53 protein-coding genes (1 of these 53 cut by a window edge) are annotated in these 57,064 nt (G+C 58.1%); 17 read left to right on the top strand and 36 right to left on the bottom strand.

What is annotated here, in order from left to right; translation table 11 throughout:
* Positions 1-178, top strand: partial view of a uroporphyrinogen-III C-methyltransferase gene (cobA, locus tag RX972_RS17180; protein ID WP_316877352.1) — the 3' end only. It extends 572 nt beyond the left edge of the window; only the last 178 of its 750 coding nucleotides appear in the window; its start codon lies off the left edge, out of view; it ends in the stop codon at positions 176-178.
* A gap of 78 nt (positions 179-256) precedes the next feature.
* Here the strand turns inward: cobA and RX972_RS17175 are convergent, their stop codons facing one another.
* The 8 genes from RX972_RS17175 to ppsA form a co-directional block, all read right to left on the bottom strand.
* On the bottom strand, positions 257-1,291 hold the full coding sequence (locus RX972_RS17175; RefSeq protein WP_027902734.1) for an OmpA family protein: 1,035 nt from the start codon (positions 1,289-1,291) through the stop codon (positions 257-259).
* Between the two features lie 106 nt (positions 1,292-1,397).
* Positions 1,398-1,988, bottom strand: coding sequence for an RNA polymerase sigma factor SigX (gene sigX, locus RX972_RS17170; RefSeq protein WP_027902735.1), 591 nt, complete (start codon positions 1,986-1,988; stop codon positions 1,398-1,400).
* 86 nt (positions 1,989-2,074) lie between these two features.
* Positions 2,075-2,899 (bottom strand): mechanosensitive ion channel family protein, encoded by an 825-nt coding sequence (locus RX972_RS17165; RefSeq protein WP_316877349.1) that lies wholly within the window; start codon positions 2,897-2,899, stop codon positions 2,075-2,077.
* A gap of 2 nt (positions 2,900-2,901) precedes the next feature.
* Positions 2,902-3,150 (bottom strand): hypothetical protein, encoded by a 249-nt coding sequence (locus tag RX972_RS17160; protein WP_027902737.1) that lies wholly within the window; start codon positions 3,148-3,150, stop codon positions 2,902-2,904.
* Positions 3,151-3,237: 87 nt separating this feature from the next.
* The gene (locus RX972_RS17155) at positions 3,238-4,233 is read right to left on the bottom strand and encodes a zinc transporter ZntB (RefSeq protein WP_122704648.1); all 996 of its coding nucleotides are present in this window, start codon (positions 4,231-4,233) and stop codon (positions 3,238-3,240) included.
* Between the two features lie 11 nt (positions 4,234-4,244).
* Positions 4,245-4,733, bottom strand: coding sequence for a ribonuclease E activity regulator RraA (gene rraA / locus RX972_RS17150; RefSeq protein ID WP_122397575.1), 489 nt, complete (start codon positions 4,731-4,733; stop codon positions 4,245-4,247).
* A 158-nt stretch (positions 4,734-4,891) separates the two neighbouring features.
* Entirely contained in the window at positions 4,892-5,884 is a 993-nt protein-coding gene (locus tag RX972_RS17145) for an alpha/beta fold hydrolase (RefSeq protein ID WP_316877344.1), read from the bottom strand.
* A 97-nt stretch (positions 5,885-5,981) separates the two neighbouring features.
* The gene (gene ppsA, locus RX972_RS17140; protein ID WP_099268661.1) at positions 5,982-8,357 is read right to left on the bottom strand and encodes a phosphoenolpyruvate synthase; all 2,376 of its coding nucleotides are present in this window, start codon (positions 8,355-8,357) and stop codon (positions 5,982-5,984) included.
* Between ppsA and RX972_RS17135 the strand changes: the two genes are divergently transcribed.
* Together RX972_RS17135 and RX972_RS17130 are read left to right on the top strand one after the other, a co-directional pair.
* Entirely contained in the window at positions 8,304-8,513 is a 210-nt protein-coding gene (locus RX972_RS17135) for a hypothetical protein (RefSeq protein WP_049827198.1), read from the top strand. The two genes, ppsA and RX972_RS17135, sit on opposite strands and share 54 nt — an antisense overlap.
* 39 nt (positions 8,514-8,552) lie before the next feature.
* A complete protein-coding gene (locus RX972_RS17130) occupies positions 8,553-9,371 on the top strand; it encodes a pyruvate, water dikinase regulatory protein (RefSeq protein ID WP_027902742.1) in 819 nt (272 codons plus the stop codon).
* Between the two features lie 113 nt (positions 9,372-9,484).
* Here RX972_RS17130 and prpF read toward each other — a convergent pair whose 3' ends face one another.
* The 5 genes from prpF to RX972_RS17105 all read right to left on the bottom strand — a co-directional run bounded on the left by prpF (position 9,485) and on the right by RX972_RS17105 (position 16,531).
* A complete protein-coding gene (prpF, locus tag RX972_RS17125; protein ID WP_316877341.1) occupies positions 9,485-10,666 on the bottom strand; it encodes a 2-methylaconitate cis-trans isomerase PrpF in 1,182 nt (393 codons plus the stop codon).
* Positions 10,667-10,843: 177 nt separating this feature from the next.
* Positions 10,844-13,435: a Fe/S-dependent 2-methylisocitrate dehydratase AcnD gene (gene acnD / locus RX972_RS17120; protein WP_316877339.1), complete on the bottom strand. Its 2,592-nt coding sequence runs from the start codon at positions 13,433-13,435 to the stop codon at positions 10,844-10,846.
* A gap of 208 nt (positions 13,436-13,643) precedes the next feature.
* Positions 13,644-14,771, bottom strand: coding sequence for a 2-methylcitrate synthase (gene prpC, locus RX972_RS17115; protein WP_316877337.1), 1,128 nt, complete (start codon positions 14,769-14,771; stop codon positions 13,644-13,646).
* A gap of 141 nt (positions 14,772-14,912) precedes the next feature.
* A complete protein-coding gene (gene prpB, locus RX972_RS17110) occupies positions 14,913-15,806 on the bottom strand; it encodes a methylisocitrate lyase (protein ID WP_316877335.1) in 894 nt (297 codons plus the stop codon).
* Positions 15,806-16,531, bottom strand: coding sequence for a GntR family transcriptional regulator (locus RX972_RS17105; RefSeq protein WP_316877333.1), 726 nt, complete (start codon positions 16,529-16,531; stop codon positions 15,806-15,808). The genes prpB and RX972_RS17105 overlap by 1 nt, the downstream gene beginning before the upstream one ends.
* Positions 16,532-16,854: 323 nt before the next feature.
* Here RX972_RS17105 and RX972_RS17100 point away from each other — a divergent pair, with 323 nt between their 5' ends.
* The 5 genes from RX972_RS17100 to RX972_RS17080 all read left to right on the top strand — a co-directional run bounded on the left by RX972_RS17100 (position 16,855) and on the right by RX972_RS17080 (position 22,359).
* Positions 16,855-17,391, top strand: coding sequence for an ATP-dependent zinc protease (locus RX972_RS17100; protein WP_027902243.1), 537 nt, complete (start codon positions 16,855-16,857; stop codon positions 17,389-17,391).
* Positions 17,392-17,395: 4 nt separating this feature from the next.
* On the top strand, positions 17,396-18,949 hold the full coding sequence (locus tag RX972_RS17095; protein ID WP_122397780.1) for an inactive transglutaminase family protein: 1,554 nt from the start codon (positions 17,396-17,398) through the stop codon (positions 18,947-18,949).
* Positions 18,949-19,926: an alpha-L-glutamate ligase-like protein gene (locus RX972_RS17090; protein ID WP_164706056.1), complete on the top strand. Its 978-nt coding sequence runs from the start codon at positions 18,949-18,951 to the stop codon at positions 19,924-19,926. The genes RX972_RS17095 and RX972_RS17090 overlap by 1 nt, the downstream gene beginning before the upstream one ends.
* Positions 19,927-20,040: 114 nt before the next feature.
* On the top strand, positions 20,041-21,393 hold the full coding sequence (gene pabB / locus RX972_RS17085) for an aminodeoxychorismate synthase component I (RefSeq protein ID WP_316877330.1): 1,353 nt from the start codon (positions 20,041-20,043) through the stop codon (positions 21,391-21,393).
* A 231-nt stretch (positions 21,394-21,624) separates the two neighbouring features.
* The gene (locus RX972_RS17080; RefSeq protein WP_027902239.1) at positions 21,625-22,359 is read left to right on the top strand and encodes a phosphoadenylyl-sulfate reductase; all 735 of its coding nucleotides are present in this window, start codon (positions 21,625-21,627) and stop codon (positions 22,357-22,359) included.
* 293 nt (positions 22,360-22,652) lie between these two features.
* On the opposite strand, the gene cysB is transcribed toward RX972_RS17080, so the two are convergent.
* From cysB to RX972_RS17060, 4 genes are all read right to left on the bottom strand, one after another.
* Positions 22,653-23,627 (bottom strand): HTH-type transcriptional regulator CysB, encoded by a 975-nt coding sequence (gene cysB / locus RX972_RS17075; protein ID WP_087265080.1) that lies wholly within the window; start codon positions 23,625-23,627, stop codon positions 22,653-22,655.
* 121 nt (positions 23,628-23,748) lie between these two features.
* Entirely contained in the window at positions 23,749-24,261 is a 513-nt protein-coding gene (locus tag RX972_RS17070) for a universal stress protein (RefSeq protein WP_027902237.1), read from the bottom strand.
* Positions 24,262-24,388: 127 nt separating this feature from the next.
* Entirely contained in the window at positions 24,389-25,354 is a 966-nt protein-coding gene (locus RX972_RS17065; RefSeq protein ID WP_316877324.1) for a putative 2-dehydropantoate 2-reductase, read from the bottom strand.
* A 23-nt stretch (positions 25,355-25,377) separates the two neighbouring features.
* On the bottom strand, positions 25,378-25,716 hold the full coding sequence (locus RX972_RS17060) for a thioredoxin family protein (protein WP_049827144.1): 339 nt from the start codon (positions 25,714-25,716) through the stop codon (positions 25,378-25,380).
* Positions 25,717-25,959: 243 nt separating this feature from the next.
* Here RX972_RS17060 and RX972_RS17055 point away from each other — a divergent pair, with 243 nt between their 5' ends.
* Positions 25,960-27,036 carry a 3-deoxy-7-phosphoheptulonate synthase gene (locus RX972_RS17055; protein ID WP_027902234.1) on the top strand — a complete coding sequence of 359 codons (1,077 nt, stop codon included), beginning with the start codon at positions 25,960-25,962 and terminating at the stop codon, positions 27,034-27,036.
* 96 nt (positions 27,037-27,132) lie between these two features.
* On the opposite strand, the gene RX972_RS17050 is transcribed toward RX972_RS17055, so the two are convergent.
* Complete coding sequence (locus tag RX972_RS17050; RefSeq protein ID WP_027902233.1) at positions 27,133-27,414, bottom strand: GNAT family N-acetyltransferase; 282 nt, start codon at positions 27,412-27,414, stop codon at positions 27,133-27,135.
* Between the two features lie 566 nt (positions 27,415-27,980).
* On the opposite strand from RX972_RS17050, the gene RX972_RS17045 reads away from it, so the two are divergent.
* Complete coding sequence (locus RX972_RS17045; protein ID WP_027902232.1) at positions 27,981-28,232, top strand: Lpp/OprI family alanine-zipper lipoprotein; 252 nt, start codon at positions 27,981-27,983, stop codon at positions 28,230-28,232.
* Between the two features lie 870 nt (positions 28,233-29,102).
* Here RX972_RS17045 and RX972_RS17040 read toward each other — a convergent pair.
* The 3 genes from RX972_RS17040 to RX972_RS17030 form a co-directional block, all read right to left on the bottom strand.
* Positions 29,103-30,071, bottom strand: coding sequence for a L,D-transpeptidase family protein (locus tag RX972_RS17040; protein WP_316877320.1), 969 nt, complete (start codon positions 30,069-30,071; stop codon positions 29,103-29,105).
* Positions 30,072-30,154: 83 nt separating this feature from the next.
* Positions 30,155-30,448, bottom strand: a complete 294-nt coding sequence (locus RX972_RS17035; RefSeq protein ID WP_027901747.1) for a hypothetical protein — start codon at positions 30,446-30,448, stop codon at positions 30,155-30,157.
* 56 nt (positions 30,449-30,504) lie between these two features.
* The gene (locus RX972_RS17030) at positions 30,505-31,110 is read right to left on the bottom strand and encodes an arylesterase (protein WP_099268650.1); all 606 of its coding nucleotides are present in this window, start codon (positions 31,108-31,110) and stop codon (positions 30,505-30,507) included.
* A gap of 10 nt (positions 31,111-31,120) precedes the next feature.
* Here RX972_RS17030 and RX972_RS17025 point away from each other — a divergent pair, with 10 nt between their 5' ends.
* From RX972_RS17025 to greB, 3 genes are read left to right on the top strand one after another with little or no spacing between them, the layout of a single operon-like run.
* Positions 31,121-31,804 (top strand): ABC transporter ATP-binding protein, encoded by a 684-nt coding sequence (locus RX972_RS17025; RefSeq protein WP_027901749.1) that lies wholly within the window; start codon positions 31,121-31,123, stop codon positions 31,802-31,804.
* The gene (locus RX972_RS17020; RefSeq protein ID WP_316877318.1) at positions 31,804-34,311 is read left to right on the top strand and encodes an ABC transporter permease; all 2,508 of its coding nucleotides are present in this window, start codon (positions 31,804-31,806) and stop codon (positions 34,309-34,311) included. The genes RX972_RS17025 and RX972_RS17020 overlap by 1 nt, the downstream gene beginning before the upstream one ends.
* Positions 34,312-34,347: 36 nt before the next feature.
* The gene (gene greB, locus RX972_RS17015) at positions 34,348-34,845 is read left to right on the top strand and encodes a transcription elongation factor GreB (protein ID WP_255882048.1); all 498 of its coding nucleotides are present in this window, start codon (positions 34,348-34,350) and stop codon (positions 34,843-34,845) included.
* A gap of 193 nt (positions 34,846-35,038) precedes the next feature.
* Here the strand turns inward: greB and RX972_RS17010 are convergent, their stop codons facing one another.
* From RX972_RS17010 to RX972_RS17000, 3 genes are all read right to left on the bottom strand, one after another.
* Complete coding sequence (locus RX972_RS17010) at positions 35,039-35,341, bottom strand: class I SAM-dependent methyltransferase (protein WP_316877317.1); 303 nt, start codon at positions 35,339-35,341, stop codon at positions 35,039-35,041.
* Positions 35,342-35,621: 280 nt separating this feature from the next.
* Positions 35,622-36,056, bottom strand: a complete 435-nt coding sequence (locus RX972_RS17005) for a DoxX family protein (RefSeq protein ID WP_027901753.1) — start codon at positions 36,054-36,056, stop codon at positions 35,622-35,624.
* A 97-nt stretch (positions 36,057-36,153) separates the two neighbouring features.
* The gene (locus tag RX972_RS17000; RefSeq protein WP_316877315.1) at positions 36,154-37,578 is read right to left on the bottom strand and encodes a transglycosylase SLT domain-containing protein; all 1,425 of its coding nucleotides are present in this window, start codon (positions 37,576-37,578) and stop codon (positions 36,154-36,156) included.
* Between the two features lie 191 nt (positions 37,579-37,769).
* On the opposite strand from RX972_RS17000, the gene RX972_RS16995 reads away from it, so the two are divergent.
* The 3 genes from RX972_RS16995 to RX972_RS16985 all read left to right on the top strand — a co-directional run bounded on the left by RX972_RS16995 (position 37,770) and on the right by RX972_RS16985 (position 40,750).
* On the top strand, positions 37,770-38,591 hold the full coding sequence (locus tag RX972_RS16995; RefSeq protein WP_316877313.1) for a TatD family hydrolase: 822 nt from the start codon (positions 37,770-37,772) through the stop codon (positions 38,589-38,591).
* A 92-nt stretch (positions 38,592-38,683) separates the two neighbouring features.
* Positions 38,684-40,165 carry a methyl-accepting chemotaxis protein gene (locus tag RX972_RS16990; RefSeq protein WP_316877311.1) on the top strand — a complete coding sequence of 494 codons (1,482 nt, stop codon included), beginning with the start codon at positions 38,684-38,686 and terminating at the stop codon, positions 40,163-40,165.
* Between the two features lie 360 nt (positions 40,166-40,525).
* Positions 40,526-40,750, top strand: coding sequence for a hypothetical protein (locus RX972_RS16985; protein ID WP_122704689.1), 225 nt, complete (start codon positions 40,526-40,528; stop codon positions 40,748-40,750).
* A gap of 8 nt (positions 40,751-40,758) precedes the next feature.
* Here RX972_RS16985 and RX972_RS16980 read toward each other — a convergent pair whose 3' ends face one another.
* From RX972_RS16980 to RX972_RS16955, 6 genes are all read right to left on the bottom strand, one after another.
* A complete protein-coding gene (locus RX972_RS16980; protein ID WP_263271724.1) occupies positions 40,759-41,553 on the bottom strand; it encodes an acyl-CoA thioesterase in 795 nt (264 codons plus the stop codon).
* A 473-nt stretch (positions 41,554-42,026) separates the two neighbouring features.
* A complete protein-coding gene (locus RX972_RS16975) occupies positions 42,027-42,791 on the bottom strand; it encodes a CHAD domain-containing protein (RefSeq protein WP_316877308.1) in 765 nt (254 codons plus the stop codon).
* 10 nt (positions 42,792-42,801) lie between these two features.
* Positions 42,802-44,814, bottom strand: coding sequence for a DUF3488 and transglutaminase-like domain-containing protein (locus RX972_RS16970; protein ID WP_316877306.1), 2,013 nt, complete (start codon positions 44,812-44,814; stop codon positions 42,802-42,804).
* Complete coding sequence (locus RX972_RS16965; RefSeq protein ID WP_316877305.1) at positions 44,811-45,767, bottom strand: DUF58 domain-containing protein; 957 nt, start codon at positions 45,765-45,767, stop codon at positions 44,811-44,813. Before RX972_RS16965 ends, RX972_RS16970 begins: the two co-directional genes overlap by 4 nt.
* Positions 45,764-46,681, bottom strand: a complete 918-nt coding sequence (locus RX972_RS16960; protein ID WP_099268637.1) for an AAA family ATPase — start codon at positions 46,679-46,681, stop codon at positions 45,764-45,766. Before RX972_RS16960 ends, RX972_RS16965 begins: the two co-directional genes overlap by 4 nt.
* A gap of 242 nt (positions 46,682-46,923) precedes the next feature.
* On the bottom strand, positions 46,924-47,202 hold the full coding sequence (locus RX972_RS16955; protein ID WP_027901763.1) for a hypothetical protein: 279 nt from the start codon (positions 47,200-47,202) through the stop codon (positions 46,924-46,926).
* Between the two features lie 185 nt (positions 47,203-47,387).
* Here RX972_RS16955 and RX972_RS16950 point away from each other — a divergent pair, with 185 nt between their 5' ends.
* Positions 47,388-48,446 (top strand): patatin-like phospholipase family protein, encoded by a 1,059-nt coding sequence (locus tag RX972_RS16950; protein WP_316877303.1) that lies wholly within the window; start codon positions 47,388-47,390, stop codon positions 48,444-48,446.
* 311 nt (positions 48,447-48,757) lie between these two features.
* Here the strand turns inward: RX972_RS16950 and RX972_RS16945 are convergent, their stop codons facing one another.
* From RX972_RS16945 to kdpF, 6 genes are all read right to left on the bottom strand, one after another.
* Positions 48,758-49,447, bottom strand: a complete 690-nt coding sequence (locus RX972_RS16945; protein ID WP_316877302.1) for a response regulator — start codon at positions 49,445-49,447, stop codon at positions 48,758-48,760.
* 31 nt (positions 49,448-49,478) lie between these two features.
* Positions 49,479-52,139: a sensor histidine kinase KdpD gene (locus RX972_RS16940; protein WP_316877301.1), complete on the bottom strand. Its 2,661-nt coding sequence runs from the start codon at positions 52,137-52,139 to the stop codon at positions 49,479-49,481.
* A gap of 9 nt (positions 52,140-52,148) precedes the next feature.
* Positions 52,149-52,721, bottom strand: a complete 573-nt coding sequence (kdpC, locus tag RX972_RS16935) for a potassium-transporting ATPase subunit KdpC (RefSeq protein WP_099268634.1) — start codon at positions 52,719-52,721, stop codon at positions 52,149-52,151.
* 121 nt (positions 52,722-52,842) lie between these two features.
* Positions 52,843-54,924 (bottom strand): potassium-transporting ATPase subunit KdpB, encoded by a 2,082-nt coding sequence (gene kdpB, locus RX972_RS16930; RefSeq protein WP_410478239.1) that lies wholly within the window; start codon positions 54,922-54,924, stop codon positions 52,843-52,845.
* A gap of 10 nt (positions 54,925-54,934) precedes the next feature.
* Complete coding sequence (kdpA, locus tag RX972_RS16925; protein WP_316877299.1) at positions 54,935-56,629, bottom strand: potassium-transporting ATPase subunit KdpA; 1,695 nt, start codon at positions 56,627-56,629, stop codon at positions 54,935-54,937.
* 13 nt (positions 56,630-56,642) lie between these two features.
* The gene (gene kdpF / locus RX972_RS16920; RefSeq protein ID WP_080237935.1) at positions 56,643-56,732 is read right to left on the bottom strand and encodes a K(+)-transporting ATPase subunit F; all 90 of its coding nucleotides are present in this window, start codon (positions 56,730-56,732) and stop codon (positions 56,643-56,645) included.
* Positions 56,733-57,064 lie beyond the last annotated feature (332 nt).

Raw genomic sequence — 57,064 nt, 5'->3', positions numbered from 1 at the left:
GGCAATGATCGAAAACGCTTCACTGCCTCAACAACGGGAATGCCGTAGCTCACTGGCAGAGATGCAACGGGATGCTGCGCTATTCGAATTGAAGAGTCCGGCCATTCTGGTGATTGGTACGGTCGCGGCGGGAACGGAGATGGATTTACTGCATCTGGCAGCAAGCAAAACGGCCTGATCTTTTCCCTCAAATCGCAGGCAAAGAAAAGCCCGGCCTAAGCCGGGCTTCTCTATTGAAGCGAGTAAAGCAGGCTAATTACTTAGCTTGTGCTTCAACTTCAGCTTCTACGCGACGGTTAACAGCGCGGCCAGCGTCAGTTGCGTTGTCAGCAACTGGACGGGATTCGCCATAACCAACCGAGTTTACGCGGCTAGCGCCAACACCGTACTGGTTAACCAGAACCTGTTTAACGGCGTTTGCACGACGCTCGGACAGTTTTTGGTTGTAAGCGTCAGGACCGACGGAGTCAGTGTGACCTTCAACAGTGGTGGTGGTTTGTGGGTACTGTTGCATGAAGTCAGCGAGGTTCTTGATGTCGCCGTAGCTGTTAGGCTTGACTACGGATTTGTCGAAATCGAACTTCACGTCCAGCTCAACACGAACCACTTCGGCAACTGCTGGGCAGCCATCAGCGTCAACAGTAACGTTGGCTGGGGTGTCCGGGCACTTGTCGACGTTGTCGCACACGCCGTCGTTGTCGCTGTCGGAGCAAACTTCAGCTACTGGAGCTGGTGCTGCTTCAACTTTCTTGGAGCCGCCACCGAAGTTTACGCCGATACCGACGCTAGGAGCCCACTCGGTGTCACCTTGGTCGATGTTGTACTGAGCTTCAACGCCAGCACGGGCATAGAAGTTGTCAGTGAAGTAAAGCTTGGCGCCGCCGCCAATGTTGGCGAAGGTAGAACCGTTACGGCCGCTGCGAGCGTCTTGACCGAGGCTTTGATCAGAGAAACCAGCCGAAACGTACGGACGCAGCATGTCGCCCGGGTTGTTGAAGTGGTACAGAGCGTCAAGGGCAGTGTTGGAACCTTTGATGTTCTTGCCGCTATCGCTGCGAACGTTGTGAACTTCGTCGTAACCCAGACGTACTTCTACGTCGTCGGTCAGGAAGTAACCAATCGAGCCGCCGAACAGGTTGCCGTCGTTTTTGAAGTTACGGGCGCTGTCGTAGTACTCTTTCTTGGCGAAGCCTTCGATTTCGACTGCGCCTTGGCCTTGTGCCAGAGCGCCGAAAGATGCCGCGGCAACAATAGTACCAATGGCCAAGCCCAAGGTGTTTTTCAGTTTCATCCGTTAAATCCCCATCTGGTGATTGTAAAGCAGTCCCGCAATAAGGGGACAACTCGTCGGCAAGTCTATCAGAACTTGCCTGGTTGTTAGAGATATTTGCATCGCCTTAAGTTTCGGTAATGCCTGCAAATTTCTCACGTAATTTATCTAAAGCCCGCTTGTAGCGCATTTTCGTTGCACTCAAGCCCATGTGCATGATGTCTGCGATCTCCTGGAATTCAAGTTCTGCAACAAAACGCAGGACCAGAATCTCCCGATCAATCGGGTTCACATGCACAAGCCAGCGATCAAGTCCGCCCCGTTCTTCAGGTTTTGGCGTCTTTTCTTCCGACGCTTCCTCAAGTGGATCCAGACTTAAAGCGTCCATCAAGCGACGCTTACGCCGTTCCTTCCTGTACTGCGTGATGCATTCGTTGTAAGTGATGCTGTACAGCCATGTTTTGAATTTCGATTTACCCTCAAAATTCTTCAAGCCATACAACACCTTAAGCATCACTTCCTGACAGACATCATCTGCATCGCGATCGTTCCCTAAATAACGTGCACAGACGTTAAAAAGTGTTCGTTGGTAGCGACGCATCAACTCTTCGTAGGCCCGCGTCACATGAAACAATTCGACGTGGGCGCGCGCGACCAGCTCCTCATCAGAGAGCTCGCTCGGGTCGTAGCGCATCGATAGCGGTTGAGGGTTATTCAAAACAAATCGTGCCGACAGTCAGGTCAATGGCCGCCACTGCCTTTGAAACGGCAATTTGTGGCGGCATAGAGTAGCAGGTTAGCCGCTTAACGGCTGCTCACTCGCTGCTCCAGAAGAACGCGGTTGGACAATGAAACCAACTCCCCGTCGTCTGTCAGCAGCGTGGTTTTCACCGTACCGATCTCTTCGATCTGCCCTTCGACATCGCCAATCCGCACCTCTTGCCCTACCTGATACAACTCCCGCACATAAATCCCTGCCAGTATTTGGCCAGCAAGCTCACGACTTCCCAACCCCATGGCCAGCGCAATTGCCAGACCAACGGTAATCAAAACGATCACAATCACGTGATTGAGCAGGTCAGTTTTGACTTCTAGCTGACTGATCGCGACCGAAATACTGATAATGATGACCAGACCCTGGGCGACTCTACCCAGTCCCGCAGCGTAATCAAGCCCTACTCCCTCGGCACCGCCTCGCACCAGGCCGTTGACCAGTTGCGCCAGTAGCACCCCAACCATCAGCACCAGTGCAGCACCAAATACCTTCGGCAAATACCCTGTCAACATGTCCAGCGTCGCGGAAACCCGCTCCAGCCCAAGCGATCCAGCCGCCGTTACCAGAAAGGTCAATAACACGAACCAGTAAACGATCTTGCCGATCAGGGTGGAAATTGGCACCTGAACGCCGGCACGGCTGATCAGCTTGGTCAGGCCAGTGCCTGCCATCAAGCGATCAAGACCGATTTTAGCGAGCAGCTTCGACAGCAAGGTTTCGAGCAGCTTGGCGACAACAAAACCGAGCAAAACGACGACAACTGCGCCCAACAGGTTCGGGATGAAAATTGCAACCTTGGTCCACAATGCGGTCATTGCGGCAACCAGACTCTGGGTCCAGACATCCAATTCCATGTTCAATCAGCCTTATCGACAGGACGAGCGGTAGAATTCTTTTTACGTGAAACCGGTGCAACATGGGCCGAGCCGTTGTTCAAAGCGATCATCATCGCTTCCGTCCAGCGGCCCAGCAGACTGAACAACACACCTGCGCCGACCTGGCGATTGGCGGTCTTCAGTACGCGACCAAGGCATGCATCATCATCCCGGCTGGAGGATGAAGATTTGAGCATGTCGCGCAATGATTCTTCAAACGGATCGTGCATAGGCACCTCTCGTAACGTCCAGTGAAGACGCATGCCGATTCGGACGAGTCACAAATCAGTCCCTGGACGCACCTTAAAAACTTAACACTAAACCCAGCGCAAGCGCCGGAACAACCACCACTGCCCTAAAGCCAGCGCGACGATCAATGCGCAGGCCACCAGAAATCCGTATGGGCTGTCAGAGCCGGGTATCCCGCCAACGTTGATACCCAGCAAGCCTGTCAGGAAGCTCATGGGTAGAAAAATTGCTGTGATGATGCCAAAGCGGTACATCGTGTGGTTCATCCGTTCCCGCAAACGCCGGTCTTCGGACTCCAGCACCAGCCCCACTCGCTCGCGGGTCAATTCAAGCTCTTCGAGATAACGCGTCAGGCTGTTGTTCAGCTCGTTCCAGTAATCAGCATCATCGTCAACGAACCACGGCAGTTTGCTGCGACTTAACTGCCCGTAAATTTCCCTCTGTGGAGAGAGGAAACGCCGCAGTCCCGCAGCCCGGCGACGAATATGCAGCATTTTGCCATGATCAGGGGTATACCGTTCGTCGGCATCTATCTTTTCTTCCTCTTCATCCACCGATTCGGTGAGGTCTCCCACTAGCGCCTGAACCTTGTCGGTCAGGTATTGAGCGAGATACAGGATCAGTTCGGACGCGGTTTTAGGGCCCTTGCCTTCGTTCAGTTGTTCAATCAGCTCGTCCGTGGCCCGCAGTGGTCGCAAGCGCAAGGAAATGACTTGCTGAGCTGCGGCAAAGATACGTACCGAGACCATGTCTTCCGGCTCAGCGCCGGGATTGAGATTGACCCCGCGTAGAAACAGCAGCAGCTTTTCGTCCGGCAGCGGCAGCAAGCGCGGCCGGGTATTTTCCTCGAGCAAAAGGTCGCAGGCGAACTCGCTCAGACCGCTGGCCGTACGCAGCCATGTGTGAGTTTGCGGATGACCGCGGTCCCAATGCAGCCAGACACTTTCGTGCGGCTGCAATTGCAGGCAATCCAGCTCGGTCCGAGCGATGAAACGTGCCCCGCCTTTACCATCCAAAACGAGGGCATGAACCAGCCCCCACTGCGCGTTTGTTTCGTCAAACATTAATACTTCGCTTATTCGGGCATTGTCAGAGGCGACGGTGAAACGATCACACCATTGTTGTCGGCATATACGTATTCCCCTGGACGGAACGTGACCCCGGCAAAGGTCACCACCACATTCAGGTCACCGATACCGCGCTTGTTGGTTCTCAGGGGATGACTGGCCAGAGCCTGTACACCCAGATCAGTTTGCGCCAGAACATCCACGTCTCGGATGCAGCCATAGATCACCATACCTTGCCAGCCGTTGCGCGCGGCCTTCTCGGCAATCATGTCACCGAGTAGCGCGCAACGCAGCGAACCGCCGCCGTCGACCACCAGTACCTTGCCCTTCCCGTCCAGCTCGGCCTGCTCCTTGACCAGCGAGTTGTCCTCGAAGCATTTGACGGTCACGATTTCGCCGCCGAATGAATCACGGCCACCAAAATTGCTGAACATCGGCTCAAGAACCTGAACCAGGTCCGGGTAAGCGTCGCACAGGTCGGGAGTGAGGTAATGCATGGTGGTACTCCTGTCAGTGAAAGATCAGCGTCTTATGATGTGTCTGCCTATGAACCGTAGCTCATAAGATCAAAACGTATCCAGCGTAGCGACCTTTAGCTGAACTGCATTTCGCATCCTGTGGAATCGCAATCTGCGCCCAGTGTAATACGTCGAAGTCACTCGCCAACGACCATCGGCGTTTGTGACAGCTCCTGTACAGGCACGCAGCCTTCGTTCAGCCATTGCGTAACCAGCGGCCAGACCTCGCGCTGGGCGGCTTTACTGACCAACATCTGTACGTGATCGAAATCCTGCGAGAAACCCTGCTCACGCCCAAGGCAGAGGAATTTGCGCTGTTGCGAGCCAATCTGATCAAAGAGTTTGCGGCACGCCCAGACCGGGTCTTGATGGTCGCCAAAGGCGGCAACCGCAAGCACCGGCACTTCAACGCCCGGCAAACCTGCCCACCAGTCCGTCTCGCGGTCACCGAAGCGGCCGAACATTCCATGCCAACGCATACTTTCCAGCACCAGACCGATGGGCTCATCCTCTGGACCCCGCTTGAAACGCGGGCCCGAAATGTGCTCGAACGGCTTCAACAGCATGCGCCCCGCCCACTGCACTGGCGGAATCTTCAGCGGCCAGTAATCACGACTGACCTGGCTGCCGAACAAGGCAACGGAGGCTGCACCAGGTGGGCCAAGATACTGCCCGCCCAGCGCAGCCGCCAGAGTGGTGCCGCCCAGGGAATGGCCGATCCAGTGCGGAATCTGCCCGCTCAGCTCCCGCACGAATGCCGCAATGGCGGGTACGTCATAGCGGGCGTAATCAGCGACACGATTGGAACGGTACGCCTGGTTACGCGCCGACAGACCGTGACCACGCATTTCCGGGATCCATACATCGAAACCGGCTCGCGCCAGATAGGCACCCAGGCCAATGCCTTTAGGGGAATACCAGAAGCGCCGGTTGGAAAAGCTGCCGTGCATCAGAATGACAGGCACACCGCGAACATCAGGCTGCGCGACCAGACCCAGCCGGGTCACCGCAATTTCGACGCTGTAATCGGGACTGTTGGCGGGCTTGAGGCGGTAAACGTCTTCGATCAGATCGCCACAACGCTCGGCGCTGATCAAAGCCACAGGAAAAAGAGTGCTGCTGCTTTGCATATTGCTCAAACAATCAAAGGTCGGTGTGAAAACCGTCCGTGGTAAACGTAAAAAAGCCCCGGCTCACCGAGATGAACCGGGGCTCCACTCAATCACATCAGACCGGGGCCTGAGCCTCAGCCAGGAAGAACCAGGTTTCCAGAACGGAATCCGGGTTCAACGAAACGCTTTCAATGCCCTGATCCATCAACCAGCGGGCCAGGTCTGGATGGTCCGATGGGCCCTGACCGCAGATGCCGATGTACTTGCCAGCCTTGTTACAGGCCTGAATGGCATTGGACAGCAGCTTCTTCACTGCAGGGTTACGCTCGTCAAACAGATGCGCGATAACCCCGGAGTCACGGTCCAGCCCCAGCGTCAGCTGAGTCAAATCGTTGGAACCGATGGAGAAACCGTCAAAGTACTCGAGGAACTCTTCAGCGAGGATAGCGTTCGACGGCAGCTCACACATCATGATCACGCGCAGGCCGTTTTCGCCGCGCTTCAGACCGTTCTCGGCCAGCAGATCAATGACCTGACTGGCTTCGCCCAGCGTACGCACGAACGGCACCATGATCTCGACGTTGGTCAGGCCCATTTCCTCACGCACACGCTTGAGGGCACGGCATTCCAGCTCGAAACAGTCGCGGAAGTTTTCGCTGATGTAGCGGGAAGCGCCACGGAAACCCAGCATCGGGTTTTCTTCTTCCGGCTCGTACATCTTGCCGCCGATCAGGTTGGCATACTCGTTGGACTTGAAGTCCGAGAGGCGCACGATGACCTTTTTCGGAGTAAACGCTGCGGCCAGGGTACTGATGCCTTCGACCAGCTTCTCGACATAGAAGCCAACCGGGTCGTCGTAACCGGCGATACGCTTGTCGACGCTGTCTTTGATGTCCTGAGGCAGGCTGTCGTAGTTGAGCAGCGCCTTGGGGTGCACGCCGATCATGCGGTTGATGATGAATTCCAGACGCGCCAGACCGACACCGGCGTTAGGCAATTGAGCGAAGTCAAATGCACGATCCGGGTTGCCGACGTTCATCATGATCTTGAACGGCAGCTCAGGCATGGCATCGACCGAGTTGGTCTTGATGTCGAAGCCCAGCTCGCCTTCGAAGATGTAACCGGTATCGCCTTCCGCGCAGGAAACCGTGACGCCCTGACCGTCCTGCAACAGTTGCGTGGCATTGCCACAACCCACGACCGCCGGAATGCCCAACTCACGGGCAATGATCGCCGCGTGGCAGGTACGACCGCCCCGGTTGGTGACGATGGCGCTGGCGCGCTTCATGACCGGTTCCCAGTCCGGATCGGTCATGTCGGAAACCAGTACATCGCCGGGCTGGACCTTGTCCATTTCGGACACGTCTCTGATGATGCGGACCTTGCCTGCGCCGATGCGCTGACCAATGGCTCGACCTTCCACCAGCACCGTGCCGGTTTCCTTCAGCAGGTAGCGCTCCATGACATTCGCCTGGGCGCGGCTCTTCACGGTTTCAGGACGCGCCTGGACGATGTACAGCTTGCCGTCATCACCGTCTTTGGCCCACTCGATATCCATCGGTGCCTTGTAGTGCTTCTCGATGATCATCGCCTGCTTGGCCAGCTCTGCGACTTCCTCGTCAGTCAGGCAGAAACGCGCGCGATCAGCAGGCTCGACGTCCACGGTTTTCACCGAACGCCCCGCCTTGGCTTCTTCGCCATAGATCATCTTGATGGCCTTGCTGCCCAGATTGCGCCGCAGGATGGCCGGGCGACCCGCTGCGAGGGTGCCCTTGTGTACGTAGAATTCGTCAGGGTTGACCGCGCCCTGCACCACCGTTTCACCCAGGCCGTAAGCGCCGGTGATGAACACCACGTCGCGGAAACCGGATTCGGTGTCCAGGGTGAACATCACGCCTGCCGTACCGGTTTCGGAGCGCACCATGCGCTGCACGCCCGCCGACAAGGCTACGAGCTTGTGATCAAAGCCCTGGTGAACACGGTAGGAAATGGCCCGGTCGTTGAACAACGAGGCAAACACTTCCTTGGCCGCACGGATGACGTTTTCAACGCCGCGGATATTAAGGAAGGTTTCCTGCTGCCCGGCAAAGGACGCATCGGGAAGGTCTTCAGCAGTGGCGGAAGAACGCACGGCAACGGCGAGATTCGGGTTGCCTGCCGACAGTTCGGCAAAGGCAGTGCGGATTTCGGCGTTGAGCTTTTCGGGGAACTCGGCTTCCATGATCCACTGACGAATCTGCGCACCGGTTTTGGCCAGCGCGTTGACATCGTCGACATCCAGAGCGTCCAGGGCTGCGTGGATCTGATCGTTCAGACCACTCAGCTCAAGGAAATCACGGTAGGCCTGGGCCGTAGTGGCGAAGCCACCGGGCACCGAAACGCCAGCACCTGCAAGGTTGCTGATCATTTCGCCGAGGGATGCGTTCTTGCCTCCCACATGCTCCACATCATGGACGCCGAGCTTATCGAGGGAAACTACGTACTCTACCAAGGTGATCTCTCCACTAACTGTGTTGTTGTTGGGAAAAGCTCAGTCTGGGTCGCCCCGCTACCGCGTGGCCCCGAACGCGTTCTGGCCTGGCCTCAAGCCGAAACCTGGAAAAAAGTTGTGAATGCCAACCACTCGGGCCCGCAAGCGCGCCTATGATATCCAACAATCGTCACCAGCTTAAGGCCAAAGGCGCAAATGAAACGATCTGCTTTTTTTATCTCCGACGGCACCGGGATTACCGCTGAAACCCTTGGCCAAAGCCTGTTAGCGCAATTTGAGAACATTACGTTCAACAAGTTCACCAGGCCCTATATCGACAGCGTCGAGAAAGCGCGGGCGATGGTACAACAAATCAACAATGCCGCCGACAAGGACGATGTCCGCCCGATTATCTTCGACACCATCGTCAATCAGGACATCCGCGAGATCCTGGCGACGTCCAACGGCTTCATGATCGACATCTTTTCGACCTTTCTGGCACCGCTGGAGCAAGAGCTTAGTTCACACTCCTCCTACTCGGTGGGCAAATCGCACTCCATCGGCCACAACTCCAATTACATGGAGCGGATTGAGGCGGTGAACTTCGCGCTGGACAACGACGACGGTGCCCGTACGCACTACTACGACAAGGCAGACATCATTCTGGTGGGCGTGTCGCGCTGCGGCAAAACCCCGACTTGCCTGTACATGGCCATGCAATTCGGCATCCGCGCCGCCAACTACCCGCTCACCGAAGACGACATGGAGCGCCTGCAACTGCCAAATGCGCTGAAGGAGCACCGTAGCAAATTATTCGGCCTGACTATTGATCCAGATCGTCTGACCGCCATTCGCCACGAACGCAAACCCAACAGCCGCTATTCCAGCTATGCCCAGTGCGAGTTCGAAGTTCGTGAAGTGGAAAGCCTGTTCCGCCGGGAAAACATCCCGCACATCAATTCCACCCATTTCTCAGTGGAAGAAATCTCGGCCAAGGTGCTGGTGGAGAAAGGGGTTGAGCGCAGGTTTAAGTAGGCCCGCGCCGCCCGCCTGCAGGAGCTTGCACGCGAGGCGGTGTGTCAGCAAAAAATCAATTGACTGATCTGACGCCATCGCGGGCAAGCGCGCTCCTACAGCACCTCATTCGCCTAACCCGGCACCCTCACCCAACCCTCCATCAACACCCTCGCGCTACGGCTCATGATGGCTTTGGTGACTTTCCATTCGCCGTTGCTCTGCAGCGCCTGAGCCCCGACCCGCAAGGTGCCGGACGGATGTCCGAAACGCACCGCCTCACGTTCAATGCCACCCGCTGCCAGATTGACCAGCGTGCCCGGGATCGCCGCTGCGGTACCGATGGCCACCGCAGCCGTCCCCATCATGGCGTGATGCAACTTGCCCATGGACATGGCACGCACCAGCAGGTCGATATTGCTGGCAGCTACCGGCTTGCCGCTGGAGGCGATGTAGTCAGCAGCTTCTGCCACAAACGCGACTTTCGGCGTGTGCTGGCGGGTTGCAGCTTCTTCCAGATACTTGATCAAGCCCATGCGCAGCGCCCCGTGGGCGCGGATCGCTTCAAACATGGCCAACGCTTTAGGGTCGCCATTGATATCGCCTTGCAATTCACAACCGCTGTAGCCGATGTCTCGAGCGTTAACAAAAATGGTCGGGATACCGGCATTGATCAGCGTGGCCTTGAACGTGCCAACACCTGGCACCTCCAACTCATCCACCAGATTGCCGGTAGGAAACATCGAACCACCACCGCCCTCTTCGTCGGCCGCCGGATCGAGGAATTCCAGCTGCACTTCGGCGGCAGGAAACGTCACGCCGTCCAGTTCAAAATCGCCGGTTTCCTGCACCGCTCCGTCAGTAATGGGCACATGGGCAATAATCGTCTTGCCAATATTTGCCTGCCATATCCGCACCACGACAACGCCGTTTTGGGGAACCCGCGAGGCGTCCAGCAGACCGCTGCTGATGGCGAACGGGCCGACGGCTGCCGAGAGATTCCCGCAATTGCCGCTCCAGTCCACGAAGGGCTTGTCGATGGAGACCTGACCGAACAGATAATCCACGTCGTGATCCGCCCGACTGCTGCGCGACACGATCACCGTCTTGCTGGTACTGGAAGTCGCAGCACCCATCCCGTCGATCTGCTTTTCGTAGGGATCGGGGCTGCCGATGACCCGCAGCAGCAAAGCATCGCGAGCCGCACCTGGCGCCTGCGCTGCTTCGGGCAGGTCAGCCAGCGTGAAGAACACGCCTTTACTGGTACCGCCGCGCATGTAGGTGGCGGGGATTTTTATTTGTGGTGCGCTTGCCATAAAAATTTGTCTCCATGCAATCGCGAGGCGAGCACCCAACCTGTGGGAGCGAGGCTTGCCCGCGATAAGGTATATGCGGTCTAAAGTGAATCGAGCTGGTCTGATCGTCGGAATGCCGCCCAGACCAAGCTCAGCTCCCACAATTGATCTGATTCCAAATCAAGATATGGGCGATCTTCAGGCTGTAGCCGCCTCGAGAAAATCCTGCGCAAAACGCTGCAACACGCCGCCCGCTTCGTAGATCGACACCTCTTCAGCGGTATCAAGACGGCAGGTCACCGGCACCTCGACTCGCTCACCATTCTTGCGGTGGATCACCAGCGTCAAGGTGCTGCGGGGAATACGCTCGCCGATCACGTCGTAGGTTTCGCTGCCATCAATGCCCAGCGTATGGCGATCAACACCCGGCTTGAACTCCAGCGGCAGAACGCCCATGCCCACCAGATTGGTACGGTGTATGCGTTCGAAACCTTCGGCAGCGATGGCTTCGACACCGGCCAGCCGCACACCTTTGGCTGCCCAGTCGCGGGAGGAGCCCTGGCCGTAATCTGCGCCCGCAATAATGATCAGCGGCTGCTTGCGCTCCATGTAGGTTTCAATCGCCTCCCACATTCGCGTGACCTGACCTTCCGGCTCGATACGTGCCAGCGAGCCCTGCTTGACCTTGCCGTCGATCAGCACCATTTCGTTGATCAGCTTGGGGTTGGCGAAGGTCGCACGCTGCGCGGTCAAATGGTCGCCCCTATGCGTCGCGTACGAGTTGAAGTCCTCTTCCGGCAGGCCCATTTTCGCCAGATATTCCCCGGCAGCGCTGTCGAGCATGATCGCGTTGGAAGGTGACAAGTGATCAGTGGTGATGTTGTCGCCGAGCACGGCCAGCGGACGCATGCCTTTCAATGGGCGAGCCCCCGCCAGTGCACCCTCCCAATACGGCGGACGTCGAATGTAAGTGCTTGGCGCACGCCAGTCATAAAGCGGTTTGACCCGCTCACCGTCGTCGGCCTTGATCTCGAACATAGGGATGTAAACCTGACGAAACTGATCCGGCTTGACGCTGGCTTTGACCACCGCGTCGATTTCCTCGTCACTCGGCCAGATGTCTTTCAACGTGACCGGATTACCTGCCTTGTCGATGCCGAGAACATCCTTCTCGATATCGAAACGAATAGTGCCAGCAATCGCATAGGCCACCACCAGGGGCGGTGACGCCAGGAAGGCCTGCTTGGCATAAGGATGAATGCGCCCGTCAAAGTTGCGGTTACCGGACAATACCGCCGTGGCGTACAGATCCCGGTCGATGACTTCCTGCTGAATGACCGGATCCAGCGCGCCGCTCATGCCGTTGCAGGTGGTGCAGGCAAAACCGACGATGCCAAAGCCCAAAGCTTCCAGTTCCGGCAGCAGATTGGCTTCTTCAAGGTACAACTGCACCGCCTTCGAGCCTGGCGCCAGAGACGATTTGACCCAGGGTTTGCGCGTCAGGCCAGCGGCATTGGCGTTACGCGCCAACAAGCCCGCAGCGATCACGTTGCGTGGGTTGCTGGTGTTGGTGCAACTGGTGATTGCCGCGATGATCACCGCGCCGTCGGGCATCAGGCCCGGCTCGTTTTCTACGACGCCAGAAATTCCCAGCGCGGCCAATTCGGAAGTTGGCACCCGGCGATGAGGATTGGAGGGTCCAGCGATATTGCGTACGACGCTGGACAGGTCGAATTTCAGCACCCGCTCGTACTCGGCGGTTTTCAGACTGTCGGCCCACAGACCAGTCTGTTTAGCGTAGATTTCGACCAGCCTGACTTGCTCGGGATCGCGCCCGGTCAGGGTCAGGTATTCCAGGGTTTGCTGATCGATGTAGAACATCGCCGCAGTCGCGCCGAATTCAGGCGTCATATTGGAGATAGTCGCCCGATCGCCCAAGGTCAGTGCATTAGCGCCGTCGCCGAAAAACTCCAGGTAAGAAGACACGACTTTTTCGGCCCGCAGAAACTCGGTCACGGCCAGCACGATGTCGGTTGCGGTAATGCCGGGCTGACGTTTGCCCACCAGTTCAACGCCAATGATGTCTGGCAGGCGCATCCACGACGCCCGGCCGAGCATGACGCTCTCGGCTTCAAGCCCGCCGACGCCAATGGCGATCACACCCAGCGCGTCCACATGAGGCGTATGACTGTCGGTACCGACTAATGTGTCCGGAAATGCCACGCCCTCCAGTGCATGCACCACAGGCGACATTCGCTCCAGATTGATCTGGTGCATGATGCCGTTGCCGGGCGGGATAACATCGACATTCTTGAAGGCTTTTTTGGTCCAGTTGATGAAGTGAAAACGGTCTTCGTTGCGGCGATCTTCAATCGCCCGGTTACGTTCGAAGGCGTCAGGCTCGAAACCGCCATGCTCAACCGCGAGGGAATGATCGACGATCAACTGCGTCGGCACCACCGGATTGACCAGTGCTGGATCGCCACCTTGTAGAGCAATGGCGTCACGCAGGCCGGCCAGGTCAACCAGCGCCGTCTGGCCAAGAATGTCGTGACACACCACTCGGGCCGGAAACCACGGGAAGTCCAGATCGCGCTTGCGCTCGATCAGCTGTGAAAGAGATGCACTCAGGGTTGCAGGATCGCAGCGCCGCACCAGATTTTCCGCCAGCACTCGCGAGGTATATGGCAAGCCGTCGTAGGCGCCGGGTTTGATGGCATCGACTGCTTCACGAGCATCGAAGTAGTCCAGTGAGGTGCCGGGCAAGGGTTTGCGGTGTTCTGAATTCATGGCGCAGGGCCTCAATCACGGAAATGGTGGGAGCTCTTGTAAGGGGCAACAAACTCATCTCACTCTGTAGGAGCTGCCGAAGGCTGCGAAGCGTTCATCTGACACAACGCCATCGCAGCCTTCGGCAGCCCCTACAGGTCCAATGTTTGCCGCGAAACAGCGCGGTGCCATGGACACCAGGGCAGCCCTTACCTGAACATTTTTATAATCAGCGTTTTTCGATGCTCACAAAACTACGCTGCTCCACGCCGATATACTCGGCGCTGGGTCGAATGATGCGGTTATTGGCACGCTGTTCGAACACGTGCGCCGCCCAGCCAGTCAGGCGTGAGCAGACGAAAATCGGCGTAAACAGTTTGGTCGGGATACCCATGAAGTGGTACGCCGAGGCATGGTAGAAGTCGGCATTGGGAAACAGCTTCTTCTGCTCCCACATGGTTTTGTCGATGGCTTCAGACACTGGGTACAACACCGTGTCGCCCGCTTCATCGGCGAGTTTTTTCGCCCAACCCTTGATCACTTCATTGCGTGGATCCGACTCTTTATAGATCGCGTGACCAAAGCCCATGATCTTGTCTTTGCGCTCCAGCATGCCCAAGGTGCCTTTGATAGCGTCTTCGGCGGAATCAAAACGCTGAATCATCTCCATGGCCGCTTCATTGGCGCCGCCGTGCAACGGACCGCGCAACGTGCCAATCGCCGCCGTGATGCATGAGAACAGATCGGACAGAGTCGAGGCACAGACCCGCGCCGTGAAGGTCGAGGCATTGAATTCGTGCTCTGCGTAGAGGATCAGGGAAACGTCCATGACCTTGCGATGCAGGTCACTGGGTTTCTTGTCCAGCAACAGATGCAGGAAATGCGCGCCAATAGAGTCCTCGTCGGTCACGCAATCAATCCGCTTGCCGTCGTGGCTGAAGCGATACCAGTAACACATGATTGCCGGGAAGGCCGCGAGCAGGCGATCGGTTGAATCGCGCTGTTGCTCGAAGCTGGTTTCCGGCTCCAGCGTGCCCAGCATCGAAGCGCCGGTGCGCATGACATCCATGGGGTGGGTATCAGCAGGGATCCGCTCGAGGACTTCCTTCAAGGCTGGCGGCAGGTCACGGAGGTTTTTCAGCTTCGCCAGGTAGCTATCCAGTTGCGCCAGAGTCGGTAGCTCGCCATACAACAACAGGTAGGCAACTTCTTCAAAACGCGCCTCGGCAGCCAGCTCTTTTACGTCGTAGCCCCGGTAGGTCAAACCGGCACCAGTCTGGCCCACGGTAGACAAGGCAGTCTGCCCGGCAACCTGACCACGCAGGCCCGCGCCGCTTAATACTTTTGCTTCAGCCATTGCTCTCTCCAATTTTGGATTTTTTAGCGATGTGGCAATCCCGTCACACCTCCGCCCCCCCGGCCCCCGCCAACTTGTTGGCGAGGCGGGGGCACCCCCGACGCTGCGCCAACAAGTTGGCTCCTACCGGGTGGTCGCGCCTTACCCTTTCTTCTGCGCAAACAGCGCATCCAGCTTCTGCTCGAAGGTGTGGTAATCAATTGCGTCGTAAAGCTCCATGCGGGTCTGCATGGTGTCGACCACATTTTTCTGGCTGCCATCCCGGCGAATCGCGCCGTAGACATTTTCCGCCGCCTTGTTCATGGCGCGGAATGCCGATAAAGGATAGAGCACCAGGGACACATCAGCGCTGCGCAGCTCGTCCACGGTGAACAGCGGCGTGGCGCCAAACTCGGTGATGTTGGCCAGAATCGGTGCTTTGACCCGCGAGGCAAACAGCTTGTACATGTCCAGCTCGGTGATGGCTTCGGGGAAGACCATGTCGGCACCCGCTTCGATGCACGCTGCTGCACGCTCAAGGGTTGATTCCAGCCCTTCCACCGCCAGCGCGTCTGTGCGAGCCATGATCACGAAGCTGTCATCGGTGCGGGCGTCCACGGCTGCTTTGATGCGATCGACCATTTCCTGCTGGGTCACGATTTCTTTATTCGGACGATGGCCGCAGCGCTTGGCGCCCACTTGGTCTTCAATATGGATCGCCGCCGCACCGAACTTGATCATGGAGCGCACGGTGCGTGCGACATTGAAGGCCGAAGAGCCAAAACCCGTATCAACGTCTACCAGCAAAGGCAAATCGCAGACATCGGTGATACGGCGTACGTCAGTCAGGACGTCATCCAGGCCGGTGATACCCAGATCAGGAATGCCCAGAGAGCCCGCCGCCACCCCGCCACCCGACAGGTAGATCGCCTTGAACCCGGCGCGCTTGGCCAGCAACGCATGGTTGGCATTGATCGCGCCGACCACTTGCAGCGGATGCTCGCTGGCAACCGCATCACGAAAACGTTGACCAGGAGTGGTTTTATTGGAATTCATTATTCACCTCGGGTTGGGGCAGGCTGTTGCAGGGAACACTGCTCTAAATAGTGCCGCTCGATATTGCGCTTGGAGGCGCCGATGTGGCGACGCATCAACAGTTCGGCCAGTTCGCCGTCACGGTCGGCGATGGCGTCGAGAATGCGATGGTGTTCGGCAAAGGCCTGACGAGGCCGGTTGGGCGTTGCGGAGAACTGGATACGGTACATGCGCACCAACTGATACAGATCGCCGCAGAGCATTTGCGTCAGGGTTTTATTGCCGCTGCCCTGGATGATCCGGTAGTGGAAATCGAAATCCCCTTCCTGCTGGTAATAACCGACTCCGGCCTGAAACGCGGCATCACGCTCATGGGTTTCCAGCACCCGGCGCAAGTCATCGATTTCTTCGGCGGTCATGCGCTCGGCCGCCAGACGGCAGGCCATGCCCTCGAGGGATTCGCGAATTTCGTAAAGTTCGATCAGTTCGGCATGGCTGAGGGAAACGACACGAGCGCCCACATGCGGCACCCGTACCAGCAGGCGTTGACCTTCCAGACGATGAATCGCCTCACGCAAAGGGCCACGACTGATGCCGTAAGTACGCGCCAGCTCAGGTTCGGAAATCTTGCTGCCGGGGGCGATCTCACCTTTGATGATGGCGGACTGAATGCGACGGAAGACGTTTTCGGAGAGGGTTTCCGGGTCCTCGTTCACTGGAGCAGCGCTTTCGACCGAATCCAACATTGTCGACACCATATGGATTATTTCAGCTAAAAGTAGCTATAGATCATCCAGCAGTCAAAGAAAACCTTGAGGGTGTCGACAATATCTTTACAGCGCACTAGTTTGTGAGAGCTGGGCTTGCCCGCGATAAGGGCACCAAAAGATCCAGGTATTGCGGTTGCCTTATCGCGGGCAAGCCAGGCTCCCACAGGATCATCGCAGTGAGCGAGACGCACCTTCATGCTAGAATGCCGCCCCGACTGATCGTCAGTGATAGCACTGCGCCAGCCAACAAACGACTCAAGGGCGATGTCCGGATGACCGCCCTCAATGTGCCAGGATTTATGACACTCAAAGCCCTCCCCGCCCTGCTCTGCCTTCTTCTGCTATCAATCAACGGCATGGCAGCCGACAAGACCGTTTATGGTCTGAACGAATACGCTCAGCTCAACGATATCGACCTGCAAGTTGCCGCCAAACTCGACACCGGCGCCAAGACTGCTTCACTGAGCGCTCGGGACATTAAACATTTCAAACGCAATGGCGAGACCTGGGTGCGCTTCTATCTGGCGATCGATGATGCCCATGCGCACCCCATCGAGCGGCCGCTGGCAAGGGTCAGCAAGATCAAGCGACGAGCCGATGATTACGACGCGGATGAGGAAAAAAAATACACGGCGCGCCCGGTGATCAGCCTTGATGTGTGCATGGGTGCATCTTTACGCACCATTGAAGTGAACTTGACGGACAGAAGTGCTTTCCAATATCCGCTTTTGATCGGCTCCGAGGCTCTAAAACGCTTTGATGCGCTGGTCGACCCAAGCCTTAAGTACGCAGCGGGCAAGCCTGGCTGTGAAATTACTGCTCAAACCACCGAGTAAACCCATGCGTTCTTTGACTTTGCATCTGAAAATCCTGATCGGCGTCCTGGTGACCCTCGGAATCGCGATCACGGCCTATCAGATTCTGGCGCTCGGCATCCCGATGACTGAGGATGAAACCGACGACTTGTGGAATATCGACGCCAAAGTCGAATTCGTTGCCAACAACAATAAGGATTCGGTGAAGGTCCAGATGTTCGTACCGCCACTGGCGCGGGATTTCATCAGCCTCAACGAAAGCTTTATTTCCAATAACTATGGTGTCAGCGTCAACCGGGTCGACGGCAATCGCAAAGTCACCTGGTCGGCACGTCGTGCAACCGGCAATCAGACCCTGTATTACCGCCTGGTGCTGACCAAGCGCTATAGCGGCGAGAGGCTCAAGACCAAAGGTCCGATCTTCCGTGACAGCATTCCTGTCGAAGGTCCGGAGAAAATCGCTGCCGAAGCACTGCTCGCTCCCATCCGCCAACACTCGGCCGACGTTGAAACCTTCATCACTGAAGCCATCAAGCGGGTTAATAACCTGAAGGATGACAACGTCAAGCTGCTGCTGGCGGGTGATACCTCCAGCACCAACAAAGCACGCATTACCGAATTGCTGCTGTCCATTGCCCACGTACCGATGGAAAAGGTCCACACCATTCGTCTCGTGGCTGACCAGCCGCAAAGCCCGGAACTCTGGCTGCGCAGCTTCAACGGCAAGGACTGGCTGTATTTCAACCCGGACACCGGCGAAAAAGGCCTGCCTGATGACCGTTTGCTGTGGTGGACCGGCGACGACAATCTGATCAGCGTCGAGGGTGGCAAAAAGGCCCTGGTCACGTTCAGCCTCAACAACAGCGAGATGAACGCGATTCGCCTGGCACAGCTGACCGATGCCAGCACTGACGCCGACTTCCTCGAATACTCGTTGTATGGCCTGCCGTTGGAAACCCAGCATACCTTCATGATCATGGTCATGATCCCGATCGGCGTGTTGGTCATTCTGGTCCTGCGCAACCTCATTGGCCTGCAGACCCTCGGTACATTTACCCCGGTACTGATCGCTCTGGCGTTCAGGGAAACCCAGCTTGGCTTCGGCATCATCCTGTTCACGGTAATCACCGCGCTCGGCCTGTCGTTACGCTCTTATCTGGAACATTTGAAGCTGCAAATGCTGCCCCGCCTGTCAGTGGTTCTGACATTCGTGGTGGTGCTGATTGCGGCCATCAGCGTGCTCAGCCACAAACTGGGTCTGGAGCGCGGCCTTTCAGTGGCACTGTTCCCGATGGTGATTCTGACCATGACCATTGAACGCCTGTCGATCACCTGGGAAGAGCGCGGTGGCGGCCATGCCATGAAAGTTGCTATCGGCACTCTGTTCGCGGCCTCCCTGGCGCACATCATCATGAGCGTGCCAGCGCTGATCTACTTCGTCTTCACCTTCCCGGCAGTGCTGCTGATTCTGGTGGGTTTCATGCTGGCCATGGGTCGCTATCGCGGTTATCGCCTGACTGAACTGGTTCGCTTCAAAGCCTTCCTCAAGGAAGAATCCAAGCAAGAAGAAGCCAAATGATCGGCTGGTGGAAAACCTGGAAGGCGCTGGAAGCCCGGGGCATCATGGGCATCAACCGACGCAACGCCGACTACGTGCTCAAGTACAACAAGCGTAGTCTGTATCCGATTGTCGATGACAAAATCATCACCAAGGAACGGGCCATTGCCGCGGGCATCAACGTGCCCGAAATGTACGGGGTTATCTCCACAGAGAAGGAAATCGAAAAACTCGACGAGATCATTGGCGGCCGCAGCGACTTTGTGATCAAGCCTGCTCAGGGCGCTGGCGGCGATGGCATTCTGGTGATCGCCGATCGTTTCGAGGGTCGCTACCGCACTGTCTCCGGGCGCATCGTCAGCCACTCGGAGATCGAGCATCAGGTGTCGAGCATCCTTACCGGGCTCTACTCGCTGGGCGGCCATCGGGATCGGGCGCTGATCGAATACCGCGTCACTCCGGATCAGATTTTCAAAAGCATCAGCTACGAGGGCGTGCCGGATATACGCATCATCGTGCTGATGGGCTACCCGGTCATGGCCATGCTGCGCCTGCCCACCCGGCAGTCCGGGGGCAAGGCCAACCTGCACCAGGGCGCGATTGGCGTCGGTGTCGATCTGGCTACAGGAATAACCCTGCGTGGCACCTGGCTGAACAACATCATTACCAAACACCCGGACACCACCAATGCCGTGGATGGCGTTCAATTGCCCAACTGGGACGGCTTCATGAAGCTGGCCGCCGAGTGCTACGAGCTGTGCGGCCTGGGCTACATCGGCGTCGACATGGTGCTGGATCAGGAGCAAGGACCACTGATTCTCGAACTCAACGCCCGCCCAGGCCTGAATATCCAGATTGCCAACGACTGCGGCCTGACGCACCGGACCCAGGCAGTTGAAGCGCGACTGGAGCAATTGGCACTCAATGGCGAACAGGAAACACCGGAGCAGCGCGTACAGTTTGTTCAGGAGCTGTTTGGTCACGTGCAGGTGCCCTGAGCACTCAGCCACTCCGTAATGACACTCGTAACAGCCCAATTACGACGCCCCCCTAGGAGCGATCCCGACGGAGGACTACAATCCCCGTCCCGCGCTCCGAACTGACACCCTCGAATGCCTGACTGCTTACTCTATTCGCTGCCTTATCGCGCCGACCCAGCGGATTATTTCCAACGCATCCTTCACGCCCCGGGCGCCATTCTTCTCGACAGCGGCAGGCCGACTGCCCACCGCGGCCGCTACGACCTGCTCAGCGCCTGGCCCGTGCAAACATTCGTGCCGGACAGCGCAGAAACCGGCAGCGGATTTTTCCAGCGCTTGCGTGATGGCTTGAACGCCCTCGGCCAGGCGCAGTTGCCAGCCGACTGTGAGTTGCCATTCGCAGGCGGTTTGATCGGTTACCTCAGTTATGACTTCGGTCGCCGCCTGGAAACACAATCCGGCGCTGCGCTTGATGACCTGCTACTTCCCGACGCACGACTGGGGCTCTATGCCTGGGCATTGATCAGCGATCATCAACAGCAGACCAGCCAACTGGTGTTTCACCCGTCGCTTGCAGACGCCGAGCGACAACGGCTGATTGCGCTGTTCAGCGCTCAGCACGCATCCGAGCCGAACCTCTTCGCCCTCGTCGGCCAGTTCGAGACCTCAATCAGTGCCAGCGCTTACCGTGAAGCCTTTGAACGCATCCAGGCCTACATCCACGCAGGCGACTGCTATCAGGTGAATCTGACTCAGCGCTTCCAGGCCCGCTACGAAGGCGACCCGTGGGCGGCTTACTGCGCGTTGCGGCAGGCCTGCCCTACCCCGTTTTCCGGTTATCAGGCACTGCCAGATGGCGACGCGGTACTGAGCCTTTCGCCTGAACGCTTCGTCAAGGTCAGCCAGGGCCACGTCGAGACCCGGCCCATTAAAGGCACCCGCCCCCGGAGCACAAATACTGCCGAAGACCAGGCCTATGCGCAGGAACTCCTGTCCAGCACCAAGGATCGTGCGGAAAACCTGATGATTGTCGACCTGCTACGCAACGATCTGGGGCGCAGCTGCCGTATTGGCTCAGTGAAAGTGCCGGAACTGTTCAGCCTGGAGAGCTACCCCAACGTGCACCACTTGGTCAGCAGCGTGGTGGGTGAGCTGGCAGACCATCACGACGCGCTGGACTTGATCGCAGGCAGCTTTCCTGGTGGCTCCATCACCGGCGCGCCAAAAATTCGCGCCATGCAGATCATCGATGAACTGGAACCTACCCGCCGCGGCCTGTACTGCGGCTCATTGCTGTATCTCGACGTGCGTGGCGAGATGGACAGCTCCATCGCGATTCGCAGTCTGCTGGCAAGGAACGGCAAGATATCCTGCTGGGCCGGTGGCGGAATCGTTGCGGATTCCGATTGCGAAGCCGAGTATCAGGAGTCGTTTACCAAGGTCCGGGTTTTGCTGGATACGCTGGAAAAAATGATGCCTCGTTAATCCTGTAGGAGCTGCCGAAGGCTGCGATGGAGGTATGTCAGGATGAATGCTTCGCAGCCTTCGGCAGCTCCTACGAAAATGCATCTACACGCGTAAATCGCGATTCGACGCCACGATGAATTCTCCGTTCGATGCCGTAAACGGCGAGATGAACCGGCCAACCCGTCGAAAGATTTTGTTAACATTCGCGTCATTACGAGCGCCTAAGCGCCATATTTAGGAAACCGCCTGATGAGCACACCCTTCGATGTCGCCGAACTCGCCGCGACCTACGCCAACAAGTCGGCACAGGACATCCTCAAACTGGCCTTCCAGCATTTCGGTGACGAGCTGTGGATTTCGTTCAGCGGCGCCGAGGATGTGGTGCTGGTGGACATGGCCTGGAAACTGAACAAGAACGTCAAAGTCTTCAGCCTGGACACCGGTCGCCTGCACCCGGAAACCTATCGCTTCATCGAACAGGTCCGTGAGCACTACAAGATCGATATCGAAATCATGACCCCTGATCAGCAAAAGCTCGAACCTTTCGTCAAAGAGAAAGGCTTGTTCAGCTTTTATCGGGACGGTCACGGCGAATGCTGCGGCGTGCGCAAGATCGAACCACTGCGCCGCAAACTGTCGGGCGTGAAAGCCTGGGCCACCGGTCAACGTCGCGACCAGAGCCCTGGCACTCGCAGCCAGGTTGCAGCACTGGAAATCGACAGCGCGTTCTCCACCCCGGAGCGCACCCTGTACAAGTTCAACCCGTTGGCACAGATGAGCAGTGAAGAAATCTGGGGTTATATCCGCATGCTGGAACTGCCATACAACAGCCTGCACGAGCGTGGTTTCATCAGTATTGGCTGCGAACCGTGCACGCGTCCGGTACTGCCGAACCAGCACGAGCGCGAAGGTCGCTGGTGGTGGGAGGAAGCCACGCAGAAGGAATGCGGGCTGCACTCGGGGAATCTGATCGCGAAGGTGTGACGATAATCCGTCGGGTAATTACATAACCTGTGCAGACTGTGTGAAAACGTCGCGAGCGACGGCAAGACAAGGCAAAAACAGGCGAAAAAGCGGAGTCTAGGTGTTCTAAATGAGCATTTTTCGCCTGTTTTTAACGCAGTATTGCCGAGCGCAGTAGTTTTCACACAGTCTGTGTGGGAGCGAATTCATTCGCGAAGAGGCCAATGCTCCAGATGAAGATCCGTCATCGGGGCCACCGTCTTCGCGAATGAATTCGCTCCCACAAGGATCATTGATACCTCAAAGCTTGCCGATTAATGCACCGGCAATTCAACGCCGTCAAACAGCTCCTCCAGCTCCTGCTTGTTGTGGCACTGGATCGCTTTCGCCATGACTTCGCGGGTCAGGTGCGGCGCGAACTTCTCAATGAAGTCGCACATGAAGCCACGCAGGAAGGTGCCGCGACGGAAACCGATCTTGGTCACGCTCGACTCAAACAGATCGCTGGCATCCAGCATCACCAGATCGCTGTCCAGCTTGGTGTCGACCGCCATTTTCGCAACGATGCCTACACCCAGCCCCAGACGTACGTAAGTCTTGATCACGTCGGCGTCGGCAGCGGTGAACACCACCTTTGGCGTCAGGCCGCGATGGCTGAAGGCTTCATCCAGTTTTGAACGACCGGTGAAACCGAACACGTACGTCACTATCGGATACTCAGCCAGCACTTCAAGGGTCAGCTTCGGCACTTTGGTCAGCGGGTGACCATGAGGCACCACGACGCAACGGTTCCAGCGGTAGCAAGGCATCATCACCAGATCACCGAACAACTCCAGCGCCTCAGTGGCGATGGCGAAATCGACGGTACCGTCAGCGGCCATTTCCGCGATCTGCATTGGCGACCCCTGATGCATGTGCAGCGACACGTCCGGGTATTGCTTGATGAAATTGCTGATCACCGGCGGCAGCGCATAACGTGCCTGAGTGTGAGTTGTTGCAATGGACAGCGTGCCTTTCTTCTCATTGGAGAATTCCTGGGCAATCTGCTTGATGCTTTCAACCTTGCGCAGGATCTCGCCTGCGGTGGTGATAATGCGCTCGCCGGCCGGAGTTACACGGGTCAAATGCTTGCCACTGCGAGCGAAAACTTCTACGCCCAGCTCATCTTCGAGCAAGCGGATCTGCTTGCTGATACCAGGCTGAGAGGTGTACAGACTCTGAGCCGTCGCTGAAACGTTGAGGTCGTGGTGCGCCACTTCCCAGATGTAGCGCAGTTGTTGAAGCTTCATATGAATCCCTCAAAGCAGGAAGACGCCAAGGGCATCAGCGACGGTATATAACTGGATTAATGGTAGTAACGACAAAGCTAGAACTTTTTATCACCTTTGCGCGATAAAGGCACGCTCGATTTTATTCGACCGGACCATTCAATCTGCGCACGCTTTGAGTACAACCCGGCACCATATACACCGGCACCTGCGAAAGCTGCAGAACCCGCGCTGCAGTGCGACCGATCGGCGTGGTGGGCTCTGCCCCACGACAATGGCTGCCGACGATCACCAGATCGACCTTGAGCTCTTCAGCCTGTCCCAGAATCACATCGCACGGATCACCCTGAACCACCCGCACGGTGCTGATCAGCGCCAGATCCTGATGATCTTCGCCCAACTCTTCACGAAAACCATCAAGCACTCTCTGCTCAATACCTTCCATGACTGAACTCAACCCCTGACTGCGCAGATCCTTCAACGCGTCCTCATCCAGATAGCTCTGTAGTACCGATTCGGCAAACGACCCGAAGGGCTCCACCACATGCACCACATAGAGCTCGGCCTTGAATGTTCGAGCCAGTGCCAGCGCGTGCTGCATAACATAGGGCGCGTACAGACCAAGGTCTGTGGCATAAAGCATCGAACGAATCATGTACGACCTCCCGGACAGCCAGAATGGCGGAGATGGAATCAGCTTAGCAGCGCCCCAAGGAGTGTGGCGGCAATTACCTGCGAGCCGTTTAGGTCATAGGCTTCACTGGCGGCGGACGCCGCGAGCCCTATGTGATCCGGTTGTTACGCGCGTCGAGAAACGCAAGCGCCTGGTACAGCATTCGCACCTGCGGCATATCACATCCCGCCTGCGTTGCAGCCCTTAAAGGCTGGATATAGATGGCGTCGAGCTCCAGCGGACGTTGTTCTTTGTAGTCCAGATACATGCTGGGTTGATAATCCGGCATCTTCTCGGTCATGGCGAACAGATGATGGACATAGCCCTCAGGCAACACATAACCGCAGGCCTCGGCCCCCCGCACGACCTCATCCATTAATGTCAGGATCAACGCCCGGGTATGCGAGTCCGTCATCAGTGCTTCAGTCCCGGCCTGCAACAACGCGGATAAACCGTTGTACGGAATATTCCAGACCAGCTTCTGCCAGCGCGCCTGCTGAAGATTGACCATGGCCTGGGAATCCAGACCCGCTGCATGAAACAACCCCGCACCTTGCTCGACGATGGCCTGGCGAGCAGCCGCGTCGGCAGCCGGCCCGCTGTGATACCCCAGATTGACGCCACCCAGCGCCTGATGAACCACCTTGCCAGGGCCAGAGCGATGTACACAGATGAAACACAAACCGCCCAGCAGGTGCAGCGAATCAGGAAGCCCGTCTCGCAGGCTGCCTTCCACCGCGAGACCATTCTGCAGGACCAGCACCCTGGCTCCCGGGGCGGCAGCCTGAAGGATCGCGGGGGTCAGCGCCGCATTGCTGGTGGATTTGGCGCCGATCAGCAACCAATCGCATGGCGGCATATCAGCTGCAGAGGAATAGGCCTGAACCGGATTGAGCACCAGTTCTCCATGCACTGCACTCTTTACACACAACCCATCCCGCGCCACCGCATCGAATTCACTGCGCAGCAGAAAGTGCACATCGAACCCTGCCTTTGCCAGCATGACACCGTAAAAGCCTCCGATAGCACCCGTGCCGATAATGCCGATCCGTGGCCGCTTCAGCTCATGACTCATATGACTCTCCTGTTCAAAACCGTTCAGGGCAATTCATCAGGCTGCCGCGCCAAGGCTTCCACTATTGCCTGGCGCAGGCTGGCCTCGGTCAATGACGCACGCAATGCCCCATAAAATTGCCCGTCACGAATGACGAATAACGCGGGCAAATGAAACACTTCATAGCGCGTGACCGCCCCGCCGCTTTCGGCCGCGTCGATCCAGCATATTCGCTCCAGAGCAAGATCCAGAGTCGGTAACTGCTGCCGGGCATAACGACAACTCGCGCAACCGACGCTGGTGAATATCAGCAACGAAGTGCCAGGTAACTGCAGTAATTGCTGGTCGACATCAAAGTCGCTGAGTTCTAGCTGATTCAACATAGCCTCCCGGATCAAGATGGACACTATCCTTGCCTGCCCGATGCGGTGCAAATAGTGGCATTCCACGCCCGGCTGGCCAAACTGACTAAAAACCACCTCCAGGGCTCGATAAAGCGGCGTTTGCCCATTGTATCGGCAAGGCCTAACGCGCTAAGGTTCGGTCCCCCGTTTCGCTCAATCATGCCTGGCTTCGCCCCACGGGGTTCGTTGGCGGCCGGCATACGCGACCTGATGAGTAGCACGATGGCTGATTTACCGATTGACGACCTCAACGTTTCCTCCAACGAGACACTGATCACACCGGATCAGCTCAAGCGCGAAATCCCGCTGACCGCCGCCGCACTGAAAACAGTGAGCAAGGGCCGCGAAGTAGTCCGCGATATTCTCGATGGCAAGGATCACCGCCTGTTCATCGTGATCGGGCCGTGCTCGATTCATGACATCAAGGCAGCACACGAATACGCCGAACGCCTCAAGGCACTGGCCGCAGAGGTTTCCGACACGCTGTATCTGGTGATGCGCGTCTACTTCGAGAAGCCGCGCACCACCGTGGGCTGGAAAGGTCTGATCAACGATCCGTACCTGGACGACTCATTCAAGATTCAGGACGGTCTCCATATCGGCCGTCAATTGCTGCTGGACCTGGCCGAAATGGGCCTGCCGACAGCCACCGAAGCCCTTGACCCGATCTCCCCGCAGTACCTGCAGGACCTGATCAGCTGGTCGGCCATCGGCGCACGGACCACCGAATCCCAGACTCACCGGGAAATGGCCTCTGGCCTTTCCTCGGCAGTGGGCTTCAAGAATGGCACCGACGGCGGCCTGACCGTCGCAATCAATGCCCTGCAATCGGTTTCCAGCCCGCACCGTTTCCTGGGGATCAACCAGGAAGGTGGCGTGTCCATCGTGACCACCAAAGGCAATGCCTATGGTCACGTGGTATTGCGCGGCGGCAACGGCAAACCCAACTATGATTCGGTGAGCGTTGCGCTGTGTGAGCAGGCGCTGAACAAGGCGAAGATCAAACCGAACATCATGGTGGATTGCAGCCACGCCAACTCCAACAAAGATCCTGCCCTGCAACCGCTGGTCATGGAAAACGTTGCCAACCAGATTCTGGAAGGCAACCAGTCGATCATCGGCCTGATGGTCGAAAGTCATCTGAACTGGGGCTGTCAGGCGATTCCCAAGGATTTGTCCGAGCTGCAATACGGCGTATCCGTGACCGATGCCTGCATCGACTGGGAAAGCACCGAAAAAACCTTGCGCAGCATGCATGCCAAGCTCAAGGACGTACTGCCGAAACGCCAACGCGGCTGATAAGCAGCAGAAACGAAAACGCCGAGCATATGCTCGGCGTTTTTCATGGTGCTATCGGGTTACAACAACTGTCGGCGATACCGACTGAACCCTGACTCAGATCTTTGCCGCCTGACGCTGATTGCGCTCCATGTAGCGCTCTACATAAGAGCATGACGGAATGACCGTATACCCGATGCTGTCGGCGTAATCGAGCGCCTGTTCGGTCAGTGCAGCAGCAATGCCTCGACCACGCAGGGCATTGGGGACGAAGGTCCGATAGATATCCAGAGTCTGCTTACCCAGGTCCATATAGGTCAGGTAGGCACGGTGACCGTCGATGTTGATTTCAAACTGGTGACCGGTCTCATCATGGTGGATGGACAGCGCCTCGCTCATCACTACTCCTCGCGGGTCTTGGAATTTGACCCCTACCTTACCGATGTTTTTCCGGCGAAGGAACATCTACGCCACCCTGTGCCTGTTTTGGACACCGAGAAGAGCTTTGCTGATCCCAACAAAAGAGCACCTGCAAATAGTAGGCGTCATTGGGGAATATGCTCAAGCGAATCGACCGCAAAAAGCAGCGACCGAATATCTGATTGAGCGAAGCGTTGAACTGAACATTGCCGGAGCTTGTCGATTGAGACGCCGGGGTGAATTGAAAGTCACCTCGACATGAGCTAAACAGATACATGTTCCTCATATACCTGCGGTACTCAGGAGTGCTGGACTGCGACTCTGAAGCCCATGGGCATAAGGTTACGTGTACGCGTGCAGCGGCTGGATATTTTTTATACAAAACACATGAGAAGTAAGGCGGAACACTTTCAAAGCAGAGAAAATCTCGGGCTTCTTGCGCTTCGTCAGTTTACTTACTACAAACAGTGGGTACTATGTACGCCGGTCATTTTCTCATTTTCGAGAGATGACTAATTTGAAAAAATTCCTTGAAGGGGAACACAATGAACAACGCTCTGAAATTCTCTGCTCTGGCTCTGGCAGCAGTTCTGGCTACCGGTTGCAGCAGCGTATCCAAAGAAACCGAAGCTCGCCTGACCGCTACCGAAGACGCAGCTGCTCGTTCGCAAGCTCGCGCTGACGAAGCTTATCGCAAAGCTGACGAAGCTCTGGCTGCTGCTCAAAAAGCTCAGCAAACTGCTGACGAAGCCAACGAGCGCGCTCTGCGTATGTTGGACAAGGCTAGCCGCAAGTAATAATCCCTTCCGGATTGTTGTTGCAAGAAAGCCGATCTGGTTATCCGGGTCGGCTTTTTTATTGGCTGTTTTTTGATTGTGGTTGGTGGTTGGTGGTTGGTGGATTGTGTGAGCATATCCGTTATTAGGTAACGGCTGATATTGGTTGCGCTTTTACAGCGCCTCACTTTTGAAAGGAGCGCAAAAGTAAGCAAAACGCTCTTGCCCCACCACTTGGCACCTCGCCTAGGCTCGGCATACCCGTAATTCGACATTGCTGCGTGGGGCCGCCGCCACCGGCCATCCATGGCCTGAGGCGGCTAAACCGGCATCCCTGCCGGTTTGCCCCACGCAGCAATATCGAATTCCGGCCGGCGTGGTTTAACGGGGCGCCTAAGATCAAAATCAAAAGCAGATCAAAAGCAGAACGAAAACGGCGGGATCGCCTCGACCGGTAGGAGCGAACTTGTTCGCGAGACGTCAGCACAGCCAGCACAAATATCGTCTGACACACCGCATCGCAGCCTTCGGCAGCTCCTACAGATGCCCGGAAAGTTCACAAATGAGGTCGGCTGTCAGGCCGCCGCGTTGTTGATTTTGATCTGAGGCGCCCCGTTAAATCACGCTGGCCGAGCGCAGATTCTGAATCGTGGGCAACCCGGCAAGGATGCCGGGTTAGCCGCACCGGGCCATGGATGGCCCATTGCGGCGGCCCACGGTTCAGGATCTGCGGGCGGGTACACCGAGCGACAGCGAGGTGGCGAGTGATGGGGCAAGAGCCTTTTGCTTACTTTTGGGCTCCTTTCAAAAGTGAGGCGCTGTAAAAGCGCAACCAATATCAGCCGTTACCTGACAACGGATATGTACGCAAAACAACTACATAAAGAACCATCACTGCAACGGAACCGAATCCTGAACACTAGCAGCCACCGCTGCACCCGGCACCGCGATTTCGACCGGCATACCATCCTCAGCCGCAACCACATCACGCACCAGATCCCAATTCATGCGCAGGTTATTGGCCAAGTCTTCGCGCTTGAGCAACGCATTGATCACCGCCGTGTGCTTATCGACCACCGAAGGATTGCCGTTGTCATCCACCGGCGTATGCGCCTCCAGATAAACCTTGCCACCGCTCAAACCAAACTTGTACGGCTCGGCAATGATACGCACCGTAGTACCCACCGGAGCCATATCGGCCAACTCCAGCACGTTGTTGTTATACATACGGAAGCAGCCATGACTGGTGCGCATACCGATACCAAACTTCTTGTTAGAACCGTGAATCAGGTAACCGGACATCCCCAGGCCAAACTTGAACGGACCAAGAGGGTTATCCGGACCGGCTGGCACAACGTTTGGCAGCGGATCACCATCAGCAGCATGCTCGGCACGAATCGACGCAGGCGGAGTCCAGGTCGGATTTGGCGTCTTGGCGATCACCTTGGTGACACCAATTGGCGAGCCCCACCCTTCCCGGCCGATACCCAGCGGATAGGTGTGAACCACATTCTGCCCTTTCGGGTAGTAATACATCCGGTACTCGGAAAGGTTGATCACGATACCTTCGCGCGGACCGGCTGGCAGTATGAAACGGGTCGGCAAGACGATCTGAGTACCAGCGCCCGGCAACCACGGGTCAACACCCGGGTTGGCAGCGATCATTTCCAGATAACCCAGATCGTACTTCGTACCCAGATCGGCAAAGGTATCTTCGTACCGGGCCGTAACGGTCTGCACCTGGCCAACGATATTTTCACCCGACGGCGGCAGAGGGAATTCCAAAGCGGAAACAGAGCCCGCCGCACACAGTGCAGCAAGCGACAGGCAGCGGGTAACGGCTGGAATGCGCGACAACATCCGGGGAATCCTTGGGCAATACGGCGGGTGGTAAGTGGCGAATTGTACACCCAGACCTCACGGACCGGGAGTCAGTCGGCAATTTACTCCATGAAGCGTAACTCAGGCCAGATCGGGCGGTTGCCGCTCTTCTGTGCTTCGACGATAGCACGGCACAGCGAGCACAACCGCTCGTCACGAAAAACCTCTCTCGCCACCACTGACCAACGCGGTTGTGCGGGCAACAAAGTGCCACACAGCGTTCGGTCGACAGTCCCGCCAAGCTCCAGCTGACGCGCCACCAGATGCACTTTGACTTCCTGACACGCGAACAGATCGAGCTGCTCATCAGGCTCGATCATTTGATAGGCATACAGGGACCAGGCGGGACGTGGCATGGAGGGCTCCAGATTGGGGGCGCCACCTTAGCCGAAAGCCCCCGGCTAGAAAAGCCTCAAAGCAGCGGTTTTAGCGTCGGCCAGACATTTTCCAGCAACTTTTGTTGAGCATTGGCCGCCGGATGCAAGCCATCCGCCTGCATCAGTTCGGGAACACCGCCCACGCCCTCAAGAAAGAATGGCACCAACGGCACTTTTTTCTCGGCGGCCAGATTGGTGTAGACCTCTTTAAAAGCGTTGGTGTAACGCGGCCCGTAGTTCGGCGGAATCTGCATGCCCAGCAAAAGCACCTTGGCGCCAGCATCCCGCGAGCTATCAATCATTGATGCAAGGTTTTGTTGCAATTGAGTTGGCTGCTGACCCCGCAAGCCGTCATTACCCCCCAGCTCGAGGATCACCAGTTCCGGCTTATGCTCTGCAAGCAGCGCAGGCAGCCGCGCTCGACCTCCGGCACTGGTATCGCCGCTGATAGAGGCGTTGATCACTTTATCGGTGAAACCCTCCTGCTTCATGCGCTGCTCAAGCAAGGCAACCCAGCCAATGCGGGTATCCAGGCCGAAAGCCGCGCTGATACTATCCCCAACGATCAATACTGTGCCCGCCGCTGCGGCTTGTGACAGCAACAGCAAAACCAGGCCAGCACTTAAAAACCACGCACGCATCGGATTCTCCATGAGTGAAAGTATTCTCAGTGCTCTGAGCCTCAACAAAGTGGTCCCCAGCACCGAAGGTGACCTGACCATCCTGCACGAACTCTCTCTGGAACTAAACAAGGGCGACAGTCTGGCCATCGTTGGCGCGTCAGGTTCTGGTAAGTCGACGCTGCTCGGCCTGCTGGCCGGTCTCGATTTGCCTAGCTCGGGTGCGGTGATCCTCGCAGGCCGCAACCTGAGTGAGCTGGACGAAGACCAGCGCGCCCGGGTTCGCGCCGAACATGTGGGTTTTGTATTCCAGTCATTCCAGTTGCTCGACAGCCTCAATGCACTGGAAAACGTCATGCTGCCCATGGAGCTGGAAGGTCGCAAGGATGCGCGCGAGCAGGCCAGAGTTCTGCTTGAGCGCGTCGGGCTGGGCAAACGCCTGACCCACACGCCACGCCAACTGTCGGGAGGTGAGCAACAACGGGTTGCCATTGCCCGCGCATTCGCGGCAGATCCGTCCGTGCTGTTTGCCGACGAACCCACAGGCAACCTGGACAGCCAGACTGGTGAGCGTATCAGCGACCTGCTGTTCGATTTGAACAAGGAACGCGGTACCACGCTGGTACTGGTCACACACGATGAACGTCTGGCCCATCGTTGCCGACGCTTGATCCGTCTTGAAGGTGGCCGTCTGGTCGCCCCGTTGGAGCCTTGATGGTACGCCTGCCGTTTTCGCGCCTGCTCACCCTCGCCACTCGCCAACTGCTGCGCGACGCCCGCGCCGGTGAACTGCGAGTCCTGTTCTTTGCCTTGCTGGTCGCCGTAGCTGCCAGCACCGCCATCGGTTATTTCGGTGCCCGCCTCAACGGCGCGATGCTGTTGCGCGCCACCGAGTTTCTCGGTGCCGATCTGGTCGTAGAAGGTTCAAGCCCGGCCAGGCCTGAGCAAATTCAGGCGGGCGAAGCACTCCAGCTCAAGCATGCACAAATCGTCGTGTTTTCCACGGTGATCGCCACCGATGCCGGGATTCAGCTTTCGAGCATTAAAGCCGTCGACGGCGTCTACCCGCTACGCGGTGAACTGAAAAGCGCTGCCGACCTTTATCAGCCTGAAGAAGTCAGCCGCGGCCCGAGACCCGGTGAAGCCTGGGCTGAGTCGCGATTGCTCCCGGCTGTGGATCTGAAAGTTGGCGACGATATTGATGTGGGTTCCAAAACGCTCAAGCTGACCCGGGTTCTGACGTATGAGCCTGATCGCGCCGGTAACTTTTACAGTCTGACACCTCGCGTCATGATCAACATGGCCGATCTGCAAGCCACCGGCGTTGTCCAGCCGGGCAGCCGCGTCAGTTATCGGGACATGTGGACCGGCCCGCCTGAAGCGTTGGCCGCCTATCGCAAGGCCATCGAGCCGGGCATGGAGCCACACCAGGAAATCAAGGACGCCCGCGACGGTAGTCAACAGATCGGTGGCGCGCTGGGCAAGGCCGAACGATATCTGAATATGGCCAGTCTGGTTGCGGTGCTGCTTGCCGGTGTAGCCGTTGCATTATCCGCTGCACGCTTTGCCGTGCGCCGATTCGACGCCAGCGCACTGATGCGCTGCCTTGGCCTCTCCCGGAATGAAGCGCTTGTGCTGTTCAGCCTGCAACTGGCCATGCTCGGCCTGCTTGCCGCATTGAGCGGCGCATTGCTCGGCTGGCTGGCGCAACTGGCACTGTTCGCTCTGCTGCATAATCTTCTGCCCGCAACAGTACCTCCCGGTGGCGTGATGCCTGCTCTGGCGGGTATCGGCACCGGGCTGGTTGCTCTGGCCGGGTTTGCCCTGCCACCGCTTGCAGCCTTGGGGCGAGTACCACCGCTTCGTGTACTGCGCCGTGACATGCTGCCGATCCCGGCCAGCTCATGGCTGGTGTACGGCGCCGCCCTGCTCGCTCTGGGTTTGATCATGTGGCGGTTGAGCCTGGATCTGGTACTGACTTTTGCCTTGCTCGGCGGTGGTGTGATTGCTGCTGTGGTGCTTGGCGGCTTGCTGTTGCTGGCCCTGAAAAGCCTGCGTCGCCTGCTGGCCCGCGCTTCGCTGCCGTGGCGCCTGGGCCTGGGTCAACTGCTGCGATATCCCATGGCTGCTGCCGGGCAATCGCTGGCATTCGGCTTGATTCTGTTGTCCATGGGTTTGATCGCGTTACTGCGTGGCGAACTGCTGGACACTTGGCAAAACCAGTTGCCCAAAGACGCGCCGAACTACTTCGTGCTCAACGTGCTGCCGGATCAGAAAGACGCCTTCAGCCAGCAGATCAGCAAACTGTCGCCTCACGCGGCCCCGCTCTATCCCGTGGTACCCGGTCGCCTGTTAAACATCAACGACAAGCCGGTGAGCGACTTCGTGACCAAGGACTCACGCGGGGAAAACGCTACACGCCGCGACCTGAACCTGACCTGGTCGGCAAATATGCCGGAAGGCAACACTCTGACCGCAGGCAACTGGTGGTCAGCCAACGGCGAAACCAGTGCAACTCCCGGGGTGTCGGTAGAAGCCAAGCTGGCTGAGAGCCTGCAGATCAAACTGGGCGACCGTCTGAACTTCATGATCGGCGGAATGAGTCGTGATGCAGTGGTTACCAGCCTGCGTGACGTCAACTGGGACACCTTCCAGCCGAACTTCTTCATCATCTTCCAGCCCGGCACTCTGCAGGATCTGCCCACCACCTACATGACCAGCTTCTATCTGCCTGCTGGCAACGACAAGCAGATCGTCGAGCTGTCGCGCACTTTCCCGGCCATCAGCATTCTGGGCGTTGAGGCACTATTGGAGCAGGTACGCAGCATTCTGGATCAGGTGACGCTAGCCGTGCAGTTCGTGCTGCTGTTCGTTCTGGCGGCGGGTATTGCCGTGCTGTTTTCCGGCCTTCAAGCGACTCTGGATGAGCGTATTCGCCAAGGCGCACTCGTGCGGGCTTTAGGTGCGGAGCGGGCATTACTGGTCAAGGCGCGACGCATCGAGTTCGGCCTGCTGGGGGCCGTGAGCGGCCTGCTGGCTGCACTGGGTTGCGAGCTGGTGACGTTCGCCTTGTACCGCTACGCCTTCAACCTTGACTGGGCGCCTCATGCCTGGCTGCTGCTGTTGCCTGTAATCGGCGCTTTGCTGGTGGGTGGCGCAGGGGTATTCGGTACTCGTCGGGCGTTGAATGTGAGCCCGCTGACGGTACTGCGCGATGGCTGATAGACTTCGCGCCCTTGTTCCCTATAACGACAATCCATGAGCCGCTACCGCCCTCCCCGCACCGCTGGCACCGCGCTGATCACCCCTGAGGGTGAAGCGCGGATGCGAGCCGAACTCCATGAGCTTTGGCACGTCCGCCGCCCGCAAGTGACGCAGTCGGTGAGCGAAGCAGCGGCCCAGGGGGATCGTTCAGAGAACGCCGAATACACCTACGGTAAAAAGATGCTGCGTGAAATCGACAGTCGCGTGCGCTTTCTTACCAAAAGGCTGGAAAGTCTGAAAGTCGTCGACGCACACCCCAGCGACGTCAACAAGGTCTACTTCGGCGCCTGGGTGACCATTGAGGATGAAGACGGCAAAGAGTCACGCTACCGGATCGTCGGCCCTGACGAACTGGACCTGAAGCTGAACCTGATCAGCATCGACTCGCCACTGGCCCGTGCCCTGATCGGCAAAGCACTGGATGCTGAAGTGAAAGTTCACACCCCCACCGGCGAACAGCTCTGCTATATCGTGGCGATTGATTACCTCTGATAGAGCAGGTCAGCCCTCTGGCACCGCGCCGTCGCACAGCAAACACAGCCCCTGTAGGAGTGAGCTTGCTCGCGATTCGTTTTTTTGGTCAATGAAATTTCCGCCTTAACTGCCGCTATCGCGAGCAAGCTCACTCCTACAGAACCTCATTTAGAATCATATAGTTATGTTTATTTGATAGGAGCTGCTGCCCTCAACACCGAGTAATCAAGCCCTGCCGGGCAATCCGCGTCAAATTGCGCACCACTTCCTCCACACGCTCGGCAGACGGCGCCTGAACCACTGCCAGATCGAACTGGTCATCCTTGAAGCTGGCCAATGATTGTTGCGGATCGACAAACTGGATCAGGAATGCGTGAGGCCCGCCGTTGCGACGTGGACGACCGTCCAGAAAGCGCAGCAAGGTAGGCTGGTGTGAACCGCAGAGCATTATTTTCGGGTTGCGACGGGAAAACTGGGTGGCGATCGGGGAAATACGAACGACGGGATGGCTCATGATGTTTTGTCTCAGCCTCAAATGCTCCGCTGGGCAGCGGTGAGAGGCAACACCGAACCAACGCTTTAGCGGTATTTCGAAGCCCCTGAGGACTTCTATCGACAAGCTTCATGCTCATCTGGCGCCCCGCAAGTAGTTGTGTAAATCGGCGCATGGGCAGCATCGTAGATAAGCCACCCGCTGATTGTCAATTGTCAGTAGCGCACTTCTGATTCGCCCCCAAATAAAAAGACCCGCACGAGGCGGGTCTTTGAAGCATCACATCTATCAGTAATGTAGATCAGTTACCGATGGCGCGATCAATAGACAGCTTGCCCGCCCCTTCAATCAATACCGCCACCACACCGCCCAGCAGGGCCAGCGCGAATTCGTAACCGTTGTTGGCCATGAACAAGCCGTTGTGGATATGGACCGAGAAGATTGCCACAACCAGTGTCGCTGCCAGTACCAGTGCCGCAGGACGGGCCAGCAAACCCACTACCAGACCCAGACCACCGAAGAACTCTGCGCTACCGGACAGCAGCGCCATCAGATAACCCGGTGTCAGACCCAGGCTCGCCATGTACTGGCCGGTGCCTTCAAGACCGTAGCCGCCAAAAGCGCCAAACAGTTTCTGGCTACCATGGGCAACGAAGATGATGCCGACCAGGATGCGCACAACAGTCAGGCCGTAGCCAGCGCGGGTGGTGAGAAGCGATTTGATCCGAGTGTTCATGTGGTGCATTCCGTGAATGAAGTTGATGGCGCCATATTAATCGGATCAGCCAATCTAACAATCGCAAAAAACTCGGCATCACTATCTATTTTTTCGATTACTTCCTGACTACCGCTTTGCCGGACGGCGATCGTTCCAGCGAATCCCGCTCACGATCAAACGCGAGGTAGTACTTGTTGACGCTGTTGACATAGCTCACCACGCCCATGCCGGCCTGATCCATTGCGACACGTTCAGTCTGAAAGAACCACTGATCAGGGTTGAGCCCTCGTCGCTTGGCCTCCTTGCGCATGCCTTGCACCCGCTCGGGGCCGAGGTTGTAGGCCGCCAGCGTGAACGCCATGCGTTCACGCTCGTTGAATCTGGAACTGCCGAAGAACTTGCGCCGGATCAGAGCCAGATACTTAGCCCCGGCCTGCACATTGCTGTCGGTAGACTGGATGTTGCCTACGCCGACCCGCTTCGCTGCGGAGGGCGTGATCTGCAACAGACCGGTAGCCCCGCCGCTGCCCTGGGCCTGTGGCTCAAGCCCTGACTCCTTGAAGGCCAGTGCAGCCAGATTCAACCAGTCCATACCCTGCGCATCTGCATGGCGTTGCAAGGTCGGACGCAGTTCCTCAAGGCGCTGGCGATCAGCCCGGGCCAACGGATTGTGGACTTTATAGAGATTTTTATAGGCCTTCTGGAACGCAATGTCCTGATTGGCTGGCGGTTTGTAGGTCTTTAGAAAGCCATCGATGGTGGTTCGCAGCATCGTCGCGTCCTGGCGGACAAACCAGTTCATGTCGCTGTTGGTGCTCAGCGTCAGCGAGCGATCCACACGCAATTTGGGCATGACTTTGGCCCATCGCTCAGCGATGGGCTGCTCGACCACGGTGAGGTGGAAGATACCGGCCTGAACCATTTCCAGTACGTCCTCGACCGCCAGACTGGGATCGACCCACTCGATTTTCACCGGTGCCAGCTTGCGCAGGGCCAGTCGCTGATTCAGCAGATGCACTGCTTCATCGGCCGCACTGCCCGCCGACAAACTCAGGGTTCGCCCGGAAAGCTGTTCGATGTGCTTGAAACTGCGCGCGCCCCTGACACCCACCACAACCAACGGCACATGACGGATGATCGGCTCACTGGCCTGAATGCCTCTGGCTTCCCGGGTGTCGAGCAACTCGCCGGGAGCAACCAGATCGCCCTCACCACGCTGCAGCGCTATGAGTAACTGGTTTTTGGCTTTGGGCATGACTTTGAAGGTAACTTGCTGACCATCACGGGAATGGCTATTGAGGTATTTTTCGAAAGCTTGCAGTCGGTGGTATTCGACGCCGATTTCCTCTCCCTTGGCATCCCCCGAGCTATTGCGGCTCTGATTGACCAGCACGCGCAATACCTTGCTGCTGCGAATCGTCGGCAGATCGCGCACGACGGTTTTGTGCTCGGCTACCTGCGGCCCGGCCTGGCGGGCACTGACCGAAAATGGCAGCAGCAGCGACACAGAAACCATCAGGTAAAGGGAGGCTCGGATCATTAACTCTCCAGGGAAATGCCGTTCGCAAAACATGAAAAAAGAAGTGGGTAAAGCTTGTGCGATGACACGAAGATCATCTGAGTATTGCGAAAGACAATCAGAATTCTCTCTCAAGATACTGATTGTATTACCTTTTATTATTGAAGCCGTAGCTCTGATATCCTCAGCGGTCTCCGGCCTGAGGTAGCACCATGCAACTCATCGACATCGGCGTCAATCTGACAAACGCCAGCTTCGACTCGCAACGACAGGCGGTGCTTGATCGCGCATACGCTGCGGGCGTCTGTCAGTTGCTGCTCACGGGTACCAGCGTCGAGGGCAGCGAGCAGGCTTTGAAGCTTTGCCATGAGCTCGACGAAAGCGCTTTGCGACTGTTCAGCACCGCAGGGATTCACCCTCACTCGGCGGTTGACTGGAACGCCGACAGCGAGCGCCAGCTGCGCGCCCTGCTTCAGGAAGACCGTGTGCGGGCCGTTGGCGAATGCGGGCTGGATTTCAATCGCGACTTCTCCCCTCGCCCGCAACAGGAAAAGGTCCTGGAAGCACATTTGGCAATGGCCGTGGAGCTGCAAATGCCGGTGTTCCTCCACGAGCGCGACGCCAATCAACGATTGCTGGAAATCCTCCGAGACTACCGTGATCGTCTGCCTGCCGCCGTGGTGCACTGTTTCACCAGCGAACAGCGTGCGCTCTACAGCTATCTGGATATGGACCTGCACATCGGCATCACCGGCTGGATCTGCGACGAGCGCCGCGGCGGCCACCTGCATCCCCTGGTCCGAGATATTCCCCGAGGCCGATTGATGCTGGAAAGCGATGCGCCGTATCTGCTGCCACGCACCCTGCGGCCCAAGCCGAAGAACGGCCGCAACGAACCCGGTTTTCTGCCGGAAGTATTGCGTGAAGTCGCGCAGCATCGCGGTGAGACCCTAGAGGATCTGGCCAGCCACAGCAGCGCTACCGCTCGGGATTTTTTCGTATTACCTCAAATACCTGTCGCCGCTCAGGATTAGGTTGATCCAGGTCAAGGAACGCTTTGTTCAGTGGGAGATGATGATGGCACCTTGCTGCATATCTCCTCCTGACTAACCAAAGAAGACCTCCCATGGGCACCTGGATTAGCAACCTTTCCCTGAAGTACAAATTCTGGGCCGTCAACGCGGTGGCCTTTTTCACCACGTTGATGCTGGTTATTTACGCCCTGCAACTGGAGCAACAGGCTCGCATTGATGACGCTCGAGAATCAGCTCAGGCGCAGGCAAGACTGCTCACTGCCTGGCCTGCATCCCAGGCGCTGCCGAGCCAGCCAGAGCTGCTGATTTTCACTGCCGGGCAAACACCCGAATTCAAGGGACAACCTCTGCCTGAGTTAGGTGCTGCCACAGAATGGGTGGAACTCGGCTCACAATCGTTAACGGGCGAACACCTCCTGACAGGTGCTCAGATCGTGTCACGGCCTGACGGGCAGCGCATTGCGGTACTGGCGTTTGCCCCAAGCCTGATGCAAGTGCTGGAGCAGCGCTTCGCTAACTACGCCATTGCCGTGTTGGTACTGATGCTCGCCATGCTCGGCGCTTCGCAATTGCTGATCCGCTTCCTGCTGAGCCAGCTCAACACGCTCAAGGACGTCATGCTGCACGTGGAAAAAAGCGGCGACCTGTCTGCCCGCGTGCCGCTGACCGGCGAGGATGAAGTGGGTCAGATGGCCAAGGCATTCAACGCCATGCAGGCTGGCTATCAGCGGGTCGTCACTACCGTCTCGCAGACTGCTGCGCGCCTGGATCAGGGCGCAGTGCATCTGGCGACAGGCATGAACGACGTGCGCCATGGCATGCTTGGCCAGCAAAGTGAGACCGACCAGGTTGCCACCGCCATCAACGAGATGTCTGCGACGGTTTTCCATATCGCCCAGCACGCCAGCACCACACGGGATCAATCCCGGACCGCCGATACTCTGGCGGGCAGTGGCAAGGCTGTCGTTGATCGGGTCCAGACCTCGATTGCCGGTTTGTCGAGTGGCGTGCAGCAGACCGCCGGGATGATTCAGCGTCTGGCCGAAGACAGTCAGAAGATAAACGGCGTGGTTAGCGTGATTCATAGCATCGCCGAGCAAACCAACCTGCTGGCCTTGAACGCTGCGATCGAAGCGGCACGAGCAGGTGAAATGGGTCGCGGCTTTGCGGTGGTCGCCGATGAAGTCCGCAACCTGGCCAAACGCGTACAGGTCTCCACAGATGAAATCACCACGATGGTTTCAGCGTTGCAATCCGGCACGCGGGATGCCGTCGACTTTATGCAGGACAGCTCGTTCAAGGCTGACGAGTGCGTGCAGCAAGCACATGAGGCAGGCGAAGCGCTGGCGGCCATTGCCGATGCGGTGGCGCAAATGCGCGAAAGCAACACTCAGATTGCCGTGGCCGCACAGCAACAAAGCCAGGTCGCCGAGGAAATGAACCGCGCCGTGGTCAGCATACGCGACGTGACCGAGCGCACCGTCAACCAAACCGTGGACTCGGCGAGTACCAGCGACGAGCTTGCGACCCTGGCGGGTGAGCTGAGCAAAGCGATCGGGCAGCTCAAGCTTTGAAGAGAACTCGCTAAGCCTTGATCGCCCAGGTCCTGTGCCATACCAGATGCTGAGGGAGATTCTATGTTGGCCTGCAAACGCGAATCCGTGGGAGCGAATTCATTCGCGAAGGGGCCGGTACATTCGATGTATCCGTGCCGTCAGGAATGCCGCCTTCCCGAATGAATTCGGTCCCACCGGGATCAGCGCTTGCAGGCAACCATAGAATCTCCCACATGTGGATCGCATTCCAATCAACAAACGGGGTGTTCAAACTTAATAATTTAGCGCCTATCACACCGATAGTCAGACTTGATTCGCCGCCACTGCGAGTCGGGCCTACTCTTCAGGCATTCATAGTGTTTGAAGAGGAATGCAGTCATGGCCAAGCGCTTACTCAATCTCCATATAGGGCAATGGCGCGGTGACGCGAAAAATCATAAGCGCTCGACCCAGCATCTGATCGCCGTACCGTTATTACTTCTGGCCACTCTGCTGATTGTGGACGGGATATTTTCCATGAGCGTTATCTCGTTGGCCGTTGGCATCATCGGGATGATCGCCGCGTTGGGCATTGAGCGTCACGGGCAATCGCTAGCGGCGTGACAACGGGCTCATCCAAACACCGTCACCGTCTGCCGACTGATCGCAATCAGCTCCCCCGTCGGCGACCAGAGCATCGCGGCGGTGTGTCCGTAACCATCGCGAGCATGCTCGATTACCGCTTTGTAAGAACACCAGTCATGAGTGCTCAACACAGACATGGGCTGGACAAACTCGATAGTCCAGGTCAGTGAACTGCCCGGCGCGGGTTTGCTCAGGTGAGGCAACAGCGCCGGTGGCCAGGCATCGACCAGCGCCAGCATGTGCGCTTCGCTGGAAGGCCCTTCTTCGATATCGCGAAACCGCACATAACCGCCAATGGCCGGGGAAGGCGTGTTGCTGAACGGCAAACCGCCCAACGCCCAACGCAGCTCCATAAACCGCAGGTACTCGGGCATCATGCCGCTGACGAAGGGCAATTGCGGACACGCTTCCAGCGGCTTGAGCGTTGGCGCGGGATCAGCCTTGACCGAAATCACCGACTCACGGGACGCACCGAAGCTGCCCTGAATCAGCGTCATCACCTGACCATTTTGCGTGGCTCGCCCCAGCAACTGGCTGACGGCTTTGCCCTCGCGCAATACCTCTACTTCGAAAGCAATCGGGACGCCAGGCTCGGCCGGGCCGACAAAGGTGATCGCCAGTGAGCGCACCGGCCTTCCCTCAGGCACTTTGGCGCGCATCGCTTCATATTGCAGCGCTGCCATCAAACCACCAAAACTGGCGCGGCCTTGCGCCCATTCAGCCGGGATAGTCACGGCCAGCGGGTTACGCTGCACCGCGTCGATCAGCTCGGAAAACTTCATGTATACCCCGTAGTACCGGTAATAAAAAACCCGCGCGGTGGCGAGTCAGCAAACAGGTGTTGATCTTAACCAGCCATCATGGATAGCGCATACGTCATATTGGCCATATTTGCGGCCGGATCAACGCTGACCAGTCGCTCAAGGGCCGCACAGTCTCTGGCGACTAACGCACCTGTACAGACTGTGTGAAAACGTAGCGAGCGACGGCAAGACAAGGCAAAAACAGGCGAAAAAGCGGAGTCTAGGTGTTCTAAATGAGCATTTTTCGCCTGTTTTTAACACAGTATTGCCGAGCGCAGTAGTTTTCACACAGTCTGTGTAGGAGCGCGCTTGCCCGCGATTGGGTCCGTCAGCCGATTAATATATTGCCTATGCCGACGCAATCGCGGGCAAGCGCGCTCCTACAGGTAGCAAAGCATTCCAAATCAGACATTTGGAATGTGTTTAACGGCAGCCAATACTCTAAAGCGATTTCAACCGAAGCAGGTCTTGCTCAAGCGCAGCAGCGCAACGTCAGCCTTCTTCTCGGCACGTACGATGCCGGTTTGCCAGGAGGCGATGCAAGGTGCCAGATCGCGCTCCTGCCCGGCCTGAGCCAGCCACTGCAGATGATCATGCCAATCGCCCAGCGCACCTTGAGCGGCTTTCAGACGCGATTGCATTTTCTTCGGCTGATGGCTCAACTCGGGATAAGCGTCTGCGGCGTAGCGCACGCGTTTGATCAACAAGCGCAGACGATGCCGGTCATGAGCCGGATCGGCGATGGCTTCGCGAAGTTTTTTCCACTGCTTGTCCATGCCTTTCTCGATGGTCTTGCGCAGGCCTCGCAGCAATTGCTGGCGTTGTTGCACCCGCAGGAATCCGGGAAACTGATCCAGGGTGCTGAACAGTCGACCGAGCTCAGCCGATGTCGCGACCTGCCCGTAAGCCTTGCTAACCTTATTGATGCGCACCGACGCAGCATCGGCCAGGCCTTGCTCGGCCAAGTGTGCGGCAAGTACTTCCATGTCCCGCAGCGGCGTGGTCAATTCCCCTACCGCCTTGGCTGCCGCTTCCAGTTGCTCGACCCCTGATACGCCGCGAAGAGGACGCAACAGGCTGCGCAGACGCCGGACCGTAGTGCGCAGGTCGTGCAACGCCTCGGGGTCGGTGGATGCGGCAAGACGCGCCTGACAAGCCAGCAACTTGATGTGCAGGCCCAGGACTTGTGCGACCAGATGGTCAACCATCGATGACATGAACTCATCCTTATCGTGAATCGTGGGTTTCTTTGACTGGCGATAAACGCCATGGCAAACGTCGCCGCAATTGCTTCAGACGCCGCCTAAGTTCGGCCGGTGAAGACGAGCTACCCGCATAACGCTGAGCCTGAAACTCTAGGGCGAAGGCGACGATTGCGTCGGCGTGCCCTGGCAATAACAGCGCAGCACGACGCGAGAACTCCTCGACGCCCTCCCCCGGCAAACGCCGCAGGCCATGACGTGCCAGCAGTCTTTCGAACGCGCCGAACAGGCGAAGTTGCGAATCACTTTCGCGCTGCCAGGGTTTGAACACCCACAACGCGATCAACCCCATAAACACGCACAGACCCACGATGAAGGCCGGAGCCTCCAGGCCGGAGAACCAGCGATTCAGCACCCGCAACTGCTCCTGCCCCTGATAGCCCAGCACCCAGCGCTGCCAGCCGTAATTGAGATTGTCCCAGCTGAGGCGCAGCGAATTAAGCCACGGTACATGGCGATAGCGCAGCGCCGACATGGGCGAGTCCGCTAGAAACGCCTCGTCCGCCGCCAACGCTTGCTCCAGTCCCTGTTCTATACGTTGCGGCGCCACCGCTGCGGTGGGATCGACGCTGCGCCAGCCAACACCGGGCTGCCAGTACTCAACCCAGGCGTGAGCATCAAACTGGCGTACCGTCAGGTACTGGCCGTCCGGGTTGAGTTCGCCGCCCTGATAACCGGCCACCACCCGCGCCGGAATACCCGCCGCACGCAACACGAAAGTCATCGCCCCTGCGTAATGCGCGCAAAAACCACGGCGGCTTTCAAACAGGAAGTCATCAATGCTGTCTGGTCCCAGCGTCGGTGGTTTGAGGGTGTAGTGATAAGGCTCGCGGGCAAAGTAATCGAGCATCGTCTGCACCAGCTCATCGGGCTGTGGATGACGGCGCAACAGATCGCTGGCCCACTGCCGCGCCTGAGGGTTGCCCTTGGCGGGTAATTGCAGGTCCTGTCGCTGAATGTTCTCGCTGAGTTGCGCCTCACGGGTCGCGTCCGGCCAGGAGATGACGTTGTAGAGCAACGACTGCTCCACCGGCCGACGTCGCTGCAAGCGGAAATCGTTCATCTGGCGCACATCACCCAGATTGCTTTCGGCTACGTCCAGGCTCGACAACCAGGGTCGGCCGCTGGGCTCCATGACGATGCTGTAACTCAGGGAATCACCACGTTTCTGCCATTGCGGCATCTGCACGGTTTGCGCGCGCGGCGACTGCGACCAGCGTCGCCCGTCAAATTGTTCAAGGGTCAGGGAGCGCCAATACAACTGATTACGAGCCGGAATCGGGCCGTCAAAACTGGCGCGAAATACCAACGCCGCTGACTTACTCAACTCAGCCATGTCCCCCGGCGCCATGTTGTCGGAAAGCCCCGTCTGGCCTTTATTACTCGGCTGCGGCAATGACCAGAGCGGCTCCAGACGCGGGAAGAACAGGAACAGCAGAAGCATCAGCGGCACCGCCTGCACCAGCAATTTGAGCGCCAGCTTGAGGCTGCCGGACTGACTGCTGGAATGACTGGATGACTGCAAGCCGATCAACGCCGCCAATAATGTGCTGACGGGTAACAAGGTGAACGCCGCCCACAGCAGGTTGTCCTCGAACAAGTAGCCGACCGTGATGCAAAAGAAGCCGAGGAAGATCAATACCAATGCATCACGCCGACTCTGCATCTCGAGCATTTTCAGCACAAAAGCCGCTACTAACAGCGCAGCGCCCGCCTCCAGCCCGACCAGGCTGCCACGGGCCAGATACACCCCGCCCGCCGTGCCCACCAGCAGCCCGCCTTTTATCCATGCACCGGGATGGCGAGCACGCATGCGGAAGATCTGCACGCGCCACAGCATGCAGGCCAGCCACAAAATGATGATGGTTCCAGGAATGTGCTGAATAAACGGCACGATGACCAGCGCTTGTGCCAATAGCAGCCAGAGCAGACTGGTACGCGGAATCGGCAGGCTCAGGCCGGACGCAACGGCGCTCATTGCCGCACGCCATAAAGCGCCAGTGCCCGAAGGCAGGTTTCACGATGCAGATTGCCACTGTCCACGGCCGACAGATAACCCGGCAAACGCAAGGCAAACGGTTGCTGACGCTGGGACAGAATCACCACCCAGTAGCACAGACGCGACAGCCGCTCTTCGATATCACCGCCCAAGGCCATGAAATCCAGGCACAAGTCCTGGCCACTCAGATCAGTGAAGTCTTTGAGCAGCAGCCCTTGGCCCCTTGAATATGCCTTCCAGTGCAGGCGTCGCCGATTGTCACCGGGCTGATAAGTGCGCAAGCCCTGATAGTCATCCACGCCGGGGCCCTGAGTGGCCACGCCGTGATCTTCGGCATGAGGTTGAACGCCCTTTAGCAGTGGCATTGCACCCGCCACCGGCCGAGGGTAAATCAGCGCAGTCTGCTCCAGATCCAGCCAGCTCCAGGTGCGCAGAATGCTTAACGGAAAGACGCTTTCAACCCGCAGCCTTGGCGCCCGCAGCCAGCCGCGATTATGCGCAGGCAAGCTCAGTTCAACCTCGATCCGCGCCTCGGAAGCAATATCGACCTGCTGCAACTGCTCGGCGTCCCAGCCCAGCGAGATCGCCTGATGAGCGTGATGATCACTCTCCAGGCGCAGGCTCAGATGCACGGTTTCACCGACAAACACCGGCCGCGCCGTGCCTGCGCTAATCACCAGACCACTCAAGTTTCGGTAGGTGTGCAGGATCCCCAAAATCGCCATCGACAGCAGCAGGAACGTCAGACCATACGCCAGGCTGTTCTGATAATTGATCGCCACCAATAACATCAAAAACAGCACCAACGCGAAACTGCCACCCGTGCGGGTGGGCAGAATGAAAATGCGCCGGTGATCGAGTTTGACCCGCGACGCGGGGGGGATACGTCGCGCCAGCCAGCGCTGCCAGAACGGTTTGAACTGTTCGATCAAAGCGCCGGCACCTCACGCAGCAGCCATTGGACCAATGCCCCGCCGCCATGCCCGGTGGGATCGGTCCGCTCACGAAGACGATGGCCGACCACCGAGGGCAAGATCGCCTGCACGTCTTCGGGGATCACATACTCGCGTCCGGCCAGCAAAGCCCAGGCCCGAGCTGCACTTAGAATCGCCAGACTCGCCCGTGGCGACAACCCATAAGCGAACTGCGGCTGGGCACGGGTTGCGTCCACCAGCCGCAAGACGTAATCCACCAACGCATCACTGACCCGCACTTGCCGGGCCTGCGCTTGCAGTGCGCCCAGCTCGGCGTGATTAAGCAGCGGCTGTAAACGGGGTAGCAGGTCCCGACGTGATTCGCCCAGCAACAGGGCTTTCTCGGCAGAGCGTGCAGGATATCCCAGAGAAAGACGCATCAGGAAGCGGTCCAGTTGCGACTCGGGCAACGCGAAAGTGCCGCCCTGACTGAAGGGGTTCTGGGTGGCGATGACAAAGAATGGATCCGGCAGAAGACGCGTCGCGCCTTCGATAGTGACCTGCCCCTCTTCCATGGCTTCAAGCAAGGCGCTCTGGCTCTTGGGCGTGGCGCGATTGATTTCGTCGGCCAGTACCAGCTCAGCGAAAATCGGCCCTGGGTGAAAGGTGAACTGTCCGGTTTCCCGATCAAACACCGAGGTGCCAAGAATGTCACCCGGCAACAAGTCCGAAGTGAACTGAATCCGCTGGAAGCTGAGGCCCAGTACCTTGGCCAGGGTATGGCTGAGGGTGGTTTTGCCCATACCGGGCAAGTCTTCGATCAACAAATGGCCGCCACCGAGCAGGCAGGTCATTGCCAACCGGACTTGCGGCTCCTTGCCTAACACCACCTCATTAATGGCGTTGAGGCACTCATCGAGTTTTCTGCCCATCGAAAACACTCTCCAGGCGACTGCCTATGTCTAAAAACAGGACTGCTGTGCAGTCACAATAAAGTTAGCGTAGGTGTTTTCGCCAGAGAGAAGAGGAAATTGGTACGGAAGGGATGGGAATGTTGCCTGAAAAACAATTGTGGGAGCGGCGATTGCGCGCGATAAACGATAACGCGGTATGCCTTCTGGCCGCGTCTCATGTATCGCGGGCAAGCACCGCTCCCACAGGCGGCCTCCTCTACTTACCTGCCAGCGCGGGATTCGCGAATATAGAATCGGGCTTTTTCGGCTTTCTCGGTGCAACCTTCGAAGGCTTCGAATTGTTGCTGGGTCTTGGCGCCGGTCAGCAAGGACAAGGCCTTGGAGTAGCTGACAGTGCCGGCGAAGCCTTCAGCCTTGGCCAGATCAAGTTCCTTCCAGGCCGAATCAAGCTGCGTCCCGCAACTTTCGCGATAACCGGTTTTACCCGCGCAACCAGTGAGAACCAGAGCAAACAAGGGCAGGACAATCCAGGCTTTCATCGGTGTTACCTCAAGAAGAAATATCAATGGTGCAGCTTTGACGGTGTCACTTGCTGAAAGTGCCATCACCGGGGCCGCAAGGGTAACTGTTTTTTGCTGAATCAGAGCCTTCACATCGCGCAAATGAACGATAAAAATAGCCCGATTCAAGCGTATGGTGGATCAATCTGATTCGGAGGTCGTTCATGAAAAAACGTATAGCACTGGTGCTCGGTTCTGGAGGCGCTCGGGGTTATGCGCATATCGGTGTCATTGAGGAGCTGGAGCGCCGCGGTTACGAGATAGCCTGCATTGCGGGTTGCTCCATGGGCGCAGTGGTTGGCGGTGTCTATGCGGCAGGGAAACTCAGGCAATACCGGGAATGGATTGAGAGCCTGGACTATCTGGATGTGCTGCGTCTGGTGGACGTCAGTTTCCGCCTCGGTGCTATTCGGGGCGAGAAGGTATTCGGTCAGATCCGCGAGATCGTCGGCGAAATCAACATTGAAGACCTGCGCATCCCCTACACCGCCGTGGCGACCGACCTGACCCATCAGCAGGAAATCTGGTTTCAGGAAGGTTGTCTGCATCAGGCCATGCGCGCCTCGGCGGCAATCCCCAGCCTGTTCACGCCAGTGATGCAGGGTCATCGCATGCTGGTGGATGGGGGCCTGCTCAATCCGCTGCCCATCGTGCCGGTGGTGTCCAGCCATTGCGACCTGATCGTCGCGGTCAATCTCAACTCGACCACCCAAGGGCATTATCAATTACCGGTGATCGAGCGTCCGCCTGCGGTGAAACGGCGCTTCGATCACATGATCAGTTCACTGGGTTCGCGCCTGCCGTTCCGTCGCAAACTGGACGCCGCTGGCAACGAGGTGTTGCACCTGCCGCAGAACAGCCCCAAGGCCAGCGCGGCGACGATCGACAATCCCTGGCTGGAATCCGCCGACCCGCAAGGTCAGCAACCCGCCGCAGCCCCTCAAGGAGAGAGCGCGCCAAAGTCCGCCACAGGATCGGTAATCATCGACAACGTCGGCCCGGCGTCACTGCTGGACCTTATCAACCAGAGCTTCGAAGTGATGCAAACCTCGCTGGCGCAGTACAAGATCGCCGGGTATCCGCCGGATATCCTGATCAATGTGCCAAAACGCGTGTGCCGTTTTTTCGAGTTTTATAAGGCACCGGAACTCATCGCTCTGGGCCGGGAAATCGCCAGTGATACGCTGGATCGGTATGAGGCGGAGCATCGAGGCGGCAGTTGAGGCCCCATTGGATGACTCATATCCTGTGGGAGTCGCCCCGGTGTCCCTGACACCGCGCTGTCGCGCAGCAAACGGGTGACCTGTAGGAGCCAACTTGTTGGCGAGACGTCGGACCCGCATCGTCAGAAATTCCGCTTCGCCAACAAGTTAGCTCCTACAAGGTCCGCGTTTCAAATCCATTATTGGAGTGATGTTTGATAGGAGCAGAGCTTGCTCGCGATAGGCTGGATGCGTTCTAAAGTGAATCGCGTCTGGCTTTATCGCGAGCAAGCTCTGCTCCCACAAGTATGCATTCAGTCACAAAAAGGAGCTCAAGCCTCCCGCAACCGGTACCCCACACCCGCCTCTGTCACGATAAACCTCGGTGCAGTTGGGTCATCCGCCAGCTTCTGGCGCAGGTGACCGACCACAATTCGCAGGTAATGGCTGTCTTCGGTGTGGGTCGGGCCCCATATATCCTTGAGCAGTTGCTGCTGGGTGATGACCCGTCCCGGATGTCGCGCCAGTTGGGCCAACACCGCGTACTCCTTGCGGGTCAAGGCCACTTCTACTCCATCCAGCAGCACCCGGCGATACGCCAGATCCACTGTGAGCGGACCGAACACTAATGCCGCGCCCTGCTGTTCGCCTGTAGGGGCCTGACGCAACAAGGCGCGAATACGAGCCAGGAACTCCTGAATACCAAACGGTTTGGTCACGTAGTCATTGGCACCACCATCCAGCGCCTCGACCTTCTGTGCTTCGCTGGCCCGCACCGAAAGCACCAGCACGGGCACGCTGGACCACTCGCGAAAATCGCGTAGCACTTGCTGGCCATCCATGTCCGGCAAGCCCAGGTCCAGCACCAGTAAGTCGGGTTTGTTCAGCGCGGCCTGATTCAGGCCTTCAGCTCCGGTCCCGGCCTCCAGCACCTTGTAACCCTGAGATGCGAGGCTGATGCGCAGAAACTTGCGAATCTGCGGCTCATCATCGATCACCAGAATGGTTGCGGTCTGACTCATGATCACCCTTATTCTTTAACGTAAAACGGAATCAAGACAGCAGTTCCGCTTCGCTTTCGCCTTGAGGCTGGGCCTGCAACGGTAAATATAAAGTGATGCATGTGCCATGGCCATCAATCCCCTGACCAACACTGATCCGGCCACCATGCGCGCCTACCATGCCCTGACAGATGGCTAACCCCAATCCCGTGCCCTGCCCGCCGCGATCACCTCGTGCTGCGGTATAAAACATGTCGAAAATCTTTGCCCGCTCTTCTTCCGGGATGCCCGGTCCTTCATCACTGACGGCGAAAAACAACTCGCCATCGATGGCCCCGGCTTCCAGTTCAAGCCGCCCATTCACGGGCGAAAAGCGCGCCGCGTTTTCCAGCACATTGACCAGTGCCTGCTCGATCAACGCGGCGTGCACATAGAGCAGCGGCAGTTCGCCGGGCAGTAAAGTCTGGACTTGCAGCGGCGCCATCACCGCACGGAGCCGGTTCAGGGCACTGCCGACGATATCCCCCGGCGATACCCAGTCCCGCGCCAGCTTCAACGCGCCGTGACCAAGGCGGGTCATGTCCAGCAGGTTTTGAATGTAGCGATCCAGACGCTCGGCTTCGTCGCGGGTGCCTTCGAGCAGTTCCCGCCGATCTTCAAGGGGAATGGCTTCGCCCAGTGCCAATAGACTGTCGATGCTGCCGCGCATGGCGGTCAGCGGCGTGCGCAGATCATGGGACACAGACGCCAGCAACGCACTGCGCAGCTGTTCAGTTTCACCATGTAAACGCGCCGCTTCCAAGTCATCCGCCAGTTGCGCACGGGCCAGTGCCTGAGCCAGCGGCTGGCTCAGCGCAATCAATAACCGACGTCGCTGCGCAGTGAAATCCTGCCCCGTACGCGCACTGACCCCCAGCAACGCCAACGGCCCTTCTTCGCCGGACAAGGGGTACCACCACCAGCGACTGGACGGCAGCGTGCCAGTGCCGTGACCCGCTGGCTGATCATGTTGCCAGGCCCAGTCGGCCGCAGCGCGTTCAGGCTCGGAAAGCTGAGCGATACCGCTCTGCACCTTCCAGCCATTGGGGCCATCACGGTCAAGCAAGCAAATTTCCAGCTCCTGCCAGCCGCTCAAATGCTGCCCGGCAGCACTGATCACTGCTTGCCTATCGGTGGCCGCAGTCAGCTTGCGCGAAAGATCGAGCAACTCACTGGTTTCTTCCTGTGTTTCGCGCAGGGCCTGCATCTGTCGACGCTGACGAGCCGCAAGGTTGCCGGTCAACGCAGACATCAGCAGGAAAAACAGTAAAGTCAGCACGTCTTCCTCGCGCTGGATACTCAGGGAAAAGCTCGGTGTTATGAACAAAAAGTCATAAGCCAGAAACGACAGAATCGAACAGGCCAGCGCCGGTCCCATGCTGGTCCGCACGGCGACCAGCAGCACGGCGGCCAGAAACACCAGCGAAATATTCGGTAGATCCAGCGCGCTGGACACCACCCAGGCCAGAGCACTGGCCAATACCGTGGCAACCACCGCCAGCAGATAGTCCTGCCAACGGGCAGGATGCGAAGAACGCACCCGGGGTTGATCCGGCAACGGCTCGCTGTCCAGCACACTGATTTCCAGCCCATGGGCTTCGCGCAGCAGTCGTTCCGCCACCCCGCCGCCCAACCAGCGACGGCGCAGTCGCGGCTGTGACTGGCCGACCAGCAAGACACTGGCGCGACGTTCACCCGCGTGCTGGATCAAGGTTCTCGCCACTTCACCGGCCCGCAACAGCACCACTTCACCGCCCAGCCGCTCGGCCAGTTGCTGCGCACTCTGCAGGCGGGCTCGATTTTGCTCATCGAACGGCCGACCATTGTCGACATGCACCAGGCTCCACGGCAGATGTCGCCGCTGGGCGACCCGGCTGGCGTGGCGTACCAGACGATCGGCGTGCGCATCGCCATCGACGGCCACCAACAGGCGACCGCGAACGGCCGGTGCAGCCTGCCCCAACTGGCGATACCCCTGAGCCAGATCGTCGTCGACCTGGGCCGCAGCGGTCTGCATCGCCAGCTCACGCAAGGCGGTCAGGTTGGTCTGGGTGAAGAAAGCGTCGATGGCCGCGCGCGCTTGCTCCGGCACGTACACCTTGCCGTCGCGAAGACGCTCCAGCAGTTCACGCGGCGGCAAGTCGATCAGCACCAGTTCATAAGCTTCCTGCAACACCCAGTCCGGCAAGGTTTCCCGGACCTGCACGCCGGTAATACCGCGCACCTGATCGTTTAGGCTTTCCAGATGCTGAACGTTGACCGTGGTGTACACGTCGATGCCCGCGGCCAACAGTTCCTGAATATCCTGCCAGCGTTTGGCATGGCGACTGCCGGGGGCGTTGCTGTGAGCAAGCTCGTCCACCAGGACCAGTTTCGGCTTGAGCCTGAGCAGACCGTCGAGGTCCATTTCTTCCAGGGTCACACCGCGATATTCCGAGCGAACCAACGGCTGCTGCGGCAAACCGCTCAGCAACGCTTCGGTCTCGGCGCGACCGTGGGTTTCGACGACCCCAGCGATCAGCGCCACACCCTGGCGCAATTGAGTGTGAGCAGCCTGCAACATGGCGTAGGTCTTGCCCACACCCGGCGCAGCGCCGAGGAACACCTTGAGCCGACCGCGCCCGTCTCCGGGCATCTCGGCTAGTAACGCATCGGCACGGCCGGAATCACTCATATTGCTCACTCAAAGCTGTGCTTGTTGTTGCGCAGACGTTAACTCATTCAGGCTGCGATTCAAGTTCAAAACGTTAACCACTGGCGGGCCAATCAACGGCCGCGAGGTATTGGCCTCGATCAAACCCTGGACTTTCTCCAGAGGCAGCTTGCGCGCAGCAGCAACCCTTGCAGTCTGGTATGCAACGGCCTCGGGTGAAAGGTGCGGATCAAGACCGCTGCCGGAAGTCGTCAGCAGCGCCAGCGGCACCGGGCCCTGACCTGGCACGACTTCTTTCGCAGCGTCTTCGCTGATCCGCGCAGCGAGCGCCGGATTGCTCGGAGAAAGGTTGCTGGCACCACTGGCGACCGTGGCAAAAGCGCCTGCAGAAGGACGCGAGTGGAACCACTCGTCTCCCGTGAAGGACTGGGCGATCAGCTGCGAGCCGCGAACCTTGCCGTCGGCATCATGAATCAGGCTGCCATTGGCCTGATCAGGGAAAGCGACCTGAGCAACGCCGGTCACGACCAGCGGATAAGCGACGCCGGTGATGAGGGTCATCAAGACCAGAAGACTCAGGGCGGGACGGATGATGGTGGACATGGTGAGAATCCTCATGAATCGAATTTGAAATGCAACCTCTTGTGGGAGCAGAGCTAGCTCGCGAGCGGTTTCATAAATAATCGCGGGCAAGCCCAGCTCCCACAGGTCAGTTTTCCTTCAGTTAAACCAACCCCAAGCCAACCAGAATCATGTCAATCAACTTGATCCCCACGAACGGCACGATAATCCCGCCCAGCCCGTAGATCAGCAGGTTACGACGCAGCAACTGCGCAGCATTGGCCGCCTGGACACGCACACCGCGCAGGGCCAGCGGGATCAGCACCACGATGATCAAGGCGTTGAATACGATGGCCGACAGGATCGCGCTCTGCGGGCTGGCCAGTTGCATGATGTTCAGCACGCCCAGTTGCGGATAAATCGCGGCGAACAACGCAGGCAATATCGCGAAGTACTTGGCAATATCGTTGGCAATGGAAAAAGTCGTCAGCGCACCGCGGGTCACCAGCAACTCCTTGCCGATCTGCACCACGTCCAGCAACTTGGTAGGGTCACTGTCGAGGTCGACCATGTTGGCCGCTTCCCGGGCAGCTTGCGTGCCGTCATTCATCGCCATGCCGACGTCGGCTTGAGCCAGCGCCGGCGCGTCGTTGGCACCGTCACCACACATCGCCACCAGACGGCCGTCGTTCTGCTCGGCACGAATGCGCTCAAGCTTCTTCTCTGGGGTAGCTTCAGCCAGCACATCATCAACCCCGGCCTCAGCGGCAATCGCCGCAGCGGTCAGCGGGTTGTCGCCGGTCACCATCACAGTACGAATGCCCAGCTTGCGCAGCTCGGCAAAGCGTTCACGGATGCCTGGCTTGACCACGTCCTTGAGGTGAATTGCGCCGATCAATTTCTTGTCGACACACACCAGCAGCGGCGTACCGCCAGTCTTGGCGATGCCGTCGATTTCCCGGGCCAGCGACGCGGGCAAATCACTGCGTTGCATGTCGACAAAAGCCAGCAGCGAATCCACTGCGCCTTTGCGATACACACGGTTCTGATAGTCCACGCCAGACAAACGGGTTTCAGCGCTGAACGGCACACCCGTAACGTCGGCAGGTTTTGGCTCAACCATCGGGTGCAGATTGCGCAGGTACTCGACGATGGATTTACCTTCCGCCGTGTCGTCGGCCAGGGAAGCCAGCAGCGCGGCTTCGCTGAGTTCTTTCGGGGTTACGCCTGGCGCGGCATAGAGCGCACTGCAACGACGGTTACCGAAGGTGATGGTGCCGGTCTTGTCCAGCAGCAGCACATGCACGTCCCCCGCCGCCTCCACGGCACGCCCGGATTTGGCGATCACGTTAAGCCGCACCAGACGATCCATCCCGGCAATACCGATGGCCGACAGCAGGCCGCCAATCGTCGTCGGAATCAACGTAACCAGTAGCGCCACCAGAAACACCAACGGTAAGCTCCCGCCCGCAAAATGGGCGAACGGTTGCAGGGTTACTACCACCAGCAGGAAGATCAGCGTCAGGCCGATCAGCAGGATATCCAGCGCCACTTCGTTGGGGGTTTTCTGCCGTTTGGCGCCTTCCACCAGAGCGATCATCCGGTCCAGCGTGGATTCGCCAGGGTTGCTGCTGATGCGCACCAGCAACCAGTCCGAGACCAGCCGGGTATTGCCGGTAACCGCCGAGCGATCACCACCCGACTCACGAATCACTGGCGCGGATTCACCGGTAATCGCCGCTTCGTTGACCGCAGCAATACCTTCGATGACCTCGCCATCGCCGGGAATCATTTCCCCGGCCTCGACTCGCACCACATCACCTTTACGCAGGGCGCTGGCATTGACTTCGCTGAAACGCCCCGACTCATCACGACGGCGCGCTTTCAGGCCTTCACTGCCCGCTTTGAGACTGTCTGCTCGTGCCTTGCCGCGACCTTCCGCCAAAGCCTCGGCGAAGTTGGCGAACAGCACGGTGAACCACAACCACAAGGCGATCTGTACCGCTACGCCAGTGGAAACAGCCGGATCGGGAATCAGGCACAGCACGGTGGTAAGGATCGCGGTCAGTTCCACCACCAGCATGACGGGCGAGCGTGCCAACTGCCGAGGGTTCAGTTTGACGAACGCCTGAATCAGCGCCGGGCGCCACAAGGCAGAGAAACCGGTTTTCACCGTCTCGGGGGCTGGCTGTGCTTGCACAGGCTTTGGTTCGGGCGATGCAGGTTTAGCGATAGGCATATTCATGGTCGGCTCCTCAGAAACCCAGACTCAAATGTTCGGCAATCGGTCCCAGTGCCAGGGTTGGCAGGAACGTGAGGCCACCGACAATCAGGATCGTCATGGTCAGCAGGGTGACAAACAGCGGGCCGTGGGTCGGGAAGCTGTTCAGGCCCAGTGGCGCGCTCTTCTTCATCGCCAGGCTGCCAGCCAGTGCCAGCACCGGCAGGATGTAGCCGAAGCGGCCGATGAACATCGCAAGACTGAGCATCAGGTTATGGAACACAGTGTTGGCGCTGAAGCCACCAAATGCCGAGCCGTTATTCGCCGTCGCCGAGGTGTAGGCGTACAGCAACTGGCTGAAACCGTGCGGGCCGGGATTACTTACCGACGCTATCGAGGCAGGCAAACTTGCCGCGATGGCACCCAGCACCAATACGCCGACCGGCATCACCAGCAACGTAGCCACCAGCAACTTGACCTCATTGGCCTGCAGTTTTTTACCGAGGTATTCGGGGGTACGGCCGATCATCAATCCGGCGAGAAACACGGCGATCAGCACGTTGAGCAGCATGCCGTTCAGACCAACACCGACACCACCGAAGATCACTTCGCCGACCATCATGTTGGCCAGCGCCACCATCCCGCTCAGCGGGTTGAGGCTGTCATGCATGCCATTCACAGAACCGTTGGACGCGGCCGTAGTAGCCGTCGCCCACAACACGGTGCCGGTGGTACCGAAACGGCTTTCCTTGCCTTCCAGCGGTGCGGTCTGTTCTACGTTGGCGACATTCAGCGTCGGATTAGGCTGATATTCGGCCCACATCGACACCGCACCGCCAATGATCAGCAAGGTCAGCATGCAGGCCATGATTGCCCGGCTCTGACGCATGTCTTTAACGTAATGGCCGAAGGTGAATACAAGAGCCGCCGGGATCAACAGAATCGACGCCAGCTGAAACAGGTTGCTCCACGCGGTCGGGTTCTCGTACGGGTGCGCCGAGTTGACACCGAAGAAGCCGCCACCGTTGGTGCCCAGTTGCTTGATCGCGATCTGGCTGGCGGCCGGGCCCATGGGCAGGCTTTGATCAGCGCCTTGCAGGGTCAGCGCATCAATGTAGTGAGCGAAGCTTTGCGGCACGCCCTGCCAGACCAGCAACAACGCCAGCACGATGCACAATGGCAGCAAGCCATAAAGCGTGACGCGGGTCATGTCGGTCCAGAAGTTACCGAGGTTCTGTGTCGAGCGACGGCTGATGCCACGGCAGAGCACCAACAGCACGGCGATACCAGTCGCGGCGCTGACGAAGTTCTGCACGGTCAGGCCGACCATCTGGCTCAGGTAACTGAGCGACGCTTCACCGCTGTAGGCCTGCCAGTTGGTGTTGGTGACGAAGCTCATGGCGGTGTTGAACGCGAGTGACCATTCCATGCCCGGCAATTGTTGCGGGTTAAGCGGCAGAGCGCCCTGCCCCAGAAGCATCGCGAATAACAAAACGAAACCGGCAAGGTTGAAGGCCAACAAGGCCCAGAGGTAGGTTTTCCAGTTCTGCTCGACAGCCGGGTCAACGCCCGACAGGCGATAGCAGAGGTTTTCAACCGGTCGCAGAACCGGCGTGAGCCAGGTGCGTTCACCTTCCACCACTCGGTAGTAGAAACGCCCTAACAATGGCGCGGGCAGCAGCACCAGTACGAGGAAGGCCAGAATCAATAGATAGTCATAGCTGTGCATGGCGACTCCGCTCCTAGTTCTGGCCAGCGCGTAACAGCGCAACCAGCAAGTAGATGAACAACCCTGCGGCCAACAACAGTGATACCCCGTCTACAGCGCTCATCGAATTACTCCGTCTCTACGGCGATTGCCGTGTGTGGGGTAATTGTCGTGAGAGTGGGTGTAAAGGAACGAGAGCGAGGGGTGGGGAGCGGCGTAAAGATGGCGTAAAGATGGCGGTTTTTGTGTGTATATCCGTTGGTGTGGTGACGGCTGATATTGGTTGCGCTTTTACAGCGCGTCACTTTTGAACATCCGGAAGCCGGCCCAGACAAAAGTAACCAAAACGCTCATGCCCCACCACTTGGCACCTCGCTGGCGCTCGGTGTACCCGCCCGCAGATCCTGAACCGTGGGCCGCCGCAACGGGCCATCCATGGCCCAATGCGGCTAACCC

Source organism: Pseudomonas syringae group sp. J309-1 (assembly GCF_032582135.1).
In the GTDB taxonomy this organism is placed as follows: Bacteria; Pseudomonadota; Gammaproteobacteria; order Pseudomonadales; family Pseudomonadaceae; genus Aquipseudomonas; species Aquipseudomonas quasicaspiana.
The sequence above is the reverse complement of the archived record's forward strand: the minus strand, read 5'-3'. Positions and strand labels throughout refer to the sequence as shown.

Excerpts from the sequence above, each read along its gene's own strand:
- RX972_RS17175 (WP_027902734.1), bottom strand. The coding sequence starts at position 1,291 with ATGAAACTGAAAAACACCTTGGGCTTGGCCATTGGTACTATTGTTGCC.
- RX972_RS17165 (WP_316877349.1), bottom strand. The coding sequence starts at position 2,899 with ATGGAATTGGATGTCTGGACCCAGAGTCTGGTTGCCGCAATGACCGCA.
- RX972_RS17160 (WP_027902737.1), bottom strand. The coding sequence starts at position 3,150 with ATGCACGATCCGTTTGAAGAATCATTGCGCGACATGCTCAAATCTTCA.
- RX972_RS17155 (WP_122704648.1), bottom strand. The coding sequence starts at position 4,233 with ATGTTTGACGAAACAAACGCGCAGTGGGGGCTGGTTCATGCCCTCGTT.
- rraA (WP_122397575.1), bottom strand. The coding sequence starts at position 4,733 with ATGCATTACCTCACTCCCGACCTGTGCGACGCTTACCCGGACCTGGTT.
- RX972_RS17145 (WP_316877344.1), bottom strand. The coding sequence starts at position 5,884 with ATGCAAAGCAGCAGCACTCTTTTTCCTGTGGCTTTGATCAGCGCCGAG.
- RX972_RS17135 (WP_049827198.1), top strand. The coding sequence starts at position 8,304 with ATGCTCCACATCATGGACGCCGAGCTTATCGAGGGAAACTACGTACTC.
- RX972_RS17130 (WP_027902742.1), top strand. The coding sequence starts at position 8,553 with ATGAAACGATCTGCTTTTTTTATCTCCGACGGCACCGGGATTACCGCT.
- prpF (WP_316877341.1), bottom strand. The coding sequence starts at position 10,666 with ATGGCAAGCGCACCACAAATAAAAATCCCCGCCACCTACATGCGCGGC.
- acnD (WP_316877339.1), bottom strand. The coding sequence starts at position 13,435 with ATGAATTCAGAACACCGCAAACCCTTGCCCGGCACCTCACTGGACTAC.
- prpC (WP_316877337.1), bottom strand. The coding sequence starts at position 14,771 with ATGGCTGAAGCAAAAGTATTAAGCGGCGCGGGCCTGCGTGGTCAGGTT.
- prpB (WP_316877335.1), bottom strand. The coding sequence starts at position 15,806 with ATGAATTCCAATAAAACCACTCCTGGTCAACGTTTTCGTGATGCGGTT.
- RX972_RS17105 (WP_316877333.1), bottom strand. The coding sequence starts at position 16,531 with ATGTTGGATTCGGTCGAAAGCGCTGCTCCAGTGAACGAGGACCCGGAA.
- RX972_RS17100 (WP_027902243.1), top strand. The coding sequence starts at position 16,855 with ATGACACTCAAAGCCCTCCCCGCCCTGCTCTGCCTTCTTCTGCTATCA.
- RX972_RS17095 (WP_122397780.1), top strand. The coding sequence starts at position 17,396 with ATGCGTTCTTTGACTTTGCATCTGAAAATCCTGATCGGCGTCCTGGTG.
- pabB (WP_316877330.1), top strand. The coding sequence starts at position 20,041 with ATGCCTGACTGCTTACTCTATTCGCTGCCTTATCGCGCCGACCCAGCG.
- RX972_RS17080 (WP_027902239.1), top strand. The coding sequence starts at position 21,625 with ATGAGCACACCCTTCGATGTCGCCGAACTCGCCGCGACCTACGCCAAC.
- cysB (WP_087265080.1), bottom strand. The coding sequence starts at position 23,627 with ATGAAGCTTCAACAACTGCGCTACATCTGGGAAGTGGCGCACCACGAC.
- RX972_RS17070 (WP_027902237.1), bottom strand. The coding sequence starts at position 24,261 with ATGATTCGTTCGATGCTTTATGCCACAGACCTTGGTCTGTACGCGCCC.
- RX972_RS17065 (WP_316877324.1), bottom strand. The coding sequence starts at position 25,354 with ATGAGTCATGAGCTGAAGCGGCCACGGATCGGCATTATCGGCACGGGT.
- RX972_RS17060 (WP_049827144.1), bottom strand. The coding sequence starts at position 25,716 with ATGTTGAATCAGCTAGAACTCAGCGACTTTGATGTCGACCAGCAATTA.
- RX972_RS17055 (WP_027902234.1), top strand. The coding sequence starts at position 25,960 with ATGGCTGATTTACCGATTGACGACCTCAACGTTTCCTCCAACGAGACA.
- RX972_RS17050 (WP_027902233.1), bottom strand. The coding sequence starts at position 27,414 with ATGAGCGAGGCGCTGTCCATCCACCATGATGAGACCGGTCACCAGTTT.
- RX972_RS17045 (WP_027902232.1), top strand. The coding sequence starts at position 27,981 with ATGAACAACGCTCTGAAATTCTCTGCTCTGGCTCTGGCAGCAGTTCTG.
- RX972_RS17040 (WP_316877320.1), bottom strand. The coding sequence starts at position 30,071 with ATGTTGTCGCGCATTCCAGCCGTTACCCGCTGCCTGTCGCTTGCTGCA.
- RX972_RS17035 (WP_027901747.1), bottom strand. The coding sequence starts at position 30,448 with ATGCCACGTCCCGCCTGGTCCCTGTATGCCTATCAAATGATCGAGCCT.
- RX972_RS17030 (WP_099268650.1), bottom strand. The coding sequence starts at position 31,110 with ATGCGTGCGTGGTTTTTAAGTGCTGGCCTGGTTTTGCTGTTGCTGTCA.
- RX972_RS17025 (WP_027901749.1), top strand. The coding sequence starts at position 31,121 with ATGAGTGAAAGTATTCTCAGTGCTCTGAGCCTCAACAAAGTGGTCCCC.
- RX972_RS17020 (WP_316877318.1), top strand. The coding sequence starts at position 31,804 with ATGGTACGCCTGCCGTTTTCGCGCCTGCTCACCCTCGCCACTCGCCAA.
- greB (WP_255882048.1), top strand. The coding sequence starts at position 34,348 with ATGAGCCGCTACCGCCCTCCCCGCACCGCTGGCACCGCGCTGATCACC.
- RX972_RS17010 (WP_316877317.1), bottom strand. The coding sequence starts at position 35,341 with ATGAGCCATCCCGTCGTTCGTATTTCCCCGATCGCCACCCAGTTTTCC.
- RX972_RS17005 (WP_027901753.1), bottom strand. The coding sequence starts at position 36,056 with ATGAACACTCGGATCAAATCGCTTCTCACCACCCGCGCTGGCTACGGC.
- RX972_RS17000 (WP_316877315.1), bottom strand. The coding sequence starts at position 37,578 with ATGATCCGAGCCTCCCTTTACCTGATGGTTTCTGTGTCGCTGCTGCTG.
- RX972_RS16995 (WP_316877313.1), top strand. The coding sequence starts at position 37,770 with ATGCAACTCATCGACATCGGCGTCAATCTGACAAACGCCAGCTTCGAC.
- RX972_RS16990 (WP_316877311.1), top strand. The coding sequence starts at position 38,684 with ATGGGCACCTGGATTAGCAACCTTTCCCTGAAGTACAAATTCTGGGCC.
- RX972_RS16985 (WP_122704689.1), top strand. The coding sequence starts at position 40,526 with ATGGCCAAGCGCTTACTCAATCTCCATATAGGGCAATGGCGCGGTGAC.
- RX972_RS16980 (WP_263271724.1), bottom strand. The coding sequence starts at position 41,553 with ATGAAGTTTTCCGAGCTGATCGACGCGGTGCAGCGTAACCCGCTGGCC.
- RX972_RS16975 (WP_316877308.1), bottom strand. The coding sequence starts at position 42,791 with ATGTCATCGATGGTTGACCATCTGGTCGCACAAGTCCTGGGCCTGCAC.
- RX972_RS16970 (WP_316877306.1), bottom strand. The coding sequence starts at position 44,814 with ATGAGCGCCGTTGCGTCCGGCCTGAGCCTGCCGATTCCGCGTACCAGT.
- RX972_RS16960 (WP_099268637.1), bottom strand. The coding sequence starts at position 46,681 with ATGGGCAGAAAACTCGATGAGTGCCTCAACGCCATTAATGAGGTGGTG.
- RX972_RS16955 (WP_027901763.1), bottom strand. The coding sequence starts at position 47,202 with ATGAAAGCCTGGATTGTCCTGCCCTTGTTTGCTCTGGTTCTCACTGGT.
- RX972_RS16950 (WP_316877303.1), top strand. The coding sequence starts at position 47,388 with ATGAAAAAACGTATAGCACTGGTGCTCGGTTCTGGAGGCGCTCGGGGT.
- RX972_RS16945 (WP_316877302.1), bottom strand. The coding sequence starts at position 49,447 with ATGAGTCAGACCGCAACCATTCTGGTGATCGATGATGAGCCGCAGATT.
- RX972_RS16940 (WP_316877301.1), bottom strand. The coding sequence starts at position 52,139 with ATGAGTGATTCCGGCCGTGCCGATGCGTTACTAGCCGAGATGCCCGGA.
- kdpC (WP_099268634.1), bottom strand. The coding sequence starts at position 52,721 with ATGTCCACCATCATCCGTCCCGCCCTGAGTCTTCTGGTCTTGATGACC.
- kdpB (WP_410478239.1), bottom strand. The coding sequence starts at position 54,924 with ATGAATATGCCTATCGCTAAACCTGCATCGCCCGAACCAAAGCCTGTG.
- kdpA (WP_316877299.1), bottom strand. The coding sequence starts at position 56,629 with ATGCACAGCTATGACTATCTATTGATTCTGGCCTTCCTCGTACTGGTG.
- kdpF (WP_080237935.1), bottom strand. The coding sequence starts at position 56,732 with ATGAGCGCTGTAGACGGGGTATCACTGTTGTTGGCCGCAGGGTTGTTC.